51 protein-coding genes and 2 pseudogenes (2 of these 53 cut by a window edge) are annotated in these 57,671 nt (G+C 56.3%); 29 read left to right on the forward strand and 24 right to left on the reverse strand.

The genetic code is table 11. The features are described from left to right. Both T370_RS0100260 and T370_RS0100265 read left to right on the forward strand, forming a co-directional pair. A protein-coding gene (locus T370_RS0100260) for an alpha-ketoacid dehydrogenase subunit beta (protein WP_029434337.1) crosses the window boundary here: on the forward strand, positions 1–785 show its 3' portion. Its footprint begins 196 nt before the window's first position; the window shows 785 of its 981 coding nt (coding positions 197–981); the start codon falls outside the window, past its left edge; it ends in the stop codon at positions 783–785. 26 nt (positions 786–811) lie between these two features. Continuing rightward, positions 812–2,200 (forward strand): dihydrolipoamide acetyltransferase family protein, encoded by a 1,389-nt coding sequence (locus tag T370_RS0100265; protein ID WP_029434338.1) that lies wholly within the window; start codon positions 812–814, stop codon positions 2,198–2,200. A 509-nt stretch (positions 2,201–2,709) separates the two neighbouring features. Here the strand turns inward: T370_RS0100265 and T370_RS0100275 are convergent. From T370_RS0100275 to T370_RS0100290, 4 genes are all read right to left on the reverse strand, one after another. Then, positions 2,710–4,005: a TRAP transporter large permease gene (locus T370_RS0100275; RefSeq protein WP_029434339.1), complete on the reverse strand. Its 1,296-nt coding sequence runs from the start codon at positions 4,003–4,005 to the stop codon at positions 2,710–2,712. Continuing rightward, positions 3,992–4,510, reverse strand: a complete 519-nt coding sequence (locus T370_RS0100280) for a TRAP transporter small permease (protein ID WP_029434340.1) — start codon at positions 4,508–4,510, stop codon at positions 3,992–3,994. Before T370_RS0100280 ends, T370_RS0100275 begins: the two co-directional genes overlap by 14 nt. An 82-nt stretch (positions 4,511–4,592) precedes the next feature. Continuing rightward, a complete protein-coding gene (locus tag T370_RS0100285) occupies positions 4,593–5,588 on the reverse strand; it encodes a TRAP transporter substrate-binding protein (protein WP_029434341.1) in 996 nt (331 codons plus the stop codon). A gap of 337 nt (positions 5,589–5,925) precedes the next feature. After that, a complete protein-coding gene (locus tag T370_RS0100290; protein WP_029434342.1) occupies positions 5,926–7,332 on the reverse strand; it encodes a sigma-54 interaction domain-containing protein in 1,407 nt (468 codons plus the stop codon). 202 nt (positions 7,333–7,534) lie between these two features. Between T370_RS0100290 and metE the strand changes: the two are divergent. The 13 genes and pseudogenes from metE to T370_RS0100360 all read left to right on the forward strand — a co-directional run. After that, a pseudogene (gene metE / locus T370_RS22495) lies at positions 7,535–8,533 on the forward strand (5-methyltetrahydropteroyltriglutamate--homocysteine S-methyltransferase); the annotation flags it as partial. Positions 8,534–8,547: 14 nt separating this feature from the next. Further along, the gene (locus T370_RS22500) at positions 8,548–9,633 is read left to right on the forward strand and encodes a 5-methyltetrahydropteroyltriglutamate--homocysteine S-methyltransferase (protein WP_051643703.1); all 1,086 of its coding nucleotides are present in this window, start codon (positions 8,548–8,550) and stop codon (positions 9,631–9,633) included. 888 nt (positions 9,634–10,521) lie between these two features. Further along, the gene (gene hydG / locus T370_RS22505; protein WP_248604174.1) at positions 10,522–11,772 is read left to right on the forward strand and encodes a [FeFe] hydrogenase H-cluster radical SAM maturase HydG; all 1,251 of its coding nucleotides are present in this window, start codon (positions 10,522–10,524) and stop codon (positions 11,770–11,772) included. A gap of 680 nt (positions 11,773–12,452) precedes the next feature. After that, a complete protein-coding gene (locus tag T370_RS0100315; RefSeq protein ID WP_029434344.1) occupies positions 12,453–13,706 on the forward strand; it encodes a [FeFe] hydrogenase, group A in 1,254 nt (417 codons plus the stop codon). A 12-nt stretch (positions 13,707–13,718) separates the two neighbouring features. Beyond that, positions 13,719–14,099 carry an iron hydrogenase small subunit gene (locus T370_RS0100320; protein WP_029434345.1) on the forward strand — a complete coding sequence of 127 codons (381 nt, stop codon included), beginning with the start codon at positions 13,719–13,721 and terminating at the stop codon, positions 14,097–14,099. Between the two features lie 193 nt (positions 14,100–14,292). Beyond that, positions 14,293–15,072: a cytochrome c3 family protein gene (locus T370_RS0100325; protein ID WP_016360821.1), complete on the forward strand. Its 780-nt coding sequence runs from the start codon at positions 14,293–14,295 to the stop codon at positions 15,070–15,072. Between the two features lie 10 nt (positions 15,073–15,082). Beyond that, entirely contained in the window at positions 15,083–16,300 is a 1,218-nt protein-coding gene (locus T370_RS0100330) for an electron transporter RnfC (protein WP_029434346.1), read from the forward strand. A 459-nt stretch (positions 16,301–16,759) separates the two neighbouring features. Next, positions 16,760–17,716, forward strand: a complete 957-nt coding sequence (locus tag T370_RS0100335) for an RnfABCDGE type electron transport complex subunit D (protein ID WP_005026522.1) — start codon at positions 16,760–16,762, stop codon at positions 17,714–17,716. A gap of 3 nt (positions 17,717–17,719) precedes the next feature. After that, entirely contained in the window at positions 17,720–18,292 is a 573-nt protein-coding gene (rnfG, locus tag T370_RS0100340; RefSeq protein ID WP_005026519.1) for an RnfABCDGE type electron transport complex subunit G, read from the forward strand. Between the two features lie 10 nt (positions 18,293–18,302). Continuing rightward, positions 18,303–18,977 (forward strand): electron transport complex subunit RsxE, encoded by a 675-nt coding sequence (rsxE, locus tag T370_RS0100345; RefSeq protein WP_029434347.1) that lies wholly within the window; start codon positions 18,303–18,305, stop codon positions 18,975–18,977. Further along, positions 18,974–19,549, forward strand: a complete 576-nt coding sequence (locus tag T370_RS0100350; protein WP_005026515.1) for an electron transport complex protein RnfA — start codon at positions 18,974–18,976, stop codon at positions 19,547–19,549. Before rsxE ends, T370_RS0100350 begins: the two co-directional genes overlap by 4 nt. A 15-nt stretch (positions 19,550–19,564) precedes the next feature. Next, positions 19,565–20,554 carry an RnfABCDGE type electron transport complex subunit B gene (gene rnfB / locus T370_RS0100355; protein WP_029434348.1) on the forward strand — a complete coding sequence of 330 codons (990 nt, stop codon included), beginning with the start codon at positions 19,565–19,567 and terminating at the stop codon, positions 20,552–20,554. After that, on the forward strand, positions 20,551–21,540 hold the full coding sequence (locus T370_RS0100360) for an FAD:protein FMN transferase (protein ID WP_029434349.1): 990 nt from the start codon (positions 20,551–20,553) through the stop codon (positions 21,538–21,540). The genes rnfB and T370_RS0100360 overlap by 4 nt, the downstream gene beginning before the upstream one ends. Before the next feature lie 233 nt (positions 21,541–21,773). Here the strand turns inward: T370_RS0100360 and T370_RS25855 are convergent, their stop codons facing one another. Then, on the reverse strand, positions 21,774–21,962 hold the full coding sequence (locus T370_RS25855) for a hypothetical protein (protein ID WP_029434350.1): 189 nt from the start codon (positions 21,960–21,962) through the stop codon (positions 21,774–21,776). A 483-nt stretch (positions 21,963–22,445) separates the two neighbouring features. Here T370_RS25855 and T370_RS22510 point away from each other — a divergent pair, with 483 nt between their 5' ends. From T370_RS22510 to hypB, 6 genes and pseudogenes are all read left to right on the forward strand, one after another. After that, positions 22,446–23,846, forward strand: a complete 1,401-nt coding sequence (locus tag T370_RS22510) for a radical SAM protein (RefSeq protein ID WP_248604175.1) — start codon at positions 22,446–22,448, stop codon at positions 23,844–23,846. Positions 23,847–23,859: 13 nt separating this feature from the next. Continuing rightward, positions 23,860–24,387, forward strand: a complete 528-nt coding sequence (locus T370_RS0100380; protein ID WP_029434351.1) for a hypothetical protein — start codon at positions 23,860–23,862, stop codon at positions 24,385–24,387. Between the two features lie 80 nt (positions 24,388–24,467). Beyond that, a pseudogene (locus T370_RS24020) lies at positions 24,468–25,258 on the forward strand (radical SAM protein). Between the two features lies 1 nt (position 25,259). Then, positions 25,260–26,558, forward strand: a complete 1,299-nt coding sequence (gene hydF, locus T370_RS0100385) for a [FeFe] hydrogenase H-cluster maturation GTPase HydF (protein ID WP_029434352.1) — start codon at positions 25,260–25,262, stop codon at positions 26,556–26,558. A 207-nt stretch (positions 26,559–26,765) separates the two neighbouring features. After that, positions 26,766–27,119 carry a hydrogenase maturation nickel metallochaperone HypA/HybF gene (locus tag T370_RS0100390; RefSeq protein WP_029434353.1) on the forward strand — a complete coding sequence of 118 codons (354 nt, stop codon included), beginning with the start codon at positions 26,766–26,768 and terminating at the stop codon, positions 27,117–27,119. Between the two features lie 12 nt (positions 27,120–27,131). After that, entirely contained in the window at positions 27,132–27,800 is a 669-nt protein-coding gene (gene hypB / locus T370_RS0100395; RefSeq protein WP_029434354.1) for a hydrogenase nickel incorporation protein HypB, read from the forward strand. A 93-nt stretch (positions 27,801–27,893) separates the two neighbouring features. Here the strand turns inward: hypB and T370_RS0100400 are convergent, their stop codons facing one another. From T370_RS0100400 to T370_RS0100450, 11 genes are all read right to left on the reverse strand, one after another. Then, entirely contained in the window at positions 27,894–29,318 is a 1,425-nt protein-coding gene (locus T370_RS0100400; RefSeq protein ID WP_029434355.1) for an outer membrane homotrimeric porin, read from the reverse strand. A gap of 77 nt (positions 29,319–29,395) precedes the next feature. Beyond that, positions 29,396–30,187 (reverse strand): ABC transporter ATP-binding protein, encoded by a 792-nt coding sequence (locus tag T370_RS0100405; RefSeq protein WP_029434356.1) that lies wholly within the window; start codon positions 30,185–30,187, stop codon positions 29,396–29,398. Then, positions 30,178–30,984, reverse strand: coding sequence for an ABC transporter ATP-binding protein (locus T370_RS0100410; RefSeq protein WP_029434357.1), 807 nt, complete (start codon positions 30,982–30,984; stop codon positions 30,178–30,180). Before T370_RS0100410 ends, T370_RS0100405 begins: the two co-directional genes overlap by 10 nt. Beyond that, positions 30,981–31,820 (reverse strand): nickel/cobalt ABC transporter permease, encoded by an 840-nt coding sequence (gene opp1C, locus T370_RS0100415; protein ID WP_029434358.1) that lies wholly within the window; start codon positions 31,818–31,820, stop codon positions 30,981–30,983. The genes T370_RS0100410 and opp1C overlap by 4 nt, the downstream gene beginning before the upstream one ends. Position 31,821: 1 nt before the next feature. After that, the gene (gene opp1B, locus T370_RS0100420) at positions 31,822–32,751 is read right to left on the reverse strand and encodes a nickel/cobalt ABC transporter permease (RefSeq protein WP_029434359.1); all 930 of its coding nucleotides are present in this window, start codon (positions 32,749–32,751) and stop codon (positions 31,822–31,824) included. 57 nt (positions 32,752–32,808) lie between these two features. Next, positions 32,809–34,383, reverse strand: a complete 1,575-nt coding sequence (gene nikA / locus T370_RS0100425; protein ID WP_248604177.1) for a nickel ABC transporter substrate-binding protein — start codon at positions 34,381–34,383, stop codon at positions 32,809–32,811. 425 nt (positions 34,384–34,808) lie between these two features. After that, positions 34,809–35,555 (reverse strand): class I SAM-dependent methyltransferase, encoded by a 747-nt coding sequence (locus T370_RS0100430; protein ID WP_005026481.1) that lies wholly within the window; start codon positions 35,553–35,555, stop codon positions 34,809–34,811. Positions 35,556–35,562: 7 nt separating this feature from the next. Next, positions 35,563–36,324, reverse strand: a complete 762-nt coding sequence (locus T370_RS0100435) for a class I SAM-dependent methyltransferase (protein ID WP_029434361.1) — start codon at positions 36,322–36,324, stop codon at positions 35,563–35,565. After that, positions 36,321–37,079, reverse strand: a complete 759-nt coding sequence (locus T370_RS0100440; protein ID WP_005026476.1) for an ABC transporter ATP-binding protein — start codon at positions 37,077–37,079, stop codon at positions 36,321–36,323. Before T370_RS0100440 ends, T370_RS0100435 begins: the two co-directional genes overlap by 4 nt. Before the next feature lies 1 nt (position 37,080). Further along, on the reverse strand, positions 37,081–38,139 hold the full coding sequence (locus T370_RS0100445) for a FecCD family ABC transporter permease (protein WP_248604178.1): 1,059 nt from the start codon (positions 38,137–38,139) through the stop codon (positions 37,081–37,083). Beyond that, positions 38,124–39,296: an ABC transporter substrate-binding protein gene (locus T370_RS0100450; protein ID WP_051643704.1), complete on the reverse strand. Its 1,173-nt coding sequence runs from the start codon at positions 39,294–39,296 to the stop codon at positions 38,124–38,126. The genes T370_RS0100445 and T370_RS0100450 overlap by 16 nt, the downstream gene beginning before the upstream one ends. A gap of 696 nt (positions 39,297–39,992) precedes the next feature. On the opposite strand from T370_RS0100450, the gene T370_RS0100455 reads away from it, so the two are divergent. Further along, positions 39,993–40,577 (forward strand): pyruvoyl-dependent arginine decarboxylase, encoded by a 585-nt coding sequence (locus T370_RS0100455; protein ID WP_005026470.1) that lies wholly within the window; start codon positions 39,993–39,995, stop codon positions 40,575–40,577. A 90-nt stretch (positions 40,578–40,667) separates the two neighbouring features. Further along, positions 40,668–42,116: an amino acid permease gene (locus tag T370_RS0100460; RefSeq protein WP_016360815.1), complete on the forward strand. Its 1,449-nt coding sequence runs from the start codon at positions 40,668–40,670 to the stop codon at positions 42,114–42,116. Positions 42,117–42,198: 82 nt separating this feature from the next. On the opposite strand, the gene T370_RS26215 is transcribed toward T370_RS0100460, so the two are convergent. Then, complete coding sequence (locus tag T370_RS26215; RefSeq protein ID WP_392387474.1) at positions 42,199–42,423, reverse strand: 4Fe-4S binding protein; 225 nt, start codon at positions 42,421–42,423, stop codon at positions 42,199–42,201. 447 nt (positions 42,424–42,870) lie between these two features. On the opposite strand from T370_RS26215, the gene T370_RS0100465 reads away from it, so the two are divergent. The 5 genes from T370_RS0100465 (at position 42,871) to arsM (ending at position 47,537) form a co-directional block, all read left to right on the forward strand. Continuing rightward, a complete protein-coding gene (locus T370_RS0100465) occupies positions 42,871–43,500 on the forward strand; it encodes an ATP-binding cassette domain-containing protein (RefSeq protein ID WP_248604179.1) in 630 nt (209 codons plus the stop codon). A 34-nt stretch (positions 43,501–43,534) separates the two neighbouring features. Next, on the forward strand, positions 43,535–44,257 hold the full coding sequence (gene modA / locus T370_RS0100470) for a molybdate ABC transporter substrate-binding protein (RefSeq protein WP_029434365.1): 723 nt from the start codon (positions 43,535–43,537) through the stop codon (positions 44,255–44,257). A gap of 12 nt (positions 44,258–44,269) precedes the next feature. After that, a complete protein-coding gene (locus T370_RS0100475) occupies positions 44,270–44,953 on the forward strand; it encodes a molybdate ABC transporter permease subunit (protein ID WP_029434366.1) in 684 nt (227 codons plus the stop codon). Beyond that, positions 44,950–45,795 (forward strand): ModD protein, encoded by an 846-nt coding sequence (gene modD / locus T370_RS0100480; RefSeq protein ID WP_029434367.1) that lies wholly within the window; start codon positions 44,950–44,952, stop codon positions 45,793–45,795. The genes T370_RS0100475 and modD overlap by 4 nt, the downstream gene beginning before the upstream one ends. Before the next feature lie 515 nt (positions 45,796–46,310). Beyond that, entirely contained in the window at positions 46,311–47,537 is a 1,227-nt protein-coding gene (gene arsM / locus T370_RS22515; RefSeq protein ID WP_034505445.1) for an arsenite methyltransferase, read from the forward strand. A 694-nt stretch (positions 47,538–48,231) separates the two neighbouring features. On the opposite strand, the gene T370_RS0100490 is transcribed toward arsM, so the two are convergent. The 3 genes from T370_RS0100490 to T370_RS0100500 all read right to left on the reverse strand — a co-directional run bounded on the left by T370_RS0100490 (position 48,232) and on the right by T370_RS0100500 (position 53,146). Continuing rightward, positions 48,232–51,165, reverse strand: a complete 2,934-nt coding sequence (locus tag T370_RS0100490) for a xanthine dehydrogenase family protein molybdopterin-binding subunit (RefSeq protein WP_029434369.1) — start codon at positions 51,163–51,165, stop codon at positions 48,232–48,234. Between the two features lie 95 nt (positions 51,166–51,260). Continuing rightward, positions 51,261–52,568 (reverse strand): cytochrome c, encoded by a 1,308-nt coding sequence (locus T370_RS0100495; protein WP_016360813.1) that lies wholly within the window; start codon positions 52,566–52,568, stop codon positions 51,261–51,263. 2 nt (positions 52,569–52,570) lie between these two features. Then, on the reverse strand, positions 52,571–53,146 hold the full coding sequence (locus T370_RS0100500; protein ID WP_005026452.1) for a (2Fe-2S)-binding protein: 576 nt from the start codon (positions 53,144–53,146) through the stop codon (positions 52,571–52,573). A gap of 776 nt (positions 53,147–53,922) precedes the next feature. Here T370_RS0100500 and T370_RS0100505 point away from each other — a divergent pair. Then, positions 53,923–54,282: a VOC family protein gene (locus T370_RS0100505; protein WP_005026451.1), complete on the forward strand. Its 360-nt coding sequence runs from the start codon at positions 53,923–53,925 to the stop codon at positions 54,280–54,282. Between the two features lie 334 nt (positions 54,283–54,616). On the opposite strand, the gene T370_RS0100510 is transcribed toward T370_RS0100505, so the two are convergent. The 4 genes from T370_RS0100510 to T370_RS0100525 all read right to left on the reverse strand — a co-directional run. Next, the gene (locus tag T370_RS0100510) at positions 54,617–55,681 is read right to left on the reverse strand and encodes a TRAP transporter substrate-binding protein (RefSeq protein WP_029434370.1); all 1,065 of its coding nucleotides are present in this window, start codon (positions 55,679–55,681) and stop codon (positions 54,617–54,619) included. 105 nt (positions 55,682–55,786) lie between these two features. Then, complete coding sequence (locus tag T370_RS0100515) at positions 55,787–56,371, reverse strand: nucleoside deaminase (RefSeq protein ID WP_029434371.1); 585 nt, start codon at positions 56,369–56,371, stop codon at positions 55,787–55,789. Between the two features lie 66 nt (positions 56,372–56,437). Continuing rightward, positions 56,438–57,457 carry an ABC transporter ATP-binding protein gene (locus tag T370_RS0100520; RefSeq protein ID WP_029434372.1) on the reverse strand — a complete coding sequence of 340 codons (1,020 nt, stop codon included), beginning with the start codon at positions 57,455–57,457 and terminating at the stop codon, positions 56,438–56,440. 42 nt (positions 57,458–57,499) lie between these two features. Continuing rightward, on the reverse strand, positions 57,500–57,671 hold the end of the coding sequence (locus tag T370_RS0100525) for an ABC transporter ATP-binding protein (RefSeq protein WP_029434373.1). 812 nt of this gene lie beyond the right edge of the window; only the last 172 of its 984 coding nucleotides appear in the window; its start codon lies off the right edge, out of view — the gene reads right to left on this strand; it ends in the stop codon at positions 57,500–57,502.

Genomic DNA, 57,671 nt, shown 5'->3' on the forward strand with positions numbered 1-57,671 from the left:
CCGGCGTGGGAGCGGCTATTGTGGGAATGCGCCCCATAGTCGAAATCATGTACGCGGATTTCTTGTTGGTCTGCATGGATCAAATTTGCAATCAGGCCGCCAAAATCAACTATATGTCCGGCGGGCAGATCCACGTGCCTTTGGTGATCCGGACCCCCATGGGTGGCGGGAGAGCCCTTGCCGCACAGCATTCCCAATGCCTGCATGCATGGGTAGCCAATTGCCCCGGGCTCAAGATCGCCCTGCCCTCCACCGCACGGGAAGCCAAGGGACTCCTCAAAAGCGCGATCCGTGATGATAACCCCGTACTGATCTTTGAACACAAAGCCATGTACAACATGAAGTTCGATGATCTGCCCGCTCCGGAAGCCGACGAACTGATCCCGCTCGGTAAGGCCCGCATAGTCTCCGAAGGCTCGGACATCACCGTCGTGTCCTGTTCCCTCATGACCTTGAAATGCGAAAAGGCCGCGATGGAGCTCTCCAAAGAGGGTATCTCCGTCGAACTGATCGACTTGCGCACCATTACGCCGTTGGATACGGGAACCATCATCGATTCCGTCCGGAAAACGGGCCGTCTGCTGGTCGTTGACGAAGGGCACACCAGTTACGGGATCACGGGAGAAATCATCGCCCGGATCATGCCTGACGTGTTCTACTCCCTAGAAGCTCCGGCCCAACGCCTGTGTACGCCAGACATCCCTATCCCCTTCACCCCTCGCCTTGAGCAAGCGATGCAGCCTAACGAGACGACCATCGCCGCCAAAATTCGGGAAATGCTGTAACAACGCGGCATGAAAGGAGCTGTGACATGGCTGAGATCATTGTTATGCCCAAACTCGGTTTCAATCAGGAAGAGGGCGAACTGGTCAAATGGCACAAGCAGGTCGGCAATCCGATCAACAAAGGTGATCTGCTGTTTGAAACCAATACGGATAAAACAACAATGCCGGTGGAAGCCACCCGTGATGGCATCCTCCTGAAAATACTTGTTGCTGAAGGCGAAGCCGTTCCGGTCTTCACGCCCATCGCGGTGGTAGGCGACGCGGGAGAAGATGCTGATGCCGCTCTGTCTGCCGCCGCCATCGGACAGGATGCGCCCGGCCAAGAACCAAATGCGCATACAAACGAAGAGCCAGCCTCAGAAGGCTCACTCGGTTTGGAAGGCCTGAAGGCCTTTCGTCTGTCCCCCAAGGCTCAAAAGCTGATGCGGGACAGGAGGATCGAACCAGCTTGTCTAGCCCTTGTCACCGGAACGGGATTTCAGGGGGGCATCACCGCACGCGATATCCTTCTTTCAGGAGTATTGGAAAATGCCGCTGAACCCAAGAACAGAAGTTCTCCTCTGGCCCGTAAGGTCGCGGAAGAGCATGGCATAGATCTGGCCTCCGTCACGGGAACCGGCATTGCGGGCAAGGTCATGTGCACCGATGTGGAACAGGCCATAGCTTCTCCCTGCGTCTCGGAAGCGCTTTCGGCTCATTCTTTTGTGACTGCCGGGCCGAAAGTTTTGCGCACCGCACCATACACCGGCCTGCGCAAAATCATAGGCGATCGTTTAAGCCAAAGCCTGTTCACAGCACCGCATCTGTATTTCACGGAAAATGTGGATATGGGAGAATGCTTGGCCTTCCGTAAGCGGATAAACGAACTCCCGGAAAACAAGGTAGCCATGTCCGATCTGCTGATCAAGGCCGTCAGCAAGTCCCTCCAAGAATATCCGAACATCAATGCTTCCCTACATGACGGAACCATCGTCACCTACCAAAGTATCAATATCGGCATGGCGGTAGCGGGAGACAAAGGTCTGATCGTACCCGTTGTCAAGGATACGCAAGAAAAGCCCCTCAGCAAGATCGCCTCCGAAACCCGCGATCTGGTGGAACGGGCTAAATCCGGCACGTTGGTGCCGGAAGAATACTCAGGCGGCACCTTCAGTATCTCCAATTTGGGCATGTTCGGCATAGAAAATTTCACCGCCATCATCAACCCTCCGGAAGCAGCCATTCTGGCCGTCAGCTCCGTCCGGAAAAAGGCTGTGATAACACTGGACGAGCACGGCGAAGACGCCATGGCCATCCGTCCCATGATGTCCATCCAACTATCCGTCGATCATCGGCTTATCGACGGCCTGCTCGCCGTTCAATTCCTCGCCTGCCTTAAGGATCTTCTGGAACATCCGTTGGCGATCGTGCTGTAAACTTCCCGCCATTCCGACAAACACCCTCCTGAGGCGTCGTGCCTGCGGCGAACGCTCGGGAGGGCGTTCATGTTTCCGCCGCTGCAGGTATTCCCTGAACACGAACTCAACAGGGTAAAGAATCGTGTACAACGCAAAGGACATGAACCAGACTCAGCGCTTGCAGCTGCGGCATCCACTGTACGTCCTTATCCCCGCTCCAACAGATAGAGATAAAAACAAGGCGACATTCCTTGAGTTGAAACTCCATCAAAAGGCTCCTGTGTCGAACCTTAAACATTTTCATTTTGAAAAAAGAACGACACTGACTCCAAATAGGAATTCAGCACGATCCAATGCGGCGTGAGATCAGATGAAAACAGCGTACTGCTTGACCGAGGGATTGGGAGTATCCAGTATTTCAAGTGCATACCAGCCCTAAAGGGTTTCACCCAGCCGCAACAGAACAGCAAAAAAACCGCCCTGTACATGTCGGGACGGTTTTTTTGCCTTTGGGGCCACACTTATTATCAGAAGTATCCGAAGAAGTGAGGCAAGAACAAGGATATTTGAGGAACAAAGGTGATGAGCAGAGAACAGAACAGTAAGACAATGATGTAAGGCAAGACCCCCACGGCAACTTTCTCCACCGGTATATTAGCGATACGCGATGAAACGAACAGATTGACTCCGAGTGGTGGCGTCAACAGAGCGATTTCATTGGAAACGACAAGGATAATGCCAAAGTGGATAGGATCTACCCCTACATGGATCACAACGGGGAGCAACACCGGAACCAGAATGATAAGGGTGGCCAACGTTTCCAAAAACATGCCCAAGAGAAAAAGCATAGCCTGAATGAGGAGAAGAATGACATACTTGTCTTGAGAAATGCTGAGAAAGATATTGGCCAGCCGTTGAGGAGCCTGCTCGATGGTAAGGATTTTTCCAAATAACGTGGAAGCCCCCACTATCAGAAGGACAACGCCGCACAGCATTGCCCCTTCAAGAAGGGCTGCATAAATCTTTTTCGCATTCAGGGCGCGGTTGATGACACCACCTACAAACAGCGACCAGATGATTGCGACGATTGAAGCTTCCACCGGAGTGCATATGCCTGAGTATATGGAACCCAAGATGATAAACGGGGTAAGCAGCGAAAAAATATTTCTGAAACAGATCTTCAGAAAGATAACGGCGCTGAATGGAGGAAGCCCCACATCGATGCCCACTTTATCACGTTTGGCAAGAGACCAAGCCGTAAGTATCAAAGCAAAGGCGACGATAAAGCCGGGAATAAAGCCTGCGGTAAACAATCCCGTAATGGATACATTGCCGATGATGCCGTAAATAATGAGTGGATTGCTGGGTGGGATCAGGATGCCCACGGTTCCGCCGGAAGAAGAGACGGACGCCGCGTATTGAGGTGAATACCCCTGGCGCAGCATAGACGGAATCAACAGCGTTCCCACAGCCGCGACCGTCCCCGGCCCCGAACCCGAGATGGCGGCGAAGAAGGTGCAGGCCATGATCGTCGTGATCCCGAGCCCGCCATACATGCGCCCCACCAGCATCTTGACGACATCAATGATTTGCCCCGTTACGCCGCCCTGCTCCATTAAGGTTCCCGCTACGACAAAACAAGGAATGGCCAATAGCGGAAAGGAGTTGAGCCCCTCAAAAAGCGCATTGTGGATAACTGTCAGAGGCAGGCTCGAAAAAACGAACAACGAAATCATGGTCGAGGAAATCAACACCATATAGACAGGTACACCAAACAGCAGGAGTACCACCAGACTGATCAACAAGATGCTAAGCGTATCCATCCGTGTCCTCCTCCCCGACGTTCTTCACCAATGAATACAGCGTCCCTTCCTTTATCCTCCGTAAATAGATCTCTATGATTCGCCAGCTCGTCAGAAGAAACGTACAAGGAATGATCATTTCAACGTGGGCTTTGACAATACCAAGCGTCGGTGAGATTTCAGGGAATTCATAGTTCTCGCGGATAACCTCCCAAGCGTACCATGCAATCATCACATTGAAAGCAACACAAATCATGTCGGATAGGATACGGAAAAACAACCGCATCTTCAGCGGCATTTTCAGGAACTGTGCCGTAATACGCACCTGAGCAAGGCGTTTGGTCGCCAGGCTCATACCGATATACACAGTCCAAATAAAACAATACCTACTCAGCTCTTCAGTCCATGCAAGGGCTGATCCCCAAATCATACGGATGCTGACTTGCAGAGCCAGACAGAGTATCATACCAGCGCACAAAGTTACACACAAATACTCTTCAAAATTATCATATATTGTCCGGAGCATGGGGTAGGCGACCTCCTGAGTAAAGACGGCGGAAATGCCGACGGCCTCCTGAAGGCACAAGGAGGCCGCCGAAAAAAGAGGGCTACTTCATGGCTTCAAGTGCTTGATCGACAAACTGCTTACCGCCGACCGTATCATAAAACTTGGGCCATACGCTGCGAGCCTTTTCCGCCCACTTGTCCTCATCGGACACGGTGCCTATGACCATACCGCCGTCGATGCATTGCTGAAGCGCCTTGGCATCCTCTTCTTCAGACCACTTCCATTCATACTCAGCAGCTTCCCTGGCTGCGCGAACAAAAAGCTCCCGAGTATCAGGGTCCAGCTTGGCAAACCAGCGCTCGCTCACAAGAATGGGAGCCACCCACAGCATATAGTGGATATCTGTGATGTACTTCTGCACTTCCCAAAATTTGGCGTCACGATTGATCAAGTGTGGATTTTCCTGACCGTCGATAACTCCCTGCTGAAGACCGTTGAAGGTTTCAATCCACGGAAGAGGATGTGGCTCCACTCCCCACGAACGAAACGCGGCAAGCTGTAACTCCACGGGAGGAACGCGCCACTTGAGGCCAGCCATATCGTCGATGGTCTTGATGGGACGTTTGGAATTGGTCAGTACGCGGTAGCCTCCGATCAGCCAACCCAAGGGGCGGGTCTTACTTTGCTCCGTGATGGCTTCATTAAAAGTCTTCATGAATGCCTCGTTTCGGAAAAACGTGAAGGCATGCTGCTTTGAAGGAAACATATAAGGAAGGATGACCAACGTGGCTTTCGGAGCAAATGGTGTCAGATTGCCCGCAGCGAGAACTCCCATCTGGATCTCATTGCTGCGCAGCTGCTTGACGACTGCCTGTTCGTCTCCAAGAACACCTCCCGTGTATAGTTCGCATTTAATCTTGCCATTCGATTCCTTATGGACGATTTCAGCGAGCCGAGCCAGCGGTACCGCCTGCACAGAACCGGGAGGAGTGGAACAGGCAATGCGGACTGTCATGCTTTTGTACTCCTTGGCATGTGAAACACCGCCCAGAACCATACCAAAAGACAATAGCGCAAATATAAGAGCCTTTTTCATGAGTCACTCCTTCATTGAAGATTGTTGGAACTTAGTCCACGCACGCTCCGCATGGAGAGGGCCATTGGAGATGCTTTCCCTGAGAGCCCAAACCGGTTAGATCGGCCGACTGATCCCGCCCAGATGTTCTCTTAGTTTGCAAGGAGTGTTCCCGCGACATGTCCTCCTAAGGTGACAAAAAATGTTCAGTTATTTTAATGTATAAAGAAGATAAAAGATCTTATTTTCAGAATGTTGCCCTAAAAAAATGCGGAAAAGCATTCCACTTGTCCGCACGTTGTATATTTCCTCATACAGGCCATGAGTGAGGTGTAATCTCCCCTATACATTTCTCCATTCATGTACGACCAGAAGAACTTCGCCGGATTCCGTACCGCTTGAATTTTCCATACAAAGTAACGCGGGTGATGCCCAACTCCTGTGCTGTCTTGGAGACGTTCCCATTATTCTTCTGTAAAACGGAAAGAAGATAGTTAGCCTCTTGGGACTCCATATAGTCCGAAAGGCTACGACCGTGCGCGGTGACGGGAGAAGGGCTGTCCGGGATGACGTTTTTGCTGACGAGTTCATTTGGTAAATCTTTAATATCAATAACCTTATCCGTGCAATGTATGGAAGCATGTACCAATGCATTGAACAGCTGCCGCACATTGCCCGGCCACTCGTAAACACTCATCGCCCGAGCAGCCTTCTCAGTGAAATCTATGTCCAAATAACCTATCTTGGACAGGATATGTCGCGCCAAAAGCAAAATATCATCTCCCCTTTCGCACAGGGGCGGCATATAAATGCGCAGGGCATTTATCCTATAATAGAGGTCCTCCCGGAAAGTCCCCTCCCCCACCATTGCATTGAGATCTCGGTTAGTTGCCGTAATGAGCCGAAAGTCAACTTTAACAGGTGAAACGGCACCGACCCGAAGGATTTCTTGTTCTTCCAACGCCCGCAACAGCTTGACCTGAGCATGCAACGGAATATCTCCTATTTCATCCAAAAACAGGGTGCCGCCGTTGGCTAGCTCCAACAAGCCCATTTTGCCGCTCTTATGCGCCCCAGAAAAAGCCCCAGGAGCGTAACCGAAAAGCTCCGCTTCAAACAGTTCCGTAGGAACAGCCGCACAGTTGATGGAAACGAATTTCCCTGACGCGTAGGTACTGCCGCTATGCAGGGCTTGAGCGACGAGTTCTTTCCCTGTACCGGTATTTCCACGAATAAGCACGGGATGGGAGTCCGCGGCGTATATCTTGATCTGCCTTTTGATTTCGACGATTTTCCGGCTTTCGCCTACAATGCTGTCGACATTATACCGTGTACAAGATGAATTATTACTTTTATTGTATATTTTCTTTTTCTTCTGAAGCAAATCAATCTTGTCATGCAGTTCCTTGAGCTCATTCGGATCCGTAAACAGGATATGAGACACCATACCGATGACGTCCCCCTGATTGTCACGTACGGGGACACGATTGACCACAAATTTATAATTATCACCGAATAACGGCAAGGTGCACAAATCGCCGAGTTCTGGTTTGCCGTTTTTGATAACGATAGGGGCCCGTGTCGCGGGATTCAGTTCCGTCAATGGCCGCCCCAAGATGCTCGAAACTTTACCACCAAGTAAAGCCGCATAGCAGGCATTGACTCTGCGAACAATATAATCCGTGTCACAGAATAAAATACCTGAAGGAAGAGCATCTAACACCTGCTGATTCAACGATTCTAATACAGCCAAATCTCGAACCATATGGACGCATCCTCCGTCTTCTAGAAAAAGGATAGGTTCTCATTCTAAATTTCCATAGACTTTTTGTAAATACTGTATGAAATAATGAACAGTTTTTACATATCGATTATTTGTTTTCTAAGAATAAGAAAAACTATCACTTTGGAATCAATAACCAACCAAACCCTCCGCGCAAACATATTCAGAGACATGGCTATATAGCGGTTCCTATCCACAAACGGAGGCTATCCGTAAGGCAAGACGCGAATACCGGAAGGGCGAACTCTCCCCCGCCGCCTACGAAGCTTTCCTGAAAGATACCATCCGGGAAATCGTCGGGCATCAGGAGGCCCTCGGGCTTGACGTGCTGGTCCACGGGGAACCGGAGCGCACGGATATGGTGGAATATTTCGGCCAACAGCTCGAAGGGTTCTGCTTTACGGACCACGGCTGGGTGTAGAGCTATGGCAGCCGCTGCGTCAAGCCGCCCGTCCTCTATGGCGACGTGTCCGGAAAGCAGCCAATGACCGCCTCATGGCTCGCCTATGCACAGAGCCTCACCCGAAAACCCATGAAAGGTATGCTCACCGGGCCGGTGACTATCCTGTGCTGGAGCTTTGTGCGTGATGATCTGGAACGCGAGGAGGTTGACCGCCAGCTGGCGCTTGCCCTCCGCGACGAAGTGCTCGATCCGGAACAGGCCGGGCTCAAGATCATCCAGATCGACGAAGCCGCGCTCCGCGAAGGCCTTCCTCTAAGGAAGGATGAGGCGGAAAAATATCTACAATGGGCCATCGGCGCCTTCCGCCTGACTGTTTCAGGTGTCGAGGACACGACACAAATTCATACGCATATGTGCTACAGCGAGTTCAATGCCATCTTGAAGTGGATCGCCGCCATGGATGCCAATGTCATCAGCATTGAGGCCAGCCGCAGCAACATGGATCTGTTACAGGCTTTTGTGGACTTCAAGTACCCAAGCGCAATCGGCCCTGGCGTCTATGATATCCATAGCCCCCACGTTCCCGGCCTGGAAGAAATACTGGAGCGCCTCGAACAGGGCTTACGGTTTATCGCCCCGGAAAAACTTTGGGTGAATCCCGATTGTGGGCTCAAAACCCGGGGATGGCCTGAAACGCTGCTTTCGCTTGGCAACATGGTGCAGGCCGTGTGGGTCCTCCGCGAGGAATACTCGGACACGCAAAACAAGGTTACCCGATAATGGAGACTCCACAAATGACTGGTTCCCTTTTCGCTGCATCCCAAAGAACAGTTGCCCCTTTCCGTTACGATATCGTCGGCAGTTTCCTCAGGAGCGATGCCCTCAAAGAGGCACGGAAGCGCTTTGCGCAGGGGCGGATAACCCAACGGGAGCTCCGCCAGGTCGAAGACGCCGAAATCGCCCAACTCGTAGCCAAACAAAAAGCCCTCGGCCTCCGTGCCGTCACCGACGGAGAATACCGCCGCAACTGGTGGCATCTCGATTTCCTCTGGAACCTCGACGGCGTCCGGAAAGTTGCGGCTGAACAAGGCTCCATTGCTTTCAAGAAATGTCAGACCAAGGCGGAAACCATCGAAATCGTCTCCAAAGTCGGCTTCAGTGGTCATCCTTTTATTGAAGACTTCAAGGCTGTACAGACACTTGCCGGGGACTCGCCAGCCAAGTTCACCATTCCCTCCCCGTCCATGCTTCACCTCATTACCGCCGTCCGGAATCAGCAGTACAAGCCCCTTGAGCGATATAGAGACAATGACACGCTTCTTGCGGACATCGCCGCCACCTATAAGAAGACCGTCGCGGCCTTTTACGAGGCGGGATGCCGATATCTGCAATTCGACGATACCAGCTGGGGGGAATTCTGCTCGGAGGAAAAAAGAGCCGGGTATATCGCCCGCGGTTTCGACATGGATCGCCTCGAACGGGATTATGTGTCCATGATCAATGAGGCTCTTTCCGAACGGCCGGTGGATATGACCGTCGCCATGCACATCTGCCGTGGCAATTTCCGCAGCACATGGTTCTCTTCAGGCGGTTACGAACCCGTAGCGGAGATCCTTTTCGGCAATACCAAGGTAGACGGCTTTTTCCTCGAATACGATAGCGACAGAGCTGGAGATTTCAGCCCTCTCCGATTCATGAAGGACCAGCAGGTCGTTCTGGGACTTGTTTCATCCAAGACAGGGCAACTTGAAGACAAGCAGTCCATCATTGAAAGGATCCGGGAAGCTACGGACTATCTGCCCGTCAACCAACTGTGCCTCAGCCCTCAATGCGATTTTGCATCCACGGAAGAAGGAAACCTGCTGACAGAAGAGGAGTAATGGACTAAGATCGCTTTCATAAAGGAAATTGCCGAATCCATCTGGAAATAAAAACAGAGTCCGGTACACGCTCATTCCGTGTACCGGACTTGTCTCATCATACGGAAAAAAACAAACAATGAGTCCAATAAAGGCAACCCTGTGCGGCTTTTGCGCCATTTTGATATGGAGTATGCTAATTGCGCTTAGCGCAGCGTAACCGAAGCCTTAGGCGCAACACTAGGCACCGCTTCGGTCTATAGCCTCGGTGCGCTTTTGCTGTTTCTGAAACAGGGCATTCCTGACCTCAAGACACTTTCCAAGCCATATCCGTTCATCGGAGGGTTCTTCTTCGTCGCCTATGAACTCCTGTTCTCCCAATCCTTCAACGGATGTCTTTTTCGTGACGCCTGTATGCCTAAAAGTATCCTACGATCAGCATAAATCAAAAAGATGAAATAAAAACAGACAAGTTACAACAAAAAATCAGACTGGCCTTGCCGAGTCTGGCTGCTAGTGGAATCAGATTTAATCCTACACAAGTTCGTCAAAAACGTGGGCGCTTCGATCCTCGTTGGAACAGTGATTACCTGGCCTTCCAACTCATGGCCTTCTGGTAGAGATAACAGGATGGAATGTAATGGGAAACCCATATCACGAGCAATATACCCAGAACTGGTGATAGTGATTCCAGTGGGATACTTGTTCCGCGAGTCAACTATTGTGAATTGGAGAACGTAATCGCTTTTTTCGTAACATTATATTGACAAAAGTAACACGAGGGCGTAGGCTTTAAAATAGTATTTTATATTCATTATATCCAAATAGTTGTGAGATGGACAAGGTCCGGCATCAAACAGGCATTATGGGAATACCGTTCCATCAAACACCATGACAAGGACATAAGCCATGTATAATCCGTCGTCATTGAATGCCGAAGAGTTCATATGCCACGACGAAGCCCTCGCCTCGATAGCATACGCGTCAGAGAACAGGAACAACCTCGGGCTGGTCGATTCCATCATCGAAAAGGCGGAACGAAAGAAGGGGCTCTCTCATCGCGAAGCATCCGTTCTTCTGGCCTGCGATGTGCCGGAAAAGGTTCAGAAAATCTATGCGCTGGCTGAGCGGATCAAACAGGATATCTACGGCAACCGCATCGTGATGTTCGCACCACTGTATCTGTCGAATTACTGCATAAACAGCTGCTCCTACTGTCCATATCATGCGAAAAACAAGCATATTGCGCGGAAAAAACTAACGCAGGAAGACATCGTCCGAGAAGTGACGGCTCTTCAGGACATGGGGCATAAACGACTCGCCATAGAATCCGGCGAGGATCCCCTCAATAATCCCATTGAATACATTCTGGAAAGCATCAGGACCATATATAGCGTCAAACACAGGAATGGGTCGATCCGCAGGGTCAACGTCAATATAGCCGCAACCACCGCCGAGAACTACAGAAAACTCAAGGACGCCGGAATCGGGACCTACATTCTGTTCCAAGAAACGTATCACAAGCAGAGTTATGAGAAGCTCCATCCGACGGGGCCGAAGCACAATTATGCCTATCATACCGAAGCGATGGACAGAGCCATGCAGGGTGGAATCGACGATGTGGGCATCGGTGTCCTGTTCGGCCTCGAAAGGTATCGCTACGAGTTCGCCGCGCTGCTGATGCACGCGGAGCATCTTGAAGCCGTACACGGCGTCGGCCCACACACCATAAGCGTACCCCGGGTGAAGCGGGCTGACGACATCGATCCCGACGAGTTCGGCAACGGCATCGACGACGAAACATTTGCCAAGATCTGCGCCTGCCTGCGGCTTGCCGTCCCCTATACGGGCATGATCATTTCGACCCGCGAAAGCAAGGCCACCCGGGAAAAGGTCATCCGGCTCGGCGTATCCCAGATCAGCGGGGCGTCGAAAACCAGCGTCGGCGGGTACGGTTCTCCGGACTCCGAAGAGGAAAATTCGGCCCAGTTCGACGTCAGCGACAACAGGACACTGGACGAGGTCGTCTGTTGGCTGATGGAGCTCGGCTTCATCCCGAGCTTCTGTACGGCCTGCTACCGGGAGGGCAGGACGGGCGACCGATTCATGGCGCTGTGCAAAAGCGGCAGAATTGCCGACTGCTGCCATCCCAACGGCTGATGACTTTGAAGGAGTATCTGGAGGACTACGCCTCCGAACAGGCGCGACGTACCGGTTCGGCGCTGATCCGGAGGGAACTGGGCAACATTCCGAACGAGAGGATCAGGCACATCGCGGTCGAACGTCTGGAGAAAATCGCGGCCGGACAGCGAGATTTCAGGTTTTAGCCGCCAGTTCTGGGGGGAGGCAGCCATGTTCCAGGAAGATCTTCTAAACAGCTGTTCAAAACGCCCTACACGGAGCTCTGCACCCGTGCAAGTGAGGAGCGCCAACGCGAGAAGGGGACGCATACCTTTGTCTGCGGGCGGGTCGAGTTCTCGAACCACTATGAACGGAACTGCCGCTATTGCGGGCTGCACTCGGCCAACCCCACGCCACACCGCCACCACCTTGCCGAAGGGGCTATCTTTGAAAGCGGAACGTACCGTAACACTACCGTTCTCCAGTCGGGTGGGATCCAGAAGACCAGCAACACCTTGCCCATATAGTGGATGCTCTCCGCATTCGTCTGCCCGCAACGGCGGTGCCCCTTAACGTCGGCGAGCATCCGGCGGATTCCTATATCCTATGGAAAGCCGACACTCCGTTCCCCTAACTCCATGCGGCACGGGGAGGATGTCATCATGGCGCGCCGGGGATGGAGCAGTTTTTTGTAACCTTATGAGCGACAGGAGGGTAGAATGACACGTGTCGTTATGGAACATGTCGAATACGAACTCAATGTGCCCGAAACAGGGGTACAACCTGACAGCCTGACCTTTGTTGAGATCGATCAGGAAAAGTGCATCGGGTGCGATACGTGCCAACAATACTGCCCTACTGGAGCCATCTACGGGGAAACTTTCGAGCCGCATACCATCAAATACCGGGAGATCTGTATCAATTGCGGGCAGTGCCTGACCCATTGTCCTTCGATGGCGATATACGAGGTTCGATCATGGGTCCCCAAACTGGAAAAAAAACTCAAGGACAGCCACGTGAAATGCGTGGCCATGCCAGCTCCGTCCGTACGCTATGCGCTCGGCGAAGCCTTTGGCCTGCCTGTCGGAACTGTGACTACTGGGAAGATGCTGTCCGCCCTCAAGGCATTGGGCTTCTCTCACTGTTGGGACACGGAATTCGCGGCAGACGTCACCATATGGGAAGAGGCGTCTGAGTTTGTGGAACGCTTGGGCGGCCAAAAAGATCTTCCCCAGTTCACATCTTGCTGCCCCGGCTGGCAGAAATACGCCGAAACGTTCTACCCGGAACTGCTGCCGCATTTTTCGTCCTGCAAGTCTCCCATCGGCATGAACGGTGCGCTGGCGAAGACCTACGGCGCGCAGCGGATGCAATACGCTCCCAAGGACATCTATACAGTGTCCATCATGCCATGTATCGCAAAAAAATACGAAGGATTGCGTCCGGAACTCAATTCCAGCGGACAGCAAGACATCGACGCCACTCTGACGACCCGTGAACTGGCCTACCTGATCCGTAAGGCAGGCATTGATTTCGCCAGCCTCCCGGACGGAGAACGCGACAGCCTGATGGGAGAATCCACAGGCGGAGCCACCATCTTCGGCGTGACCGGAGGCGTCATGGAGGCGGCACTGCGCTTCGCATATCAGGCCGTTACCGAAATCCGTCCGGATTCATGGGATTTCAAACAGGTCCGTGGGCTGAGCGGTCTCAAGGAATATACCGTGACCCTGGACGGCACGGAACTCCGCCTTGCCGTCGTGCATGGAGCCAAACGGTTCGCCGAGATCTGCGATCAGGTGAAGGCGGGGAACTCGCCGTACCATTTCATCGAATTCATGGCTTGCCCCGGGGGATGCGTCTGCGGCGGAGGACAGCCGCTTATGCCGTCCCTGTTCGCCTCGCTTGAGCGCAAAGCCCTCGGTTTCTTCGCTGGATTCAGGAAACGTCTCGCCCAATCTGCCAACGTTTAAAGGAGAAAGGCCATGTCATTCGCCACTGTGACCCGGCGCGGTTTTCTAAAGGGAGCCTGTATGCTTTCAGGGGGAATCCTTCTCGGTATCCGCATGACCGGCAAGGCCGCAGCTGCGGTAAAAGCATTCAAGGAGTACATGGGAGATCGTATCAATGGCGTCTACGGTGCCGACAAACAATTCTCCAAAAGAGCTTCCCAAGACAACGCGCAAGTGCGGACACTGTACGAATCCTATCTCGGCAAGCCGCTCGGCCATAAATCGGAAGAACTGTTGCATACCAAATGGTTTGACAAATCCGGCGCGCTCAAGGAGCTGACCGCGAAAGGAGTATACCCCAATCCACGTCACGTTAAGGAGTTCGTCGCATCCGGCTATCCATACGATGAATAGGCTCGGGACATTGCGCCGGAACGGCGGTGCGTAACCGCAGGGGGCGGGCATAGATATCCAATGCCCGATTCGGCTATGCCGCCTAACATGGAAACGGTGTCAACACCGTCAGCCGTCCCCTTTTCCGGGTACCCTGCCCCGGTACTCCGCGGCCTTATCGATCCCTCGTATTTTAAGGTAAGGAATGTTTGTCATGCCAAGACGTCATGTCTTTGTCACCGTTTTTTGCTGTTTGATGGCCGTGGTGGCGGTCGTAGGCTATACTCATGACACGGTTGGGAAAACGCCTGTCCGCCTCCTGCTCGAAAACGCCGGGGGACGGGTCGTGTTCGACCACCGGAGGCACGCTGAAGACTACAAGGTAGCCTGTGAAACCTGCCATCACGAATCGGCGGAGGCGCGCGAAAATGTCCAGCCCTGCGGCGCGTGCCACGGCGTCGACTTCGACGGCTCCTTCCGGGAGGATCACGTCGCTGCCTTTGCGGACGACGAGACGACCTGCGCGACCTGCCACCATATGGGCAGCGCGCCCGCGAAGTGGGACCACGCGGCCCATGCCGAGGAGTACGGCCTTTCCTGTACGGACTGCCATCATGCCAACGCCGACATCGAGCCGGAACCCGCCCGCTGCACGGCCTGCCACCTCGACAAGCCGATGGGGGACATCCCCGACATGAAGACTGCGGCACATGCCAAGTGCGCGGACTGCCATCAGAAATGGTTCGACGCGGGCATGAAGGGCTGCACAAGCTGCCATCCCTTTACGGACAACCGCAAGCTGTCCGCCTCCGGGCAGCCCGTGGACGTGAACCCCGGCGATGCCGACTGCACGGTCTGCCACGGAGACGTCAAGGCCTCGGAGCTCATCCCCGACCGCATGGAGGCCTTCCACGGCAACTGCATGAAATGCCACGAAAAGCACGGCAAGGGGCCGTTCCGCAAGGACCAGTGCAACCAGTGCCACACGAAATAGGCGGACTGTCATGAAGCAACGTTTCCAGATCCTCAACGATCCCCGTTTCCATCTCGTCTACGGGGTGACGCAGCGTTTCAGCTACGGGCCGTCGCCCAAGCTGGTCAGGCTCAACCGGGAAGGTTTCACGCTGGTTCCCGGTCTGAAAAGGAAAACCCCCGTCTATCCGGGTATGCTCCTCGGGGAGCATCCTGCACCGGACAAGGGCGACCTCTTCGCCTCCATCCACGGCGAAATCAGCGAAATCACGGAACGCAGCGTGTTCCTGGCCGCCACCGACCCTTCCAAGGACGCCCCAGAAGTGGAGCCCGTGGACCTGCTCGGGCAGGGGCTGGAAGGCGATGAGCTGGCCCTCGCTGTGAAAAAGATGGGCGTGAACACCCGCTCTCTTGGGCGGCGGTGCAAGACGCTGATCATCAACGCCCTGAACCCTGATCCCGGCGTAACGTGGGCGGAACCGATGCTTGTGTCGCACGTGGAGAACCTGCGGACGGGCATGGAGCTGCACCGCCGCATGGCCCGCGCGGACAACGTGATCCTCGCCGTGCCCAAAGGCTCCAAGGTGGCCTATGAGGGCATCCCGCTGGCCTATGTCGAGCCGGAATATCCCAACAGCGTAGACCAGCTGGTGATCAAGGCCGTGACCGGCGAGGAGAACCCCGAGGGTGTGGGCATCGTGGGCTTGCACAACATCTGGAGCCTCGGGCGCGTGGGCCGCCTCGGACGTCCGCTCATCGAAACGGTCGTCACCATCGGCAGTTACGAACACTCGGGCAACTACATCGTGCGCGACGGCTCCACCATCGGGGAGCTGCTGCAATTCGCCAACATCCGGCTCAAGGACGGCGACACGGTGGTGCGCGGCGGCCCGTTGCGCGGCGAGAGCCTCGACCGGCTCGACCGCAGCGTCACCAAAGGGACCTACGGCATTTTCGTAGTCGAGGCCGGAACCATCCCACCGATGGAAGGGCACAGCCCCTGCGTAAGCTGCGGGGCGTGCGTGCTGGTCTGTCCGGCGCGGCTCAAGCCGAGCAACCTCAGCCGATACGCGGAGTTCGCTCTGCACGAACGTTGCCGTGCCGAGCACATCGAATCCTGTCTGGAGTGCGGCCTCTGCGGGTATGTCTGCATCGCCCGGCGCCCCGTCCTCCAGTACATCCGCCTCGCCAAGCGCAAGCTTGCGGAGATGGAGCGGGACAAGGGACTGGTCGAACTGAAGACGAAGTAACTCTAGGGAGAAAATCCCAGAAGGGCGGCTCTGCCTTTTAGGTTTCTTGAAAACAGATATTTTTAGCAATGAACTGATGTTACGGCATTTTTATGATGCCACTTAGGGGAGGAAACCCCTCCGCCGGGGAAGAGCGTCCGGAAAACAAACTTATTCCGGCCCGCTTGGAAAAGCAGACTGGAACGGAGCCTTTTCTCCGTACGGCACAGGAAACGAACGGGAACGGGGAATCGTCTCCGCACCGCTGAGAAAGACGAACAGGGAGCGTGTCCAAGGCGAACGGTTTTACATAACTATCTATTACGTAATGATAAAGCGTAAAGAAAACCATTCGCGGCCCGATGCGATCCAAACAGGAACGGACTTCCAAACCGCCCCCGCCCCCCTTACAACCGTCTTTGAAAGGAGAGGGGTGGAACCTGGGGATGCGAGAGGGAAGCTTTCAGGAGGATATGGCCGATGTCGCAAACGAATCAACAGCCGGTACTGCTGGCGGTGAGCGCGCCGCCGTTCTGGCACTGCGGGCGGACGGTGAAGAAAGCGAGCTACGCGATGCTGCTGGCACTGGCTCCGGCGGCGTTCATGGCGGTGTGGCACTGGGGCATCCCTGCGGCGCGGGTTATGGCACTGGCGATGGTGACCGGGATCGCCACCGAGGCGCTCTGTCAGAAGATCATGGGCCAGGATATCAGTGTGGACGATTTTTCCGGAGCGGTTTCCTGCCTGCTGTTCGCATTCCTGCTGCCCGCCAACGCCCCGTGGTGGCTGGTTATGCTCGGGGCAGCACTGGCGATTGGCCTCGGCAAGATGGCCTTCGGCGGGTTGGGAGCCAACGCTGTCAACACCGCGCTCGTCGGCTGGGCCATGTTGTACGTCTCGTGGCCCGCGCTCATGGACCCGAACTCCATGCAGCTCGACACCAGCTTCATCGATCCTCTGGTGCGGCTCAAATATTTCGGAGCCGGAGCGGTCAGCCACATCGACCTGACCGACCTTCTCCTCGGCAACCAGATCGGCGGGCTGGGCGCTTCGCAGGCGGGCGCACTGTTCATCGGCGGATCGTATCTCGCCGCACGCGGCACCATCCGCTGGGAAATCGCCCTCAGTTTCTTTGTGGGCGTGTTCCTCACCGCCGCGCTGTACAACGTGATCGATGCCGAGCGGTTCGCCACCCCCTTCTTCCACCTGTGCACCGGCTCCACCTTCCTCGGCGGTTTTTTCCTCGCCACGGAGTGGGCCAGCTCGCCGGGACGGCAAATCCCCATGATGCTCTACGGACTCATCGGCGGGGCGATGGTGATCATCATCCGCGTCTACGGAATCTATCCGGACGGCGTGCCCTTCGCCATCCTGCTGATCAACCTGCTGGCCCCGCTGCTCGATTCCATCCACCCCAAACCGTTCGGAGCGAGGTAGGTCATGCTTGCCATCATCAGAATGATTGTGGTGCTCTCCTCGATTTGCGGCCTGTCCGGGTTCGCGCTCTCCTACCTCAAGATCTCCACGGCCCCGCGTATTGAGGAGCAGGTGCTCACCTATGTGCAGGGGCCTGCGATCCTGAAGGTTTTTGCCGACATCGACAACTCGCCCATCGCGGAGCGCAAGACGTTCACGCTCGACGGCGCGAAAGTGACCGTGTTCCCCGGCAAGAAGGACGGCAAGCTCGTCGCCGTCGCGCTGGAGCACTTCGGGAAGGGCTTCGGTGGCGACGTGGGCGTCATGGTCGGCTACGACGTGAACCGCGACACCCTCACCGGCATCGGGATCACCACCATGAAAGAAACCCCCGGACTCGGCACGCGTGTGGCGGACCCGGCCTTCACCGGACAGTTTACCGGCAAACCCGCCGACGCGCGGCTCAAGTCGCAGGGCGGGGACATCGACGCCGTTTCCGGCGCGACCATTTCTTCCACCGGCGTGGTGACCGCGCTCGGCAACGCCGCGAAGGTCTATGCGGCGCTCAAGCCTGAAATCGTCAAGGCCTGGCAGTAAGGGGAAAGCTATGCGGCAACTCGTCAAGGAATTCACCAAGGGCCTGTGGACCGAGCTTCCCCCGTTCCGGCTGGTGCTCGGGCTGTGCCCGACCCTCGCCGTGACCAAAACCGCCGACAACGGCCTTGGCATGGGGCTGGCGGTCATCTTCGTGCTCGTGCTCTCCAACATGCTCATCTCGCTGGTGCGCGACATCATCCCCCAAAAAGTCCGCATCGTCTGCTTCATCGCCATTTCCGCGTCGCTCGTGGTTGCCGTGGAACTGCTCATGCAGGCCTACGCCTACCCGCTGTACCAGCAGCTCGGCATTTTCGTGCCGCTCATCGTGGTGAACTGCATCATCCTGGGCCGGGCCGAAGCCTTCGCCGCCAAAAACACGGTCCCGCTCGCCATCGCGGACGGGCTGGGCATGGGGCTGGGCTTCACCATGTCCCTGACTTTCCTCGGTTCCATCCGCGAAGTGTTCGGGGCTGGAACGCTGTTCGGGACGCCGGTGATGTGGGAGGGGTTCAGGCCCTTCTCTGTTATGGTCGAGGCTCCGGGCGCGTTTCTTTGCCTCGGGTTGATCCTTGCTGCCATGAATCTGATCAACCGCTGGCAGGCCAAGCGCAAAGGCCGGGAAGAACCCGAAAACATCTCCAGCGGCTGCGCGTCCTGTGGTGGCTGCTCGGGAGGCAAATCATGAGTGTCTTCGAACTCTTCATCTCCGCCATTTTTGTCAACAACATCGTGCTGGCCCAGTACCTCGGCAACTGCCCGTACCTCGGCTGTTCCCGCGACAAGGGGGTCGCCGTCGGCATGGGCAGCGCGGTGATCTTCGTCATATTCATGGCGACGCTGTGCACGTGGCTCATGCAGCGGTATGTGCTGGTTCCCTTCGAGCTTGGCTACTTGCAGACCATCGTGTTCATCCTCGTGATCGCGGGTTTGGTGCAGTTTGTGGAAATGTTCCTCAAGAAGGCTATCCCGCCGCTGTATTCCGCGCTCGGCATTTTCCTGCCGCTCATCACCACCAACTGTGCGGTGATGGGCGTGACCATCCTCGTGCAGCGCGAGGAGTACGACCTGACCACCTCGCTGCTCTACGCGGTGGCGTCGAGCCTCGGCTTCATGCTCGCGCTCATCCTCATGGCGGGCATCCGCGAACGGCTGGACACCTGCCGTGTGCCCAAGGCACTCATGGGAACCCCCATCGCGCTGATCATGGCGGGGCTGATGTCGCTGGCCTTCATGGCCTTCAAGGGTATGACCTCATAGAAAAGGAAAACCGTTATGGTTATGATATCGGTACTGGTGCTCCTCGGGCTCGGGCTGGTGACGGCGACGGTGCTCGCCGTGGCGTCCCGCGTCTTCCATGTTGAGGAGGACCCGCGCGTGCAGGCCGTGCTGGAGGCCCTGCCCGGCGCGAATTGCGGCGGCTGCGGCTATGCGGGCTGCGAAGGCTACGCAACCGCCGTGGCGACGGACCCCGCCGTGCCTGCGAACCGCTGCTGCGCCGGAGGTGCGGAAACAAGCATTGCGGTGGGCGAACTGACCGGCAAGACGGTGGCGGCCTCGGATCCGCTGGTGTCGTTCCGCCGCTGTGACAAGGTGGCGGGCAACGTGGCCCTGCGCTATGATTATCAGGGTATGCCTTCGTGTGCGGCGGCCGCCGGTCTGGTGGGCGGTTCGGATTCGTGCTCCTATTCGTGCCTCGGCTTCGGGGACTGCGTGCAGGTGTGCCCCTTCGACGCCATCGAAGTGCGGGGTGGCCTTGCGCGGGTGAACGCCTCCAAGTGTACGGGCTGCGGAAAGTGCGCGGAAACCTGCCCCCGCAACGTGCTGGAACTCGTTCCGGCTCGCGCCCGGGTGATGGTCTTCTGTTCCACCAAGGACAGGCTCAAGGCCGTGACGGAAGTCTGCAAGGTCGGCTGCATCAAGTGCGGGCGTTGCGTCAAGAGCTGTCCCGCCGGTGCGGTCACGCTGGAGAACGACCGCATCCACATCAATCATAAGGTCTGTCTGACCTACGGCCCGGAATGCGGGGAAGCCTGCGCCGCCGCGTGCGCGCGCGAGGCCCTGCGGGTGCTCTGTCCGAGCGCGCCTCTGAAGTCCGAAGCCCCCGCCGGCGCGACGTCGGCTCCGGGCAAGCCGCTGGACGCGAAGTCCGCAGCGCAGGCCGCCCCGGCATCCCAGGGAAAGGCCGCGCCCGCTCCGGTTCAGTCCGCCCTGGCGGCCCCGGAAGCGTCCCCCGCTCCCGCAGCGAAGGAGAATGTATCATGATGACGAGACGGGTATTCCTCGGCATGGCGGGCGTCGCCGGAGCCGGGTTGTGGCTAGGGGTTCCGGGACTTGCGCAGGCCGCCGTGTCCCGCGAGACGAAAGTGATGCTCGGGACGTTCGTGGACGTTTCGGTGGCGGGCGTTTCCTCTATGCAGGCGTCGGACGCGCTGGGTCTGGCCTTTGCGGAGGCGTCGCGTCTGGAGCGGGTGTTCAGCCGGCACGACGGCGGCACGCCGGTGAGCGAGCTGAACCGTGCGGGCCGTCTGCGGGCCGCGCCCGCCGAATTGGTACGGGTGGTGAACCGGTCGCTGTTTTACGGCGCACTGACGGGCGGGAGTTTCGATGTGACGGTGCAGCCGGTGATCGATCTCTTCCGGGCACACCGCAATCCCTCCGGCGAGCTGACGCTGGACGATTCGGAGCTTCGGGCGGCCCGCGCGCTGGTGGGCCGCCGGGGACTTCAGGTTTCGGGAGCGGATCTGTCCTTTGCGCGTTCGGGTATGGGCATCACGCTGGACGGCATCGCCAAGGGGTATATTGCGGACCGGGTTTCCGCCGTGCTGACGTCCGCCGGGGTGAAGAACCATCTCGTGAATGCGGGCGGGGACATCATGGCCTCGGGGCATAAGTCGCCGGGTGTGCCGTGGCGAGTTGCGGTGCAGTCACCCACGGGGCCGGCCTATGCGGGCGAGCTTTCGCTTTCCGGCAAGGCTATTGCGACGTCCGGCAGTTACGAAATCTATTATGATGCCTCGCGCAGGCATCACCATCTGATCAACCCGGTCTCCGGCTTCAGCCCCGCCGTGGGAAGCGTCTCGGTCGTCGCAGGCACGGCGATGGAGGCGGACATCCTCGCGACCGCGCTGTCCATCCTCCCTCCCTCCGACGCCCTGAAGCTCGTGCAGGGCCTCCCCGGTCGTGAGTGTTGCATTCTCTCGCCAGACGGTTGCATATATACCTCACCAGGATGGGCCTCCTTCGCCTAGGCACTACCGCCGAACCTTTATTGGCAGGCCATATGCGATGAGAGCTTTTCCTGTGCATGTTTTTTGCAATTTACCCATCAGGTTACTTGTTGGGAAAAGATAGCCATACACCCCCAATTAAGCTGGCGTGTTCCTCCGGGGACACGGTGGCCAGACATCACAATCCGGAAACTGTTCGATCACCACTTCAGCCTGTGCTCAAAACGCCCGGTAACAATCAAGCAAGATGTATATCATGCCAGACCGCTACTCGAATTTATGGAAAACAGACCGGTATCGTCCATAATCCAAAAAGAAATCCTGGCCTTCTGCAAATCCCAGAAAATGTCTGGCATGGCCCAATCCACCATCCACAGGCACATTTCTTTGCTACGCTCTGTAGCGAATTTTGGAAAAAAAGAAGGATATCTGTCTTCAGCCATTGAGAGCTGTTCCGTTTCAAAAGAAAGAGTCAGAAGGACTCCCCCGCCGAGCGTCTCAGAACTCAATGCACTTCTGCGCGTCGCTGCCCCGCATATCCAGCGCGTCATCCTACTTGGCATTTATACGGGTGCCCGCATCGGCCCGAGCGAACTCTTTTCCCTGAAATGGGATGATGTTGACCTTACCCGCGGCGTTATCGGTATACGGCTTGTAGGACAAATTCTGAATGCTCGACATGGACGGGAGAGCCAGCTCAAAACGAAGCCGCTCCCGGGCAGTATATGATAAAGGCCAGCGAAAATAATGCATTGGCTGTCATCGGAAAAAAACGATACATTCGCGGCCACGCAGCAATGCGCTCCATGTCACTGATTCGTTTTTATACCATCGGCCAACAGGCCTATCAGGTCGTTTCTTCAAGCTTATCCAGCGATAACCGTATAACTGAACGTCGACGGCACGGTTTGCCGCCGAAGGAAGGAATGGAACATGCGGCGGATACGAAGGCGGTTTGGCTCCACAAGTCTGCGCTTGAAGGGCTTTTGGAAAAACATCAGGCCGAAGATCGGCAGCATGTCTGGGACGTACTGGATAAAGCCCGTTCATTGTCGGGGCTCTCGCTTGAGGACGTGGCCGGTCTCATGGCCGTTCACTCACAGGATTTACTGGACGAACTGTTTCATACGGCCAAATCCGTGAAGGAAGAGATCTACGGAAACAGGATTGTCCTTTTTGCTCCTCTGTACATCTCCAACCTCTGTTCCAATGAGTGCCTGTACTGCGCATTCCGACGATCCAATAAAGAGGCGATCCGCCGGGCATTGAATCCGGACGAGATCTGGCAGGAAACAAAGATCCTGCTCCGGCAGGGGCATAAGCGCGTACTCATGGTGGCTGGCGAGGCGTATCCCGGAAGCGGTATTGATTATGTACTGGAATTCATTGACGCGATTTACGGTGCGGAAGAGAATGGCAGCCGCATTCGCCGGGTGAACGTGAACCTCGCCCCCCTGTCCGTAGAGGATTTCCGCCGCCTGAAGGAACGGAACATCGGTACGTTCCAGCTTTTTCAGGAAACCTACCATCGGCCGACCTACGGCAGGGTTCACCTTGCCGGGCCCAAGAAGGACCTTGACTGGCGGGCATCGTATTCGACCGTGCCATGCAGGCGGGCATCGACGACGTGGGCATGGGGCTGCTCTACGGGCTATATGACTAGCGGTTCGAGACGTTGGAGCTCATGGCCCACATCGCGCATCTTGAGGAGCGGTTTGGGGTCGGCTGTCATACCATCAGCGTGCCGCATCGAACCGGCCATCGGGTCGGATTTGGCCTCCCGGCCGCCGTACACCTTGAACGATCAAAATTTTCTCAAGCTTGTCGCCATATTGCGCCTTGCCGTGCCGTACACGGGCATTATCATGTCCACTCGGGAAAAACCGGCTATCCGGCAGCGGACGCTGGAACTCGGCGTTTCCCAGATTTCGGCGGGCAGCCGTACCAATCCGGGTGGCTATCAGGAATCCAGCCAGTTCGAGGCGGCACAATTTCAGCTTGGCGATCACCGCTCCCTCGCGGAAGTGATTGCCGATCTCGGACAGCACAAATTCATTCCCTCTTTCTGCACCGGCTGTTATCGTCTCGGCCGTACCGGCAACGATTTCATGGGTCTGGCGAAACCGGGCCTCATCAAGGAAAAATGCGCGCCCAACGCCCTGTCCACCTTTGAGGAGTATCTTCTCGACTACGGCACACACGAAGCGCGGGAGGCCGGGGAGCGCGCCATTGCGGCGGCGTTGGACGGTATGGACGGCAGGATCCGGAAGGTTTCCGAAAACCTGCTCGCCAAGGTGCGGGACGGCCGCAGGGACGTCTGCTGTTAGGAACCTTCTTACAATGAACAGAGCGGACGGCTTCCGGATCGGGCAATCCCTGAGCCGGGAGCCGTCCCGTCAGGGAATGAAATACATGGTGGAACGGAACCATATCAACGTATTGCGTCGTGAAGTGCTCAGACGGATCGCCGAGTCCTTTCTCCACTATGCGGATTTCGGCAACAGCGTGGAACGCATCCCCTTTGTCATGCGTCCCAAAAATACGAGACCAAGCCGATGCTGTATTTATAAGGATCGCGCCATATTGCGCTTTCAGGTCATGGCCGCGCTCGGATTCCGGCTTGAAGACGAGGAAGACGACTCCACGCCTCTGTCCGTGTATGCTGAAAAGGCCTTGGAACGGGAACAGCCTTCGGCCCCAATCCTGACCGTATGCGATACGGCCTGTCAGGGATGCATTCCCGCACGATACAATGTGACCGACGCGTGCCAGAACTGTATTGCCCATCCTTGCATCGGGTCCTGTCATTTCGGAGACAAGATAACGGTCACCAACGCGATGAAATCCTTCGCCAAAAACGGCATGTAACCCATGCGCCGGATGCTTTGCCGATTGCCTTTCCCGCAGGAACGGGTGTTGAACGATGGATTGAAGGCAGGAGAAAGGGTATGCAACGGAACGATATTCTGAAACTGCTTTTCGAAACGCCGTACGAGACTCTGCGTGAGCGCGCCGACGAGGTGCGGGCCCGGGAAAAGGGAGAGCATGTCTTTGTCCGAGGCCTGATCGAATTCTCGAACCGTTGCGAACGGAACTGCCGATACTGCGGCCTGCGTTCGGCGAATCCGTCCCTGAAACGTTACCGTCTTGACGAGGCTCAAATTGTCGAGGCGGCGGAGCGGGCCGTGGCTTTCGGCGTGGACACTCTCGTCCTGCAATCCGGCGAGGTCCATGATGAGCCGCAACGTATCGCCCATATGGTGGATGCTCTCCGCACACGGTTCCCCGTGGCCGTTACCCTGAGTGTCGGAGAGCAGCCCACTGCTTCCTACGCGCTGTGGAAGGAGGCGGGCGCATCCCGCTTCCTTCTGAAGCATGAAACGGCGGATGCATCCCTGTACGCTGCCCTGCATCCCGGATACACGCTCGCGCAACGGGTGGATGCGCTGCAACGCCTGCGGCGGGCCGGCTATGAAATTTGCGGGTCATGGCCGTACTGCGCATCGCTCTGCCGTGGTCCAATCTCCCCGCGACAACGGCTTTGGCGTCGCTTGATCCCGTTTCAGGGCAACGGGAGGGCCTGCTCGCCGGCGGCAATGTGCTCATGCCCGGTTTCACGCCGGCGGCCCACCGGGAAGACTACTGTATTTATGACAACAAACATCGAGTCAGTATGGATGAGGCCCGTCAGGTCATCGAATCGGCGGGGCGCACCCATTCTCTACACAGGGAGGGGTGACATGCTGGATGCGCCTAAGGGCCTCAGGTTGCACATCGGCCTTTTGGGTCGGCGGAATGTGGGTAAATCATCGCTGCTCAACGCGTTGGCCGCACAATCCGTGTCCATCGTATCCGATACGCCGGGAACGACCACGGATCCGGTGGAAAAGACGTTGGAATTCGCCCCGCTGGGGCCAGTCGTTTTTCTGGATACGGCGGGATTGGACGATGAGGGCGAACTCGGGAGACAGCGCACGGAACGCACGCTTGCCGTATTGCCTCGAACGGACATGGCTTTGGTGGTGACGGCGGAAAACGTCTGGGGTCACTACGAAGAAACCATCGTGAGCAGGCTCAGGGAGCAGGCAATTCCGTTCCTTGTGGTCATGAACAAAACGGAGTCGTCCGTTGCTTCCAAGGATCGCCTACCCGATGCCATGAGGGGCCTCCCCATGGTACGCGCTTCCGCGAAAACGGGCGAAGGCCTCGAAACGATCCGCCGCGAACTGGTTCGGCTGTCGCCTGGCGAATCGCTTCACGAAGCACAGCTAGTGGCGGATCTGCTTCCCGAGAAGGGAGTCGTCATCCTCGTCGTCCCCATCGATTCCGGCGCGCCGAAGGGCCGGCTCATTTTGCCGCAAGTGCAAACCATCCGGGATGCCCTTGATGGACACAAGTTATGCCTTGTGGTGACGGAAGGAGAACTCGGGGCGGCCTTCGCCTGCCTGAAGGAACCGCCGGCTCTGGTGGTCTGCGATTCGCAGGTGGTGCGCCGCGTGGCGCTGGAGACGCCGCAGTCCGTCCCTTTGACGACCTTCTCGATCCTGATGGCCCGCCTCAAGGGAGATCTGCCGCTCCTCGCCGCCGGGGCCGCCGCCATTGGGAACCTCAAGCCCGGCGACAGCGTGCTCATGATGGAGGCCTGTTCCCACCACCCGCAACAGGACGATATAGGGCGGATCAAGATTCCCCGCCTGCTCCAGCAGTATGCGGGCGGAGAGCTGCGCTTTGACATGTGTGCGGGCAAATCCCTTACGGACTGTCCCGGATCATACGATCTCATCGTCCATTGCGGCGGGTGTACACTCACGCGGCGGCAAATGCTCGGCCGCCTGCGCTCCGCTCAAAGCAGAGGCATCCCCATGACGAACTACGGCGTCGCCATTTCCTTCACGCAGGGCGTACTCAAACGGGTGCTAACACCATTCCCCGATGCCCTCGCCGCCTGCGAGCTGGCCCATGAAACGTGTCATGACGCTCAATCAAAAACAAATAAGGAATCCGGCTGGAGAGGATACATTTTCATTGGCCCCCGATGAGGCCGGGACTGTTGCGGGTGGAAGGACATGCCGTCTGGATTCTTCTGAAAAAAACAAAGATACCATATGATTCCACCCGGTGGGCACGGAAGCCCCTTCGCCCCGTTTCAGCGTACACGCTGGAGCCCCTGTTTTTACACATACTCAAGGCCGCCGTTTCCCCAGTAATTGCGAAACCTGTTCAGGGAAGCCAATTAAAGTTTTCTTATGCACGAAATGTCTCTTGTTACAAGCTTGTTATCCATCATTCGCGAGGAGATGGAACGGCACGCTCTGCACCGTCTGTTGCAAGTACGCGCACGGTACGGCGCTCTGGCGAACATCGTTCCGGAAGCACTGTCCGTCGCGTTCGAGGCTCTTACGGCAGGAACGGATTGGGAAGGGGCTGTGTTGCAAGCCGAAGAAATCCCCCTCTCGCTCAAGTGTTCTCGATGCGGACAAATCTTTTCTCCCGCTCGGCAGAAACGTTTTTCGGCACCGTGCCCTTTCTGTGGAGAAGAACAAGGGCACTCCATAGGAGCGGGACGGGAACTCTATATCCAGAGCATGGAAGCGGGATAAAGGAGTTATCTCATGGAAATACCAGTTATTCGCAACGTTCTTGAAGCCAACGAAAAACTGTCGGCACGTCTGAAGGAACATTTCGCCAGGCACGGCATTCTTACCTTGAACCTCATCAGTTCCCCCGGCGCGGGAAAGACTTCCCTACTCGAACGGACGCTTGCGGATCTTTCCCCCGAGTTCCGCATGGCCGTTATCGAAGGCGATCTCCAAACGGACAACGACGCCCAACGTGTAGCCGCCACCGGAGCTCAGGCTGTGCAGATCAACACGGAAGGCGGCTGTCATCTCGACAGCAATCTTGTCATGGAAGCGTTGGGGGCGCTCGACCTGAGCGAAATCGATATCTTGTTCATTGAAAACGTGGGAAATCTTGTCTGCCCTGTGGAGTTCGATTGTGGCGAGGATGCCAAGATCGCCCTCCTCAGCCTCCCCGAAGGCGACGATAAGCCCGAAAAGTACCCGTTTCTCTTCAACCGTGCCAGTGCCATGATCCTGAATAAAATCGACCTGCTTCCCTATCTGGATTTTGACATGGAAACCGCCGCGCGACATGCCCGCCATCTTAATGCCGCTCTCCCCGTCTTTAAAATATCCTGCCGTACGGGTGACGGGCTTGAAGAATGGTATGACTGGCTCCGTCAGGCTGTCCGCGCCAAACGCAGCGCACCAAACGAATAAGACGCATGTTCTTCGTCTGAACATTTCTTGTCTGAAAAGGTATGCACGGTACCCAGTATCCATGCATACCTTTTCATTTCAGGAAGGTTGGAGCTAGAACTTGTAGTTTACGCTAAAAGCTGCCTGGAAATTGTTTTCCTTGTATAAATCATTCCAGAGCTCCTTATCGGCATCGAGATAGATATACCCAAGCTCAAAGGCGAGGGTAAGCCCCTCGTACAGCTTGTATTGGGAATCAAAATTGACTTCCCACAGTTTGTCTTTGGTGGTGAGGTACATATTATTGCCGACAGTAGCCATTGCGTCACGAGCGACCACCCCGCCGCGTACCATTTCCGTATTGTTCGTGCCTTTGACCATCGCGACGCGGAACGCGTGACTCAAAGCTTCAATAAAGGAAATATCCTTCAACTCCGCCATGATCCCCCAGCTGCCGCTGATATCCGTTCCGTTAAACGTGCTGGAACGGTTATACATCCCGCCGTCATATCCGAAAGAGGTCAACGCCACGTCAGTATCGATGACGGGCATACGTTCGGAACCGTCAAGCGCGTTCGCGTCATCACCGGAAGCGTACCAGAACGTAAGGCCGGGTGTGACAAAATCCGTTTTGCATTCAGCTGCCAGGGCGGCATACCAGCCCGCGCGCTTCAGATCTTGATTGCCCGTTTTCCCCATATCCACCTTTCCGTAAACACCATCTACGGCGACCCTGAGCGGGCTGAACAACGTCATTTCAGCGGAAAGGCCGCCCCACCATGCGTTGCCGTGATTGTCTTTGGAGTCGGCGACAACCTTCCCGGTGCCAACGGGAAGCAATCCGCTGGCGACTCCGGTCTTGTTGTTCGCACCGGCACCGAAACGGGTGTCTTTACCGATCGCGCTGTACATTCCGAAGGGGTTCATCCTGATGCCATCGAACTGCACCGGAACCGCCAGCCCGATGACGTCCATCGCATCGTGGCTGTTGTATGTATACAGCAACGTGTTGTCCTTGTCATATACGGAAACAGTACGTTCATCGTTATTGTACGCACGAACCCAAAAAAGCGTGGCCCCCACGTTTTCAGTGAAATTTCCGGAAAGCGAGATCCCGGCACCGTCGGTCATGAATGCCGCGTACGGTACCGCAAATGTCGCAATGTCGAAGAGCTGAAGGCCCATGCGGACTTTTGCGTCCGTCTCCGGGATATTCCAGTCGACATAACTATAGCGCACCTTGACGACCTTACCGTCCGTTCCGAGGGCGGCATCATTTGTTCCCCAGTTTTGATGGCCCACTTCAAAAAAGACGACGCCCTTGAGCGAATCGGAAGCCACGATATCGATCTGCGTGCGCAACCGTGTGGAAGCCTTGAATCTATCGACAGAAGCATTCGCTGATTTGAGGGGGTTGCGATCAGCCCAGGAAAAACCGTTTTGCCATTGTCCCTTAATATTCACGTCAGCCGCCCGCGCCCCGCTCGTCATACTTAAAAGAAGGCCCGCCGCAAGGAACAACATCATTGCACGTTTCATCATCACCTCTCTAGCGTCAAAGGTTATACGATGGGCTCTCCCCCCAAGCACGGTGCGGAGGAATTCATGGCGGAGCCTTATACTGTTGCGACGCAAGCGTCAGGGTTAAAGGGGATAACGGATTGAAGGAGCCGTTGTGCATATCCGCTGGATGCCCTTGCCAGGTGCTCCTTCTCCAAGGATTCCGCGATGGTCCCCTCATGAAGAAACATAATATGATCACATAAGTAGGTGACGGCCTGAACATCATGGGCAATGAACAGGTAGGTCATGTCCCCCTTCAGCTCCAACAGCAGTTCCAGCACTTGCGCCTGTACGGACACGTCAAGCGAGCTCACGGCCTCGTCGAATACGATGAAACGGGGCTTGGTCGCTATGGCTCGCGCGATGCACACCCGCTGGAGCTGCCCACCGCTCAACTCGTGGGGATAACGGTTCCGCAGCGCCTTCGGGAGCCCGACCCGCTCAAGCAGTTCCGGGATTGCGCATGACGCGTCCAGCCGCAAGATATCCAACGGCTCTCTGATGAGTTCCTCCACCGTGAATCTCGGGTTGGCGGAGGATGTATAGTCCTGGAACACAACGCTCATTTGCCCAGGATGTTCCTTGCTCCATACCTGAACAGAGCGGCCTTCCAAGAATACCTGCCCACTGTCCGGCTGTTCCAAGCCAAGGATCAGCCTTCCGAGCGTGCTTTTCCCCCCGCCGCTTTCGCCGATGAGCCCTACGGAAGAGCCTTCGGACAGTGTGAGGTTCACGTCTCTGAGGACCGGCTGCCGTTTTTTCCTCCAAAAGCCTCCCGATACCGGATAGCTTTTGGAGACATTGCGGACCTCAAGCAACGGCGTTTCCCGATGTGCTACCGACATTGCATCACCCTCTCGAAGGCTTTGGACAACGTGGCTCTCGTGTCCACGAGATAACGCGTATAGGGATGCCGTGGAGCGGAGAAAAGCTCCGCTCCGCCGTATTCGACGCCGACGCCGTCCTTCATGACCAAGACTTCCTGCGCGAGCTGGCGGACGACGCCAAGATCATGGGAAACCAAAATCAGGCTGCTCCCGAACCGTTCCCGGATCCAATGGAATTGTGCCACAACCTCCCGCTGGTTCATGGAGTCCAGCGCCGTTGTGGGCTCATCGGCAATGATGATATCGGGGCGTTGAAGCAACGCCACCGCGATCATACACCGCTGCAACATGCCTCCGGAAAGCTGGTACGGATATTTCTTGAGCACATCCAACGGATTGTGGATGTGCATCATCTCCAGAGCCTCAACGATGCGTCCCCTGCTCTCCTTTTCCGAAAAAGCCGATGTCGTCACCCGGAGTGTTTCAAGAAGCTGCGCCCCCATGGAGTAAAGAGGATCGAACGCCGTCATCGGTTGCTGGACTATCATGGCGATTCGCTTGCCGCGGATGCCGCGCACGGTTTCCCGACCTGCCTGCAAGAGGTCGATGCCGCCGAAACGGACACTGCCGGAAACCCGCAAGGAAGGAGGCGCCAGTCCCAACAGCGCCAGGCACGTCAGCGATTTGCCGCTGCCGCTTTCCCCAACGACGCCAAAGCATGTTCCCGGTTCAAGGCAAAAATGCACATCCCGTACGATCAGCGCCCCAGTAAGGGAGTCTCGGACAGTCAAATCCCGCACTTCAAGTAAGCTCATGAACGTTCCCTGCCCGCGTGTTTGGGATCAAAGGCGTCACGCAGGCTGTCGCCTAAAAAATTGAATGCCGCCACAACCAACAGAATGGCCATGCCAGCCGGGATCATCTGCAACGGATACAGGGTCATGACCTCCTTCGCCTCATTGAGCATCATGCCCCACTCCGGGGTGGGGGGCTGCACGCCCAACCCGAGGAAAGACAATGCTGAAATCATCAGGATCACGCTTCCCGTATCCAGCGTCGTCAGGACAAAGAGTTCGCCGGCTGTGCCGGGCAACAGATGCCGCATCATGATCCTGATGGATGATCCGCCAGCGACCTTGGCAAACCGGATATAGTCCTTGTCCGAATACTGCCGGACGATGGAACGGACCATACGCGCATACCACGGCCACTTGGCCACCACGTTGGCGATGACCACGTTTTCCAGGCCCGGGCCCGTCATGCCCACAATAGCGAGAATCATGACCTCGCTGGGGAAGGACATCATGACGTCGCATATGCGCATAAGCACATCGTCGATACGGTTGCGGAAAAAACCGGAAACAAGGCCGACGCACGCCCCCAACGCGGAAGTTATGGCCATAGTGAGCAAGGACAGAAACACCGTCGCGCGTATGCCGTAGACAAGACGCGAAAGGACGTCGCGCCCAAGCTGATCCGTCCCAAAGGGATGATGCCAGCTCCACGGCGCGAACTTGTCCCCGACGTCGATAAGCGTCGGATCGGACAAGGGAAGTATGGGAGCGAGGAGGCCCAATACAAGAACACCCCCCAAGAACCCCATGCAGGCCAGCGCCAGCCTGTCTCTTTGCAGACGAATCCACGGGGACATGCTAGAATTCCTTCCTCAACCGGGGATCGACGGCAGCGCTCAGGATATCCACCAATACGTTACCGACTACAAAAAGAACCGCCATGATCAGCACATAGGCCTGGATGACGGGAAAATCACGGTTGAAGATCGCCGCCACGCAAAGCCTTCCGATGCCGGGCCATGCGAAAATGCTTTCCACGACAAAGGTTCCGGCTATAAGCTTGGGCAGCGACATACCCAGTGCGGTCAGCGAAGCCTGAAGCGAATTCTTAAACATATGGCGGGTGATCGAGCGCTCGGGCAAACCGCGTACCCGTGCGTAGAGAATGTAGTTTTCCTGCTTATTCTGAATCATGTTGGCGCGGATAAGCCGCGTATAGGTGGCGATATATGCAAGGGACAACGTGACCGCAGGTAAAAGGACGGAGCTGGGACCGTCCATCCCGCTCGTCGGAACGAGATCAAGTTTGACGGCAAACAGCCACATGAGGAGAAGCCCGGCCCAGAAACTGGGCATGGCCGTACCAAGAAAGACACCGCCACGGATGAGCCGGTCGAGAAAGGTTCCTTCATACAACGCACAGACGATCCCGGCGGAGAGACTGCACACAAGCGTCAGGCACAGAGCCGCTCCGGCAAGAACGAGGGTCGCGGGCAGCGCCTTTTGGATTTCACCAAGTACGGGTTTGTCGTCCACATAACGATTGCCGAAATCCCCATGCAAGGAGTTGTTCAGCCAAGCCACATAACGCGTCAAAAAAGGTTTATCCAGGCCGAACTTTGCACGGGTTTCCGCGAGCACCTCTTCCGTGGGAGTGACTTCATTGACACGCACGGCCACTTCCGCAGGGTCGCTGGGGCTCAGATTGATCAGCACGAAAGACAGAAACGAAATCCCAATAAGGATGGGGATGAGGTTGAGCAGGCGACGAAAAAGATAACTCCCCATACGAAACTCCTTAAGCATCACAAGCGGCCCGGGAGACGCGTCTCCCGGGCCAGTCTGCTAGAACGACATCCTTTCAAAGGGGATTTCGTACTGGGAGGTACAGAACGTAACCCCCTTGAGAGCCGGGACATGCACGGCCTTGGTACGCGAATAGCTCAGAGGCACGTACACGCCCTGTTCATGGATATACGCCAGCAATTCCTTGTACGTATTCTTACGGGTATCCTCATTCGGCTCGATCATGAGCGCGGTGATTGTCTTGTCCAGCCATTCCTTACGCTCCAACCCGACCTGCGCCTGATAATCCCCGTGGGCGGGAATGCGCCAAGAAGACAGATACGACTGCGGATCATACGGTGTACCCCACGACAGGGAGTATTGCAGGTCGAATTCGCCGGTGCGCTGCCGATCCAGAAACGCCTGCTTTTCCTCGCCCACGATCTTGAGTTCCACGCCGATCTTCTTGAGATCGTTCTGCATGTATTCGCTGATGGTCCGTTCCTGCGAATTGTTGGAATTATAGTAGATAGTGACGGCGCACTTCTTGCCGTCCTTGTAACGGTACCCGTCCTTGCCCATGCTCCAGCCAGCCTTCTCCATCAATTCATTGGCTTTCACAACGTCGTAGGAGCGTACCGGAAGATCAACGTCGCAATAAGGAACGGTCTTGGCCATCAACGTGTCGGCTATCGTTTCCGAACCGTTAAGTATACCGTCGGCAATGGCCTTCTTGTCTATGGCGTGCTGGAACGCCTTGCGCACGTTGATGTCCCTGGTAATCGGCTGATGCGCGTTCAGAAGAATGGCCCGGGAGGCGACGGGGTCGCTGATCTCCGTCTTGTACGTGCCTTCCTTTTGCAACGCGGCAAACGCGTCGAGATTCAGCATGTCACCGTCGGAACCGAAAATAAGATCGATTTCCCCCTTCTGGAGTGCGAGCAGAATAGTCTGATGGTCCGGCATAACCTTCCAGCGTACGCTCTCCAAAGCTGGCTTAGGCCCCCAATAGCGTTCATTTCGCGTGAACACGGCATACTGCTTGTCCTTGTGCTCGGTCAGAACCCACGGCCCCGTGCCGACATAGCCGGACACGCCGTTCTTGGTTTCGCCATCAATGAAACATTTCGGAGAGATGAAACGGAAAGGCCGGGTCAGCCCCAGCTCTACCAGCGTAGGGTAGTAGGGATGCTTGAGCACCAGCTTGTAGGTATATTCGTCAACGGCCTCATTGCGGTCGATTTCGTTGACCATGTCCAGCCACGCGTGCCGGGGAAGGTTGCTCACTATGGCGTCCATATTCGCTTTGACGGCCTCGGCGTTGAAAGGCGTTCCATCCGTGAAGGCAACATCTTTCCGGAGATGGAAGGTGTATTCCTTCCCATCCGGGGAGATTTCCCAGCTTTCCGCGAGCCAGGGTTTGACGCCCTCCTTCGTATTGACGACCAGCGGTTCGAACACCATGTTTTGCGCCGCCATCTCACCGGAATACAGATGAGGGTTGATGTTTCGAATATCCTTTGTGCTCGCGTACGCCAGTTCCGTACGAGGCGCTTCGGCTTTGGAGGGCGGCTCCTCCCGCGAGCACCCCGCAAGCCCCAAGAGTGCGATAACCACGACAAACAGTTTTCCCATGAACATGATTCCTCTCCGTTTACAACGTGAGCTATAAAGCTTTTTTGCTTCACCTGTTCCGCAATGAATGGCACTTCGAGGGCCAATATTGTCCAGCCAAGAAACGCTGCGTTGCCTCTTGGTAGTATTTTTTTTTATTTCGTAACACTGTTGGGGAGTGTACGGCAATGATTACCAAAGATATGGGATAGGGAGTTGGGGCGGCTTCAACCAGTAAGTCCCACCCTACCGAAAATGAAACCAACCCCAAAGGGTAATGTGCCCTAACCCAACAATAGGATATGCCGCTCTTTTTCCGTATCAGTAATACAGCCCAGCAAATTGCAATCAGTATATTTTGATGAATGGCGCTCCCGGCCCAAATGAGATCCCAGCCAAAGGACCAAGGTCCCCAATCAATCCAAAAGAGAAAAAGATACGTTATCTCACTGCTGTTCTTCTTTTTGGGCTGATACCATGAAGCGCTTGATAATGGATACGGGCTGTCCCGTGCCGTCTACGAAATGTTTTCGTTCCACGTCAACCGTCACATTGCGTGCCCCCAGTTTGAGGAGCGTTTCCACATCCCACTGCGGACGGTCGACTCTGCTCAAAGGCAGGTTCGCGGCAATGGCATGGATCGGGGCGGGATCGACCCCGAGCATGAAGTCCGGATTGTGGCCATCCGTATAGTCAGGCTGTTTCAACTCCTCCGCATAGGGTTCGCTGTAGAGGTGGCGGTAATGATTGCCGTCAAAATTGACGAGGCGCCCTCCCGGTCTGAGTACGCGCAGCCATTCCGCATAGGCTGATTCCGGGTGTTCGAGGTTCCACATCAGATTGCGGGACACGATCAGATCGAACGTTTCATCCGGAAACGGAAGGTCCTGCGCGTCGCCTTGCCGCACAACAATAGAGACGTCAGCTTCGGCGGCATTCCGAGAGGCGCGCTCCAGCATCCCTTCCGTATAGTCGAAGGCGACCACGGAATGCCCCAGCCGGGCCAGCAGGATGGAAAAGAATCCTGGCCCGCATCCTATGTCCAAAATGTCTAATTTGCCGGACGCAAGTACAAACGGACGCAGACGCTCCAGCCAGACTTTTTCCGCATGTTGAAGATCATACGCAGTCTTCAGGGAGTACCCTTCCGCCCGCGTATTCCAGTAACGCCGTATCGCTTCCAATTCCGTCATGGCCTTCTCACTGCTTGATGCCCCGTACGAGGAACATCGGGATATGGGTGTACCGAATCCGGTAGTAATCGTTCATGATGTCTGGAGGCAGAGCCGCCCTGACAAGCACGCCGCGGCAACCGAGCCGTTCCAGGCAGGCCTTGTCCCACCCGGGGCGCTGTTCACGGCTGAGCGGCAGCTGCGGGATCAGCTCGTCCATGATCGGGTCTCCGTGTTCATCCTCCACGGCATACCCCATAGCACGCAGCGTTTGGGCATCTTCCGCATACAGCCGGGCAAGCTCCGGGTCGAACAGATGAGCGTGCCAGTTCGCATCGAAATTCAGGAGGACGCCACCGGGCCTGAGGACGCGCAGCCACTCCGCATACGCCCTGTCCGGGTGTTCCAGATTCCATGTAAGGTTGCGGCTCAAGACGACATCAAACGTATCATCCTCAAATGTCAGGTTTTGGGCATCCATCTGGGAAAAGTAGGCGCTTGCTTCCGGGGAATGGTTTTCGACGTTCTCCCGGGCACACTCGATCATGGCTTCGCTGTAGTCCACCCCCGTAATCTCATGTCCCCGGCGAGCCATCAGGATGGAGAAAAAGCCGGGCCCGCAACCCGCATCGAGGATACGCAGAGGGTGCTTCCACGGAAGCTGCTCCGCGATCAGTTCATCCCATACCTTGGCCTGAATAGTACCAAGTTCATCCGCATTGACGGCGGAATAGGCCGCTACCCTGCCCGACCAGTAGGCCCGGATCGTTTCCAGGCGGCACCTATTCACAACGGCCTCACGGGAATGACATTCAAAAAACCGGGGCGCGTCCGCTCGACGCTCGCCTCCACGTCGTAGACGTCGCCAAGCAAGTGCGGGTGCAGCACCCGTTCGGCCGTATCAAAGGCCTTGATCCGCCCCTCGTGAAGCATGAGCAAGCGGCTGCTGTATCGCGACGCCAACATGAGATCATGCACGACAAAAAGTGTAATCGCCCCGTTTTCCCGCGTGTATTTCCGGGCCAAATCCATGACGACGAGCTGGTGGCGCAGATCGAGCGCACTCGTGGGTTCGTCCAGCAGCAAGACCTTGGGCCGCGACACGAACGCCTGCGCCATGAACACAAGCTGCTTTTGCCCGCCGCTCAGGCTGCACACCGGCTTCCGGCTCAGACTGTCAAGCCCAAGTTCCGCCAGCGTGTCCGCCACTTTTTCGATTTGCTCGTCGGTCACTTTCCATCTGAGATCCTTGACCAGGCCGAGGAGAACCATTTCAAAGGCCGTCAAGCGGCTGGTAACGGATTCGAGCTGTGGAACATACGCAATGTCCCGATCCGAAAAAAGGTTGCCTTTATCGTCGTACAAGGCCACGTCACCGGAACGTTTGATCAGCCGCGCGATGGCCTTGATCAGTGTGGTCTTACCCACGCCGTTTCGGCCAACCACCGCCACCATTTCTCCGCCATGCAGCGTTGCGGATACATCATTGATGACGTGGTTTCCCGAAAAATGTACGGACAGGTTCTGAATAGATAAAGTCAGCATGTCACCTCCCGTTTTTCATGAGCAAAACGAACAAAAACGGAACGCCTACAATGGACGTGATAATGCCCACCGGGAGCATGGAGCCGCCAGAAAGCAGCTTTGAAACAATCGAGGACGCAAGCAGCATAAGGCCGCCAAGGATCGTCGCGCTGGGAAGCAGATACCGCTGATCCTCACCTAACATGAGCTTCGCACAATGCGGAGCGACAAGCCCGACAAAGGCCACCGTACCGATAAAACCAACGGCACCGGCAATGAGAAATGAACAGATCAGAAAGACATGCAGGCGTAACCTCTCCACATTGATCCCCAGGCTCCGCGCCCGCTCCTCACCCGTCGTCAGTACGGTGAGACGCCAAGACCAGCCGGACAGGAGCGCCGCACCCATTACCAATAAACAACCACTTACGACGACGCTCATCCACGACGAACGTTGCAGGTTCCCGAAGGTCCACCCGGAAATGATCTGCGCGATCTCCGGGGAGGCACGGTATTGCAGGTACTGCTGCAACGCCTGAAAGAAGAAATTCATGATGATCCCCGAAAGGATCAGCGTACTCGTGGACATCCCCTTCAGGCGCCCCAAATAGAAAATGAGGAGGGAGACGGCAAGCGCGAATACGAGTGCGAGCAGTGCCGTCCCGATCCAGAGGTACCCCGCCACGGAAAGCCCCAACGTAATGGCTATGGCCGCTCCAAAACTGGCGCTTGCCGTAATGCCGAGAGTATAGGGGCTCGCCAGAGCGTTGTTGGTAATGGTCTGGATTTGCAGACCGGCAAGGCTGAGCGAGCCTCCCACAAAAACACAGGTCAGCGTCATGGGCAAGCGGATGGACCACAAGATGGCCGTATTCGCCGTATCACCGTCCGGCCCGCCAAGCAGGGCATCGACGACTTCACCGGGACCGATGCCGGAAGACCCCATGCCGAGATCAACGACGATGAGGCCTAGCGTCAGGATGGCGAGCACCATACCAGTCAACAGACGCCTTCCGTTCAGCTGCCTGTACATATGTGCATTGCCGGAAGGCATACCTTCACCCTTCATGCTAACGTGCACATTTGATCATAAAGGTTCCATTTGATCATAAAGGTTCCGTCGAACTTCAGTTCAGGGAGATACTTGGCATAGAACGCGCGCATATCGCCCATCGGATCCACTTCTTGGAAGGTGTTGGGATAGAGGATCTTGGCGAGGTACAGTGTCAACGTATAGTCGATCATGTTCCGGAGGCTGCCGTGATCCACGGCATATATCTCTCCAGACTTGACCGCAGCGAGATTCTTCCAAGCCGGACGCGCGGCAAAGCCCTTCAGCCGCTTCTGCGCAGTGGCCTCGTCGATGGTCAGCCCCATGCTCATCTGGTCACCCTCGGCGTTGTTTCGCCAAATACCGCCGCCGATGACGATAAGCTGGGGATTGGATGCAAGTACGAATTCCGTATCCAGCGGCGCATAGGGCTGGGTGGCATTCTCAGCCAGATTGTCGGCTCCAAGGTTTTTCAGGATCGCGCCCCAGAGTACATCCTTATTATAGCTGTTCCCATACTCTCCAATGCCCTTGTTCCCCAATTCCATGTAAACCGTCTTGTGCTTGGCGGAATCAGGGAGCGCGGCAACCTTCCTATACACGTCTTCAAGCGCGGAGGCGTAGACATCGCATTGTTCCTTGGCCACAGCTTCCCTGTCGAGAAGCTGGCCGAGGATCATCGTACTCTTCGTGTGGTTCTCCACCTTCATGGCATGGTAATCAAGGACTACAACCTTGATGCCGGCCTTCTCAAATATGTCGATTTTCTGGTTGTTGTCCGCAAACTGAGAGCGCCCTATCAACAAAACATCAGGCCGAAGAGACAGTATTTTTTCAGAGTCGAGGATGTTGTCGTGATATCCGCCGATACTCGGGATAGCTTTCAGTTTAGGAAATGTTTCAGTATAGACGACATACTCGCCGTACCGGGTTTCCTCCCAACCGTCGAACGTCATGCCTACAACCTTATCCAGACTCCCCGCTCCGCCGACCATCAAAAAATTGGCGATGTAGTTTGCGACGACGAACGTCTTGGGGAGTTTATCCAGCTGGACCTCGCGCCCAGCAATATCGGTAAAGGAAATCGCCGGAGCAGCCCAAATCGTTTTTCCGGTACCCCCCAAAAAAAGAACCGACAGCGCGCAAGCCATCATCACACGGGAGAGCCTTCCCCAAATGTGCATCATGAACCCCTCCTTGCTGGAATAAGTAACACGTTTATAAAAAAAGTATTATGTGTCAAGAGGGAATGAATTCAATTACACTATATTTATAAATATTCCCTTAAATGAAATGCGGTTCAAGCCTCCGCGGGACGAACGGAGAGTTCTTGCGCAACCCCAGAAGGTCACAGTATGGGCAGCAATACCGCACTGTGCGAATGCTGTTTATCGACGTCATCCGTTTACCGCTCCTGATGAGCGGTTCCGTTTTCCCATCGTACTCATGCAGGCTTGGGATTAGCCTTGAAAAGAACCGTTTTTGCTCAGTGCGTCATAACACCGTATTCTTCAGGAAACAGAACCACAGAGGAACCTACCAATACAATCGGTGGGTTCCTCTTTTTTATAAGGCACTATGAAAGCAGTATCCCAACAGGCGCATCAGGAGCTAGCCAAACCACACAGTGCCAAGGTGTAGCCATGCTTGATCAGGGACAAAAAACGGTGATGCGAAAGGGAACCGGGAATCACTGGTTCCGCACCCTAGGAAATCTGTACATCATCATATTCCAGCGAGCTCACTCTAACGAACAGGGATGAGTATCAACAGTATAACTTGAGAAAATCATTTACGAATAACTCGTGCTACGATTTTTTAAATCGTATGCTTTTCTGCATTGATGTGGAGAAAGCGAAACCTGTAACGATAGGAGAACGTAAATGACTACTCTTGGAACAAGATACCCTACATTGGCGTTTATTTCCGGAGGCGTGGGAGAAGCAGAGGATGGCATTCCCCCACAACCATTTGAGACGTTTTGCTACGACTCGGCGCTGATGCAGGCTAAAATCGAAAATTTCAATATCATTCCTTATACTTCCGTACTGCCGAAAGAACTGTACAACAACATTGTTCCTGTCGATTCCGTGGCTTCTTCCTTCAAACACGGTGCCGTGCTTGAGGTCATTATGGCCGCTAATGGGGCCAGATTGGAAGAACACCGCGCCATTGCCACCGGGCTGGGCATCTGCTGGGGAAAAAACAAACAGGGCGAACTCATCGGGGGATGGGCGGCGGAATATGTCGAATACTTCCCCACTTGGATCGACGACGATATCGCTAAGGCTCATGCCGAAATGTGGTTGAACAAGTCTCTCAAGCATGAGCTGAGCCTGCGCGGGGTGGAACAACACAGCGAGTTCCAATTCTGGCATAATTACCTGAACCTCACCAAGCCTTATGGATATTGCCTGACCGTTATGGGGTTCCTCAACTTCGAGTTTGCTGATCCTGTGAAACGCTAGCTTTGTCATCCCATAGCCGATCCCGGACCGCCAGATCAGGGCGGCGGTCCGGGCAAAATGGAACAGATTGTCAGTGAACAGGAGCGGGGTATGGCGAATAATACCAAAAAATTAGGTGTGATCGCGCTTGCCAGTGTGGTGGTGAGTTCAATGGTGGGGGGTGGCATTTATAGCCTGCCCCAGAATATGGCAGCCCAGGCTTCGGTAGGGGCTGTGATCATCGCTTGGGTCGTGACGGGTATCGGAATGTTTTTCCTGGCGAATTCCTTTCGCATCCTTTCCGACATCCGACCGGATCTCAAAGCGGGGATCTACATGTATGGCCGAGAGGGGTTCGGTTCTTTCGTTGGGTTCCTCATCGCTTGGGGATACTGGTTGTGCCAGATTTTCGGCAACGTAGGCTACGCAGTCATCACCATGGATGCCCTCAACTATTTCTTCCCGCCCTATTTCGCCGGCGGCAATACCATATACGCCATCATCGGCGGATCCATCCTGATTTGGCTATTCAATTTTGTGGTACTGCGCGGGACACAGCAGGCTGCCGTGATCAATACCATAGGTACGATCGGCAAACTCATTCCGTTGTTCGTGTTTATCATTATTATGATTTTCGTTTTTCATATCGATAAGTTCGATTTCGACTTCTTCGGCAAGCTGGCGGTGGACAATGGACAGCATTTAGGTGGGCTCGGTGCTCAGATAAAGAGTACCATGCTGGTTACACTTTGGGCCTTTATCGGGATTGAAGGTGCTGTGGTCCTTTCAGATCGGGCCCAGAGCCAAGATGACGTAGGCAAGGCCACGATCATGGGTTTTGTTGGCTGCCTCATTGTATATGTCCTGTTGTCGGTATTGCCCTTTGGATTTATGACCCAACAGGAACTGGCCGCCGTGCCTACGCCTTCCACTGCCGGTGTACTGGAACGGGCCGTAGGGACATGGGGAAGCTGGATTATGAACATTGGGTTGATCATTGCGGTTCTGGCCAGCTGGCTTGCCTGGACATTGATCACAGCGGAAATGCCTTTTGCCGCGGCAAAAAACGGAACCTTTCCACGCCAGTTCTCTAGGGAAAACGCCAACGGTGCGCCTTCCGTGTCCTTGTGGGTGACAAGCGCGCTCATGCAGCTCGCGCTCCTGCTTGTCTATTTTTCCAACAATGCTTGGAATATGATGCTGAGCATCACGGCTGTCATGGTTTTGCCCGCCTATCTCATCTCCACGCTTTTCTTGTGGAAAACGTGCGAGGATGGCCAATATCCCCAGGGGGCCGCAACCGGACGCGCTTCAGCGCTGGCCTGCGGCTTTCTAGGGTCGGCCTATGGGCTTTGGCTCATTTACGCTGCTGGTCTGCACTATTTGCTTATGGCATCGGTGTTTATCGCCATCGGTATCCCTGTCTATATCTGGAGCCGGAAACAACATCCTGATCAGAACCCCATGTTCCTGAAATATGAAAAAGTACTTTTGGTGCTGCTCGTACTTGTAGCTTTGTTCTCGCTCTATCTTTTTATGCGGGGAATTGTAAAACTATAGCGAGTAGATATTAAGGAGTTAAAGTGCGGCTAACGTCTTCCCCAAGGACAGGACCTCCCTTTGGGTAAAAGTTTGTCCCACTTCATTCGAAGGAGCCCCCCCAACAGTGCAGTAAACACTGTTGGGGGGCTCTTTTTCGGTAGTGATGGACAGTACCTGCCGGACATTTGGCCATGCAGGGAGACAACACGGGGTGCTCCGTATCCAAGCGGAACACATCAAGGCCGCAGGTTTTAAAACAGGTGCCGCAACCAGTGCATTTGGAAACATCAATAGAGTTGATCACCGCTTTCCTCCTTGTTTGCATAGGGTCACAACGGACTTGTTGTCATCGAGAGCCAGCGACATGCCGTAAAATTTGTGCATATCGTCACAATAAAGACACGAAGGGGTTCATGTTGAGTAGCAAACGCTGCCGATCGCAACATAATATTGAAATTGTATCAATGTCCGCTGAAACGGCGGTGTCTATGAATGGCAAGAGGCTGTGGAGTCCATGCTTGTCGGTGCGGGCACTGTACAGGTACGTTCCCCAGTTATGGAAAATGGCTATGGCATCATCAAAAAATTCTGTGAAGGGCTAGGGTACTTGGACGGTTCCAGAAGACTGTGGCCGATTCTCAAGGGCGTCACACGCTTCCCTTTCCCTTCTCTGAGTCACGAATTCTGACGAAAACCTACCCGGATTGTTTTTCCGTCCTCTTATGGCATGTTAGCAAGGAAAGACTTTTTTCGGAGCATGCGGGTGTTGCAGGTGTCCATCCAGAAACAACTTGAAGCATTCGCGCTTCAGGTTTCTTTTGTGCTCGCTTCCCACGGCATCACGGTACTGTGGGGGGCGTCCGGTTCGGGTAAGACCACCTTACTGCAATGCCTTGCCGGGTTGCTTCGCCCTGATGCAGGGAGGATCGCCTGCCGTGAGGCAGTCTGGTTCGATGCGGAACGGGGCGTATGCCTCGCGCCCGAACGGAGGCGGCTCGGATATGTTTTTCAGGACGTCCGGCTGTTCCCGCATCTGTCCGTGCGCTCGAATATGCTGTTCGGGCGGCGGTTCCGGGGCCCGTCCGGGGTATCGTTCGAAGACGTGGTCGCGCTTTTGGGTCTGGGACGGCTGTTGCACCGCACGCCTTCCGATCTGTCCGGAGGCGAAAAACAGCGTGTCGCCGTGGGGCGCGCCCTGCTGGCCTGTCCCGAGCTGCTGCTCATGGACGAACCGTTGACGGGGCTGGATCGGGGCAAACGAGAAGAAATCATGGCCTACGTCAAGGCGATCCCGGAACGGTTCGGCGTACCCATCCTGTATGTGACCCATTCGGACGCGGAGCGCCGTTTTCTGGCGGATCGCGTTCTGAACATTGAAGACGGCAAACTGACGGACTACTGAACTCGCGGTGATTGCCGCACAGGGAGGAACTGCAATGAAACGATGGATTCTGGCGCTGGTCATGTTGGGCCTGAGCGTCGTACCGGCCTTGGCCGAGACAGCCGTGACCACGGGGATGGGCTACAAAAAAATGCTTTCCGAACTCTGCGCGCTGTACAAGCAAGAGTCCGGCAAACAGCTGACCGAGGTCTACAGCGGCACCATCGGGCAGTCGCTGGCCCAGTACAAGGCCGGAAGCGGGGTTTCCGTATTCGTTTCGGACAGGCAGACCCTGGAGGACTCGGACGTCTCTTTCGCTTCGTTTCAGCCTTTGGGCACCGCCGTGCTTGTGCTGGCGTGGAAAAAGGGCCTGAATGTGGAATCGCCGCAGGACCTCCAAAATCCGAAAATCCAGTCCATCGGCTATCCCGACAAGAAGGGCGCCATTTACGGAAAGGCCGCTGAGCGATTCCTGACCCAAAGCGGCCTGCGTGGACAGCTGAAGGACAAGCTGCGGATGTTTTCCACCGTGCCGCAGGTGTTTTCCTATCTGACCACGGGCGAACTGGACGCCGGGTTCGTCAATACGGCGGTCGTCAAGGCGCAGGGTAAGTCCATCGGAGGCTCTATAGACATCCAGTCCGGTTACGATCCCATCGAAATGGTCGCGGCGGTGGTCAAAGGCGCGGAGAAGGACCCCGAAGTCGAGGCGTTTCTGACGTTCCTCCAATCCGACAAGGCCCGATCCGTTTACGCCAAGCACGGGCTGCGTCCATAACCGGGAACCGACGTGCTCGGCGAACTGTTGCACGACGAGGAAGTACTGTTTTCGGTGTGGCTTACCTTGAAGGTTGCCGCCGTGTGTCTGGCCCTGCACCTCATCACGGCGGTTCCGCTGGCTCTCTGGGCGAGGTCGCCGAAAGCGCCGTTTCGCCGGACGCTCAATTTTGTTGTGACGCTGCCGCTGGTGTTTCCGCCCATCGCGCTCGGCTACCTGCTGCTCATGGCCTTGGGGCAGACCGGGCTTGGGGAGCCGCTCCAGCGGCTGTTCGGGGTCCGGCTGATTTTTTCTCAGGCGGCGGTCGTGCTGGCGGCCTACATCGCGGGGCTGCCTCTGGTCATCAAACCCGTCCAGGCGGCGCTCGGCAGTGAAACGGTACGCAAGCTCACGGAAGCGGCGCGCGTGACCGGTGCCGGTCCGATAACCGCCTTTTTTCTCGTGGTCATTCCGCTGATCCGCACCAGCCTTGTCGTGGGGCTGTTGCTCGGCGTAACGCGCTCTTTCGGCGAAGTGGGCATTTCGCTCATGCTCGGAGGCAACATCGCGCAACGGACGAACACGTTGTCGCTTGAAGTGTTCAATGCCGTTTCGCGCGGCGACTTCGAGCGGGCCACGGCGCTGTGCGTCCTGCTCGCCTGCATCAGCCTGTGTCTGTATCTCGCCATCGATCAACTGCAACGGAGGAAGGCATGAGTTTTCACATCAGCCAGCGCTTCATCGACGAACTGCTGGAAGAAGACTGTCCGTACATGGATTTGACCGTGGAGGCATTGGGCATCGGGCGCGAACCGGGGCTTTTGACGTGCCATCCCAAAGCCGCCTGTGTCGTGGCGGGCGTGGAGGTCGCCGCGCGGCTTCTGGAGTCTTCGGGGTGCCGGGTTGCGTGCGAAGCCGCCAGCGGCGATCGGCTGGAGGCGGGGCAGGTGTTTTTGCGCGCCGAAGGCTCGGCGGGGGCCATCCACCGGAGCCTCAAAATCGCGCAGAACGTCATGGAATATTCATCCGGCATCGCAACCCGCGCAGCGGGCATGTTGGAAAGCGCGCGCAAGGCCAATCCCCATGTGCAGCTGGCCGTTACCCGCAAGCATTTCCCTGGGACCAAACGGCTTTCGCTTGCGGCGGCGCAAGCTGGCGGAGCCATCGCGCATCGGTTCGGGCTTTCGGATTCCCTGCTGGTTTTTGATCAGCATCGTGTCTTCGCGGGCGGGCTCGACGGATTCGCCGCCCGGGTGTCCGAGTGCCGCAAGGCGTTTCCGGAACAGAAGCTGGGCGCGGAAGTCGCCACCCCGGAGGAAGCCCTCCTGCTGGCACGCGCGGGCATCGATTCCATCCAATGCGAACGTTTTACCTGTGCGGATCTTGAAGAAACGGTACGCGGGGTCAAGGCCGTCAACGCCGCCGTTCAGGTGCTCGCCGCCGGAGGCGTGACCGGTGAAAACGCGGAGGCTGTCGCAGCGACCGGGGTGGACGTGCTGGTGACGACATGGGCCTATTTCGGCAAGCCCGCCGACATCAAGATGGTCGTCAGCGCGTAACGCTTTCGGGGGCGGCATCCATACGGGCTGTAAGCGGAACCTTCGGACGAAGAGAGGCTATTCCACGGACTACACGGACGGTACCGAGACGGCACTGGATCATGTCTGTATGCGCTGTCTGCTCCGTGCAAAGCCATAAGTGTGTTTTATATCATCCGTATTTCATAAAGAAAGCACAGGGCAACACCTCAAGGGATTCCTTTGGTGTTGTCCTTCTATTTTATCATGTTACAAACATAGTATTAGTGTACCCGACCTGATTCGGCTGTACGCTCCCAAAGGCCCGATCTTCAGGGCCTTTTCTGCGTGGGAATGGTTCCCCAGACCTCGGCTCACTCTGGGGCGTAGCGCGCTCAAGCATCGGGTTTAGCCAGCCAAAGCCGAAACGGAAGACGTGGAAAGAGCCCCTTTTTCGAAAATGCGTTTTTATGCTGCCATTAAAACGTGCGACTCGACCGCCATCAAAAAATAGAGCACATCTTGACACTGTTCAATTGATGTTGAATAATAGAACTATGAAAATCAAAACAGCCACCACAATCTTTGAAGTCCTGGCTTCGGAAGTACGGCTCTCCATTTTCCGGTTATTGGTCAAGTATGCCCCGGAAGGTTTGGTTGCCGGTGAGATTTCCCAGATGCTGGATATACCGAAGACGAATCTTTCCTTCCACCTGAAAAACATCATGTACAGCGGGCTCGTCAGTATGGAACGTGAAGGCCGTAATACCCGCTATAGGGCCAACATTCCATTGATGCTGGAAACCATAGCCTACCTCGCGTCCGAATGTTGTTCCGGCAATTCTGCCCACTGCCAGCCGTACTTGGCGGAAGGCGGTATCGAACCGGAATTTTTATCGGTTTATTGCCAAAAACAAACGTATGACACGGAGATAACGACTATGGATACAGCGGATAAAACAAAAAGCAGCGAAGACGTGAAGGAAACCGTACGAGCCGGATACGCGGCCATTGCCACCGGCCAGCGTTCTTGTTGCTGCTCCAGCCAGCGCGGCAGCCAGGCCGATCCTGCCCGTTTGGCGGCAGCCGTAGGATATGATGCCGAGTCTCTAGCCAAGCTGCCGGATGGCGCGAATATGGGGCTTTCCTGCGGTAACCCCGTTGCCATCGCTGCGTTGCGGGAAGGACAGACCGTTGTGGACCTTGGCAGCGGAGGCGGCTTTGACGTGTTTCAGGCTGGCGAAAAGGTGAAGGCATCTGGCAGGGTTATCGGTGTGGACATGACGCCGGAGATGCTTGCCAAAGCTCGAAAAAATATTGGGCAGTACCGCCAGCGCACTGGCTTGGACAATGTGGAGTTTCGTCTTGGCGAAATCGAATGCCTTCCCGTACCTGACAACAGCGTTGACGTGGTGCTTTCCAACTGCGTGATCAACCTTTCCCCGGACAAACCGAAGGTTTGGCGGGAAATATACCGTGTATTGAAATCCGGGGGCAAGGTGTCCGTTTCCGACCTTGCGCTGCTGAAACCTCTTCCCGACAATGTCCGGGACATGGCCGCTGCTCTCGTCGGCTGCGTGGCTGGCGCGGTTCTGGTCGAAGAAACCAAGGCGCTGCTCGAAAAAGCGGGGTTCACATCCATAGTGCTGACGCCCAAGCCCGACTATGTGCGGAATATGCAGGACTGGAACGATCCTCTGTACAAACAAATAGCGGAAACGCTTCCGCAAGGAGAGGAAATGGCCGACTATGTGGTCAGCCTGTCCATCGAAGCCCGAAAATAACCAAAAAGCTAAATTAACCGCTCAGCCCCTTGCGTTTCCGGCTCAAGGGGCTTTTTTGTGGGGAAATGTATGAATCCCGAATACACCAGTAAACGTCTTCCTCTACTTGCACCCGTTTTTGGCACAAGTGAGGAAGAGAAACCATGTGTAGCTTTAATAGATCTTATTTTTATAACATCTGGTAGTAGTACTCATAAAAAACTATTTCTATATTAAATAATTATATCGTATAAATACGATGTCCATCGTAGATGATCAATCTATATAGTCAACAATAACACTTATAACTGCTTCCTGCAAGAATCCAATAGAACATTCTGTTGGCCAAAGCGTAGCGGATCGTTTATCGGTACGGCTACAGGCTGACAGAGAAATAAAGTTATGCCACAGGCATGAACAGTATTCATGCCTGTGGCATAACGACTGTCTGTAGCAGTAAAGTTTCTAACACTATTTATAGATACTCGATTTACCCTTCCTTTGTTTTGTAGCATAATAAATATAGCCAGATAATAACACTCGCTCAGTCAAAAGAAAGCAACTTCAGATCCACATCGTCCGCACAAAGTGCCGTTGCAGCCAGGATGCACAAGCGAATCTCACAGCTCAGATGTCTGAGAGGATATCTGATACCAAGAGACGCAATCTATTTGTCACGTCAACCGCTCTCGACATCCACTGTTTCAATGTGCATTTACAACGCCAGAGCCTTTCTGATCTTTTCCGGCGTCACGGGGAGCTGATAGAAGCGCTTGCCGATGGCATGGGCGATGGCGTTGCCGGTTGCGGCGATTATCGGCACCATCACCACCTCCCCCAGCCCTCTGGTCGGTGAGGTTTCAGACAGCGGCGCAAGATAATCGGCCGTCTGGTTCCAGACAGCGACATTTTTGGCCCGTGGCAGCGTGTAGCGATTGAAGTTCCACGTTCCGTTGCCCGGCCCGTCTTCATAGAGCGGTAATTCCTCCATCAAGGCGTGCCCGATGCCCATTGCCAAACCGCCCTGCAACTGGCCGGATACGAGTTCCGGCACGATCATTTGGCCACTGTCGACCAAACTGTGGTGGCGCATGATTTCTATCTCGCCCGTGAAGGTGTTGACGTTGAGTTCGACGATGCAGGCAGCGGGCGTATAGGTCGTCACACCGGCATTATTGCGCTGAACGGCAGGATAGTTCACGCTGCTTCTCTTGATGAAGTCATAGCCGCCGGTGGTCATACGCCGCTTGAGTTCCGGCGCGGCACCATCGCCGTAACGCACCGAAATGACGTCCGCCGCTACGCTGATCGAGCCGATCGTCGGAATATCGAATGTCGCCGTCGTCCATTCCCAGCGGCTGAAACAGTGCAGGGCAACTCCTGTCACCAGACCCATCTCATGGGCTTTCCGGGCAACCCGTTCGAATGAGAGCGTCTCCATCCCGCCGCCACCGATGCCGCCTTCGACGACGCGCAGGTCACTCAACGTCATACGGGCGCTGGCAATCTGCCCGCCAGCCGGCCCCTCGCTCCAGATGGCGCGCGCAGCCGGCCAAAGGGTATGTTCAAACAAGAACCTCGCCGCCTGCCGCGTGCCGAAACCTATGAAATAGGCACTGTTGGAGGCACTCATTGCCGGCAGCATGAACGGCACCCAGTAGGGATTCTTCTGAAATTCATCCTGCTGTTCCTGCGTCGTCGAATAGGGTTCCCAATTACTGACCATTGGCAGTTCCGCAAACTCCGCAACACCAAATTCGACAAAGTCGGGAGCCTTGCCCAGCATGTCGCGGACGATGACCTGTTGCGCCGTAGTCGCGCCGGTGCCGATCTCCTGCACGCAGTGGCGCATCCGCACCTTGCCGTCAGCATCAAATTCCAGCGCCAGCGCGCTGGTATCCGCACCCGTGCCGTAATCCTTCTGTACCTGCGCGAAGCCGACGCCGTACCGCTTGCCGGGATTGGCCTTATCAAAATCGGCCTTGGCTTTCTCACGGTTCACCCACAGAGGATGCTTTGCCGCAAGATCGAGCATTTCAATATTGTTCAGCTCGCCCAGCGGCTGGGCTCCCTGCGTGTTTTCAAAGCCCGCCTGCAATGCATTGCGGCGGCGGAGCTCGATCTGGTCCATACCCAGCTCAACGGCGAGTTCGTCGACCATCAGCTCCGTGATGCTCATGGCCTGAAGGGTGCCGTAACCGCGCATCGACCCCGCTTCGACTGCGGGTGTCGCAAGCGCGACGGTCGTAAGATCGGATTTCGGGAAATAATAGATCGACTGCGCTGCGGTGGCACCCACCTGAGCGACCGAGAAGGAAAAATTCGCGCGGCCGCCTCCATTGAACTTGTAGAACACCTTCAGGATCTCAAACTTGCCGCTCTTGCGGTCGGCAACGATCGTTACATCCATTTCGACCGAGTGGCGCTTTATGCCGAGCTGGAACTGTTCGTAGCGGTCGTTGGCCAGCCGCACCGGCAGCCCATCTCCATAAAAACACGCAGCGATGGCGTAGAACGGGAAAAGCGAATGGTCCTTGGAGCCGTACCCGACGGTGGTGCCCGAAAGCAGCTTGATCGTCTCGACCGGGAATCGCTTGTTGTCCTTAACCATCAGCGCCGCGACCCGAGCGACCTCATAAGGCGACTGCGCGCCCACGATCAGATGCAGCGTGCGCGTCTTTGCGTCATACCACGCATTGCCGTTGTCGGCCTCCAACGCGCATGGGTCGATCGATTGCGAGAACCCGCTCCGGTCCAGTACAAGCTTGCTTTCATCCTTGCGCGCCGCTTCGATGGCCTTTTCGATATCCGCAGCCGCATCCATGCCGCGCCGCATCGGTTCATAGGTTTCGCGTGCGACCGTAAGCGGATCGCGCACCCCGCCGCCACCCCGCTGTTTCAACATCACAGAGGTCGGTACGAACACTCCGGTCGGAGATTCCGGCGGCCACACCGGATTATTGCCGTCAAAAGCGCCCCAGATGATGGCATCCTGCATCGGCGAATAGACAGACGACGAGGCCGGGGTATCGCCGCCGATCCGGACATAGCGTGCCGCACCGTAATTGGGCGGCGTATTCGGGCCGGTGGCGGCGCCGTACTTCACGACATCCTGCGCAAAACGCAGCATCCGCTTCGCCGCCTCAAAGCGATCGAAATCGTGGTACACCAGAAGCGCCACCGGATGTCCGATCAGAGGCGGCGTCTGCCCTTTGGGAACCAGAAAGTTTTTGCCATAGAACCCGGCTGCCAGACTTTCCGGCTGCGGAACGGTCACGCCGTCGCCGAAGAGTTCTTCATGCAGGACGAGGCGGTCAGGCTGCAATTTCGGCCCCAGAAGGCTCAAGTCCACGCCCTCGAATATCCGGTCGGCCCGCGTTGCCTTGATGAAGAATGCGTGGGCTTGCTCCTTGGGCCAACCGGACAGATCGCGTGCGCGAAAGTCCCGCGCGAACGTCTTCTGTCCGGTCACTTTGCGCAAGGCGTCCCACCGGTAACGGGCCTTGCCGTCCGGCGACATCCAGTCCAACGGACTGGGTCCCGAATGCACTTCGAGCGCATGGGCATCGGGCAAGCGCCCGATCATCACGGAAATACCGAAAAACATGCCAAGTTTGATAAACTGGCGTCGAGAACTATACATCGTCATCGTTTTCTCCAGTTCGAAATCCCTTTGCGTAAGAACCTGCAAGCGTCATGAAAGAAGACGGCCACACCTTGTGGCAGGCCCGTCCGTTGTTCCGTTTATTTTACCGCGGTTTCCTGAGCGCTTACCTGCTCCACCGTCACCGGTACGGTCTGGCCGCCCCATTCCGCTCTGATCCAGGTCACGAGATCGGCAACCTCGGGGGCATTCAGGCGGTGGGCGAAGGGCGGCATGGCGTACATCCGCTCTCCGTTCTTGAATATCTGTGTGGGAGTGCCGTTGAGGACGACATTGATGATCGTCTGCGGGTTGTCCATCGCCAACGCCGCATTGCCCTTCATAGCCGGACTGACATTAGGAATGCCCTCACCCTCCATGCCGTGGCAGCCCGCACACGACGCCATATAGGCCAATCGGCCCGCAGCCATGGGCGTACCGTTTTTAGGAACGGCGGCTTGCGGCAACGGTACGGGAGACGCGGCGGGCAGCGCCAGCTTGCCGTCCTTGCCGGTGAGCAGATAGATGGCGACCGCCTTGACGTCCTCCGGTTCCATCGCACTGGTCGAAAAATGCGTGACCGTGTACATGCTGTCGAAAGAGGTGCCCTGCGGTGCCATCCCCGTGGCGAGATAGGTGCTCAGCGTGGGGACGTCGAAGCCCCGCTTGGCAAGCGCCGCTGCGGTAATATCGGGGACAACCACCCCGTCCACCTCACCGCCCTGCAAGGATCGGGAGAATTCAACGCCCATCATGAAATTGCGCGGCGAGTGGCACGAGCCGCAATGCGCCAACCCTTCGACGAGATAGGCTCCCCGGTTCCATTCGGCGGAGCGCTGGTCATTCCGCAGAACCTTACGGTCGGGGAAGTTCAACAGCGTCCAGAAGTCCATGAACGGACGCACCGGCAGCACGAACACGCCCGTATTGGACTTATTGGCGATTGGCATGGCCGGGATGCTCATGTTGTAGGCATAGAGCGCGTCAATGTCGTCGGGCGTCGTTATATGACTGAAGACAAAGGGCATGGCCGGATAGAGATTGCGCTCGCCCGGCGCGATGCCGTCCCGCATTACGCGATGGAAATCGGCACGCGTGTAATTGCCGATGCCGTACTGTTTGTCCGGTGTGATGTTGGTCGAATAGAGCGTACCGAACGGCGTCGCTATCGCCAGACCGCCAGCTCCCATCGGCCCCTGCGGCATCGAGTGGCAACCGAAGCAGTCTCCCGCCAAGGCCAGCTCGCGGCCACGCGGGATCAGGGTTTGCATCCGTTCGGGCGAAAGAGTCTGCTGCGCCTGCGGAGCTACGCTTGATGTCCGGAACAGGCCGGATAAAACGACAAGCGCCGCTACCACGGCAATGACGACGATGGCTACAATCCAATTGCGCATTATAGTGTTTTTCATAGCTAATCCACCGAGCCGATCACACAGCCGGGCGTGGCGAGGGCGACATCGCGCACGGCTTCGTAATACCGCACGTACCCCGTGCAGCGGCAAATATGATCATTGAGGGCGTCCTCGATTGCGCTCTCCAGATCGGCACGCTTGACCGGCTCATGCTTGAGGCGATCGATAAATGCGGTCGCGCCCGCGACGAAACCGGGTGTACAATAGCCGCACTGGAACGAAAATTTTTCGATGAAAGCTTTCTGAATCGGCGTCAGTTCCGTGACATTGCCCTCTGCGTCCGTTTTTGCCTGGCCTTCGATAGTGATGATTGTCTTGCCGTTGAAAGCATGGGCATTGGCTATACAGGTCCGGGTGTCGACCAGCCTCCCGTCCGGCTGCACTTCGAGGACGGTGCAGGCATGGCAGACACCTTGCCCACAGCCGAAATGTGTGCCGGTCAAGTTGAGATAGTGATGTAAAAAATCGATCATCGGCATTCCGACCGGCACATCGATCGGGCCGACCTCCTTGCCGTTTACAATCATGCTCAATGGCCTTTTTTCAATCTCAGCCGTCATCGTTTCGCCGCTCATGAGCCTTTTCCTTTTTTGGGGTGTGATGAAAAACTCGGGCCTGAAGCCATGTCCCGATTCGGAGCAATCCGCCTGATGCCCAATCCTGTTCCGTTTTTTCAGTGAGCGGGCTTCGGATAAAAAGGGGACGTGCTTTTTCGCCGGATAGCACACTGAAGCCGACAGTGTGAGAATCCATTCTGTGAAATGTAGAGGGGCTTTGGGGGGATATCAATATTATATACTTGATATTTTTACTATAATACAAATCAACTCCGCATCTGCTGGAGCGGATCCCCTTCGGAATGGAACTCGCAGCCGTCAGCGCTTCCCGAGCCGAACGCTACCCCTGCCCCACTATCGGGCACGGAACGTGCAAGCTCCGGTTTCCGCAGCTTTCACGATTTTGCCCTGTCCTCCCACACGAACGGAAATCTTTCCGTTCTCCCTACCCTCCATCCCATCCATGTATCCTTCAAGGCTTTTTTGCCGTCACAGCCTCTCTTTTCCCCGCGCGGACGGATTTATCCGCCCACAGCCAGCAAAGAAGGCCTTGCATGAAGGTTAAAGGTAAGATAATTTATTGGACAGACCATTGACCACCATCCATAAACAAGGCATACGAACGGCCCGCCTGCGGCATCAGGCGGATGCCCAACGCGCATCAGAGGCTGCCGGATCCCACAGGACCTGCCTCAACAACACGCGACGCCTCGGAATTTCATGGGATGGAATTCTGCCTTCCCACCTTTTCCGGCAGGGAACCCGTCGCCCTCCCCCAACACCAAGGAGAAGCCATGTATACGTTGGCACATTTGCATGTCATATGCCGGGATATGGAAAAAATGATCCGCTTCTGGCGCGAGGCGCTCGGTGCGGAATTCGTCGAATACCGTACTTTCGGGGACGATCCGGGTGCGATCATGCGCTTCGGAGGACTGGAAATCTATTTCAAGGAAATCCCGCAGGCCAAGGAGCTGCAATCCGGCCAGGTCGGCTACGAGCATGTGGGGGTGTATGTGCCGCATCTCGAGACCAGCGTGGAATCCTTGGTCAAGGGCTTTGGCTGTACGCTGGCGTCCATGCCCGCCAATCAGAACCGCGTCGCCTTCGTCCGAGGCCCTGAAAACCTGATGCTCGAACTCATAGAAGCCTGATCCCGTTCACCCATGAGGCCGCCCCTGTGTTTCCATGTCGGGCGGCCTCATATCCGTTCCAGAGTCTCTCTTGTTGGAGAGCCGAGGGGCACCAAGAGGAAATGCATTGTAATTTTATACACATCAATAGCACCCTCGAATACCTGACGCGCGCCGTGGGCCGCATCCCGGACCCCGCCTCAACTGAAACAGCGCCAAGCTCAGCCCCAAGACAGGCCTCTGGACAGCCACAGCATGGGATGGTGTACAAGACATTAAGGAGCCCATCTCTACCAAGGCACAAAAAAGCGGAACCTCTGAGGCTCCGCTTTTTGTATGGCGTTTCGCAGGCGGCTCAGCGCGTCGCGGGCGGCTGCCTGAGCCAGTCCTCCCACGCGTTGGCCAGTGCTTCCTTCTTGGAAAGCACCACCGCCATGATCGCCTTGCCCTTGTCGGCGTTGCCATACCCGAGCACGTCATAGCATTTGAGCCACGAAGTCCGCCCGAGGCGGGTCCACTCGGAGAGATCCTCCACCACGCCGAGCAGTTCCATGCCCTGCTCCTGCAAGGCCCTGTCGTCCGCGACAAGCATTTGGGAAACCTTCGTCCGCTCGTAGGCCATCGCTTCCCGGCCCGCGCGGATCAGTGCGTCGCGGGCCTGTTCAGGCAGGCCCTGAAGCCATTCCTCATTGACGATGATGTTGGCGCTGTGGACCGCATAGTTGATGCAGGTGGCGTACTTCTGGTGATCCGCGAACTTCATGGTCACCACGTTGTTGAAACAGCCCTCCTGCCCGTTGACGGTTCCCTTGGCGAGCATACCGTAGGTGTCCGCGAAGGACGCGGGGTGCGGCTTGAAGCCAAGGGCGTTGAAGGCGGAGACCGCCAGCGCGTTCTGCGGTGTGCGCACGGCCAGCCCCCGGGCGTCGGCGAGATTGCGGACGGGATGGGCCGCGTCCGTGGTCAGCTGCCGATAGCCGATGTCCACGATGGCGAGGACGCGCGCCCCACTCTCCTTGACCGCCCACGCGTTGTGCTGGTCCCACATCAGATCGACCAGCTTGCGGAATTCCTCCAGCGAGCCGAACAGGTACGGCATGTTCAGCCAGCCGCAGGACGGCGCGAACGGCATGAAGTTATTCGTCGCCAGCACGGACATCTGGATATCGCCGTGCTGGAGCGCGCGGACGGTCTTCTGTTCGTCCCCAAGCCGCATGTCGGGATACAGCTGAAATTCGAAGGCGCCGCCCGAATATTTCTGGGCCAGTTCGACCAGCTTCCCGTAGGTCACGTTGACGTAGTTCTGTTCGCTCGTGCCGACCGAGGAAGCCACCTTGACCGGAATGGCGGCCACGGCCCGCCCCGATACAAAGCCGGCCAGCGCCGCGCAGGCAAGAAGGACCATCGCGCATCGTTTCATAACATACTCTCCCCAAGGGTTGTCCCGTCCCGCCGGACGGAGGGCCCGTTTCTCCAAGATCCGGGAACGCCCGCAGTGCCGGGGTGTCCCTTCCAAAGCTAGGGCCTATCGTTTCATGAGATGATGGGCGCTTTTGGCGTAGAACTCGATGCCCGAGGGATCGAAATGCTCAAACTTCTTCATGCACTCTTCAGCCAGTTCGGGATAGGGGCCGTCGATCACGATGTCCTTGTTGCCCCGCCGCAGGATTTCCAGCGGAGACAGCCCGAGATAAGGCAGATCCATCACAGTGTAGTCCTGCTTGTCGTAGATGCTCGTGGCATGAACGATACGCCCGATATTCGTGTAGAAAATGGCGCAGGTGCACATGCTGCACGGGCTGCCGGGCACGTAGATCGAACACCGCCACAGAAATTCGGGATCGTATTTTTGGGCGGCCTCGCGGCACAGGTTCAGTTCCCCGTGCGCGGTCGGGTCGTGATCCGTGAGGCAGGTGTTCAGCCCTTCGAGGAGCAGCTCCCCCGACGGCCCGGCCAGCACGCAGCCATACGGCTCGTTGCCGTAGGCCAGCGACTTGAACCCCGCCTGAATGCCCTTGCGGAGCAGCTCGATGTCCTTTTCGGGGGTCACCCACGCAAAACGCCCGTCGGTCACTTCGTTGCCGTGCACAGTCAGTCTTTTCTTTTCCATGACGAATCCTTTTCATGGGGGTATCCCCCCGTTGATGCGCAATCCCGGTTCCGGCGCGGGCCGCCGTCAGGCCTTCCACTCCCCGCCCCGCTGATGCGGGCCGAGCCCGTCCCTGACCAGATGGCAAGCCACGAAATGGTTGTCCCCGATCTTCCTGAGTTCCGGCTCCTCATGGCGGCAGACGTCCTCGGCAAAGGGACAGCGGGTGTTGAACCGACAGCCGGGCTTGAGATCGATGGGGCTCGGGGGATCGCCGAGCAGCTTCACGCGGCCGCCCTTGGGAGAACGCGACACCTGCGGGACGACCGACAGCAGCGAATAGGTGTAGGGATGGGCGGGGGACGTGAACAGGGACACCTTGTCCGCCACCTCCGCGAACCGGCCGAGGTACATGACCCCGATGTCGTCGCACATGTGCTGCACGACGCCGAGGTCATGCGAAATGAACAAATACGTGAGGTTGTTCTTTTCCTGGAGGTCCATAAACAGATTGAGTATCTGCGCCTGGATGGCCACGTCGAGCGCGCTGACGGGCTCGTCGCAGATGATCAGTTCGGGATAGCTCGCCAGCGCCCGGCCAATGCTGATGCGCTGGCGCTGCCCTCCGGAAAACTGGTGCGGGAACAGCGCCCGCTGCGCCTGATGCAGCCCGATCTGCTCGAAAACCTCCTTTTCCCGCTCCTCGCGTTCCTCGTGGCTGCCCAGGTCCATAAGATTCAGAGGGTCCTGCACGATCTTGCCCACGCGCATACGCGGGTTGAGCGAGGAGTACGGGTCCTGAAAGACGATCTGGTACTTGGGGCGCAGAGCCTTGAGCCGATCCTCCGGGATGCCCACAAGCTCATTGCCCTCCAGCCTGATGGAACCGCCCGAGACGCCCACCAGCCCCATGACAGCCTTGGCTATGGTTGTCTTCCCGGAACCGCTTTCGCCCACGATGCCGAACGTGGTGCCCTTGCGCACGCGGAACGACACGCCGTCCACAGCCTTCACGTAGGAACGTTCCCCGAACAGCGACTTTTTCGGGAGCGGAAAGTGAACCTTCAGGTCCCTGACCTCAAGGAGGCCCTCATTTTCAGTGCTCATGGCTCACCCTTTGGTAAACGGTGTTCTCTTCACGGGCCAACGTCAGCTGTAGAGCCAGCAGGCCACTTCATGTCCGGCGTCGATCGCCTTTGCGGGCGGGTTGTGCTCCATGCATTCCGGCTTCCCGCACGGACAGCGCTCGTAGAACGAACAGCGGTCCTTGCCGAGTTCGGCCATGCCGAGCACCATGCCGGGGATTTCGTGCAGGCGGTGC

This window comes from Bilophila wadsworthia ATCC 49260 (assembly GCF_000701705.1).
Taxonomy (GTDB): Bacteria; Desulfobacterota; Desulfovibrionia; order Desulfovibrionales; family Desulfovibrionaceae; genus Bilophila; species Bilophila wadsworthia.

Excerpts from the sequence above, each read along its gene's own strand:
- T370_RS0100265 (WP_029434338.1), top strand. The coding sequence starts at position 812 with ATGGCTGAGATCATTGTTATGCCCAAACTCGGTTTCAATCAGGAAGAG.
- T370_RS0100275 (WP_029434339.1), bottom strand. The coding sequence starts at position 4,005 with ATGGATACGCTTAGCATCTTGTTGATCAGTCTGGTGGTACTCCTGCTG.
- T370_RS0100280 (WP_029434340.1), bottom strand. The coding sequence starts at position 4,510 with ATGCTCCGGACAATATATGATAATTTTGAAGAGTATTTGTGTGTAACT.
- T370_RS0100285 (WP_029434341.1), bottom strand. The coding sequence starts at position 5,588 with ATGAAAAAGGCTCTTATATTTGCGCTATTGTCTTTTGGTATGGTTCTG.
- T370_RS0100290 (WP_029434342.1), bottom strand. The coding sequence starts at position 7,332 with ATGGTTCGAGATTTGGCTGTATTAGAATCGTTGAATCAGCAGGTGTTA.
- T370_RS22500 (WP_051643703.1), top strand. The coding sequence starts at position 8,548 with ATGACTGGTTCCCTTTTCGCTGCATCCCAAAGAACAGTTGCCCCTTTC.
- hydG (WP_248604174.1), top strand. The coding sequence starts at position 10,522 with ATGTATAATCCGTCGTCATTGAATGCCGAAGAGTTCATATGCCACGAC.
- T370_RS0100315 (WP_029434344.1), top strand. The coding sequence starts at position 12,453 with ATGACACGTGTCGTTATGGAACATGTCGAATACGAACTCAATGTGCCC.
- T370_RS0100320 (WP_029434345.1), top strand. The coding sequence starts at position 13,719 with ATGTCATTCGCCACTGTGACCCGGCGCGGTTTTCTAAAGGGAGCCTGT.
- T370_RS0100325 (WP_016360821.1), top strand. The coding sequence starts at position 14,293 with ATGCCAAGACGTCATGTCTTTGTCACCGTTTTTTGCTGTTTGATGGCC.
- T370_RS0100330 (WP_029434346.1), top strand. The coding sequence starts at position 15,083 with ATGAAGCAACGTTTCCAGATCCTCAACGATCCCCGTTTCCATCTCGTC.
- T370_RS0100335 (WP_005026522.1), top strand. The coding sequence starts at position 16,760 with ATGTCGCAAACGAATCAACAGCCGGTACTGCTGGCGGTGAGCGCGCCG.
- rnfG (WP_005026519.1), top strand. The coding sequence starts at position 17,720 with ATGCTTGCCATCATCAGAATGATTGTGGTGCTCTCCTCGATTTGCGGC.
- rsxE (WP_029434347.1), top strand. The coding sequence starts at position 18,303 with ATGCGGCAACTCGTCAAGGAATTCACCAAGGGCCTGTGGACCGAGCTT.
- T370_RS0100350 (WP_005026515.1), top strand. The coding sequence starts at position 18,974 with ATGAGTGTCTTCGAACTCTTCATCTCCGCCATTTTTGTCAACAACATC.
- rnfB (WP_029434348.1), top strand. The coding sequence starts at position 19,565 with ATGGTTATGATATCGGTACTGGTGCTCCTCGGGCTCGGGCTGGTGACG.
- T370_RS0100360 (WP_029434349.1), top strand. The coding sequence starts at position 20,551 with ATGATGACGAGACGGGTATTCCTCGGCATGGCGGGCGTCGCCGGAGCC.
- T370_RS25855 (WP_029434350.1), bottom strand. The coding sequence starts at position 21,962 with ATGGCTGAAGACAGATATCCTTCTTTTTTTCCAAAATTCGCTACAGAG.
- T370_RS22510 (WP_248604175.1), top strand. The coding sequence starts at position 22,446 with ATGGAACATGCGGCGGATACGAAGGCGGTTTGGCTCCACAAGTCTGCG.
- T370_RS0100380 (WP_029434351.1), top strand. The coding sequence starts at position 23,860 with ATGAACAGAGCGGACGGCTTCCGGATCGGGCAATCCCTGAGCCGGGAG.
- hydF (WP_029434352.1), top strand. The coding sequence starts at position 25,260 with ATGCTGGATGCGCCTAAGGGCCTCAGGTTGCACATCGGCCTTTTGGGT.
- T370_RS0100390 (WP_029434353.1), top strand. The coding sequence starts at position 26,766 with ATGCACGAAATGTCTCTTGTTACAAGCTTGTTATCCATCATTCGCGAG.
- hypB (WP_029434354.1), top strand. The coding sequence starts at position 27,132 with ATGGAAATACCAGTTATTCGCAACGTTCTTGAAGCCAACGAAAAACTG.
- T370_RS0100400 (WP_029434355.1), bottom strand. The coding sequence starts at position 29,318 with ATGAAACGTGCAATGATGTTGTTCCTTGCGGCGGGCCTTCTTTTAAGT.
- T370_RS0100405 (WP_029434356.1), bottom strand. The coding sequence starts at position 30,187 with ATGTCGGTAGCACATCGGGAAACGCCGTTGCTTGAGGTCCGCAATGTC.
- T370_RS0100410 (WP_029434357.1), bottom strand. The coding sequence starts at position 30,984 with ATGAGCTTACTTGAAGTGCGGGATTTGACTGTCCGAGACTCCCTTACT.
- opp1C (WP_029434358.1), bottom strand. The coding sequence starts at position 31,820 with ATGTCCCCGTGGATTCGTCTGCAAAGAGACAGGCTGGCGCTGGCCTGC.
- opp1B (WP_029434359.1), bottom strand. The coding sequence starts at position 32,751 with ATGGGGAGTTATCTTTTTCGTCGCCTGCTCAACCTCATCCCCATCCTT.
- nikA (WP_248604177.1), bottom strand. The coding sequence starts at position 34,383 with ATGGGAAAACTGTTTGTCGTGGTTATCGCACTCTTGGGGCTTGCGGGG.
- T370_RS0100430 (WP_005026481.1), bottom strand. The coding sequence starts at position 35,555 with ATGACGGAATTGGAAGCGATACGGCGTTACTGGAATACGCGGGCGGAA.
- T370_RS0100440 (WP_005026476.1), bottom strand. The coding sequence starts at position 37,079 with ATGCTGACTTTATCTATTCAGAACCTGTCCGTACATTTTTCGGGAAAC.
- T370_RS0100450 (WP_051643704.1), bottom strand. The coding sequence starts at position 39,296 with ATGATGCACATTTGGGGAAGGCTCTCCCGTGTGATGATGGCTTGCGCG.
- T370_RS0100455 (WP_005026470.1), top strand. The coding sequence starts at position 39,993 with ATGACTACTCTTGGAACAAGATACCCTACATTGGCGTTTATTTCCGGA.
- T370_RS0100460 (WP_016360815.1), top strand. The coding sequence starts at position 40,668 with ATGGCGAATAATACCAAAAAATTAGGTGTGATCGCGCTTGCCAGTGTG.
- T370_RS26215 (WP_392387474.1), bottom strand. The coding sequence starts at position 42,423 with ATGCAAACAAGGAGGAAAGCGGTGATCAACTCTATTGATGTTTCCAAA.
- modA (WP_029434365.1), top strand. The coding sequence starts at position 43,535 with ATGAAACGATGGATTCTGGCGCTGGTCATGTTGGGCCTGAGCGTCGTA.
- modD (WP_029434367.1), top strand. The coding sequence starts at position 44,950 with ATGAGTTTTCACATCAGCCAGCGCTTCATCGACGAACTGCTGGAAGAA.
- arsM (WP_034505445.1), top strand. The coding sequence starts at position 46,311 with ATGAAAATCAAAACAGCCACCACAATCTTTGAAGTCCTGGCTTCGGAA.
- T370_RS0100490 (WP_029434369.1), bottom strand. The coding sequence starts at position 51,165 with ATGACGATGTATAGTTCTCGACGCCAGTTTATCAAACTTGGCATGTTT.
- T370_RS0100495 (WP_016360813.1), bottom strand. The coding sequence starts at position 52,568 with ATGAAAAACACTATAATGCGCAATTGGATTGTAGCCATCGTCGTCATT.
- T370_RS0100500 (WP_005026452.1), bottom strand. The coding sequence starts at position 53,146 with ATGAGCGGCGAAACGATGACGGCTGAGATTGAAAAAAGGCCATTGAGC.
- T370_RS0100505 (WP_005026451.1), top strand. The coding sequence starts at position 53,923 with ATGTATACGTTGGCACATTTGCATGTCATATGCCGGGATATGGAAAAA.
- T370_RS0100510 (WP_029434370.1), bottom strand. The coding sequence starts at position 55,681 with ATGAAACGATGCGCGATGGTCCTTCTTGCCTGCGCGGCGCTGGCCGGC.
- T370_RS0100515 (WP_029434371.1), bottom strand. The coding sequence starts at position 56,371 with ATGGAAAAGAAAAGACTGACTGTGCACGGCAACGAAGTGACCGACGGG.
- T370_RS0100520 (WP_029434372.1), bottom strand. The coding sequence starts at position 57,457 with ATGAGCACTGAAAATGAGGGCCTCCTTGAGGTCAGGGACCTGAAGGTT.